This window comes from Stenotrophomonas sp. TWI169, assembly GCF_039674705.1.
Classification (GTDB): domain Bacteria; phylum Pseudomonadota; class Gammaproteobacteria; order Xanthomonadales; family Xanthomonadaceae; genus Stenotrophomonas; species Stenotrophomonas maltophilia_P.
On record NZ_JBDJOB010000028.1, the window covers coordinates 1 to 45,088 of the forward strand.

The window sequence follows — 45,088 nt, forward strand, 5'->3', positions numbered from 1 at the left end:
CGCCGTGGGGGGTGGCCGTTAGCGCGGGGCGGGGCCCGGCGCTACCGGGCCGCGTTGTGGTAGCGCCGGGCCATGCCCGGCGGCGTGCCTCAATTCAACAACGTGCCCAATCGCTGCGCCGCTTCGCGCAGGCGCGGCAGCAGCTGGGTCTGCATCACGCCCAGACCGATACGGCCCGCCTGGGTGCCGATGTTCAACGCACCAACCACGTCACCGCTGCGCGAACGCACAGGCACTGCGATCGAGCGCAGGCCGATCTCCAGTTCCTGGTCGACCAGGGACACACCTTCGCGGCGCACCTTCTCCAGCGTGTCCAGGAAATCATCCATACGGGTGATGGTGCGCTCGGTGCGCGGCCGCAGCGGATTGCGTTCCAGATAGCCTTCCAGCGTGTCGCGCGGCAACGCCGCGAGCAACACGCGGCCCATCGATGTGCAGTAGGCAGGCAGACGGCTGCCCGCGCGCAGTCCAATCGACATGATGCGCACGGTTTCCGCACGTGCCACGTACAGGATGTCGTCGCCGTCCAGCACGCCCAGCGAGCAGGATTCATGCACGTCGTCGCGCAGGGCATCGAGCACCGGCTGCGCTGCGGCGGTCATCGACGACGACGCCACATAGGCACCGCCCATGCCCAGCACGCGCGGCAGCAGCACGTAGCCACGGCCCTGTTCGCCGACATAGCCCAGCTTTTCCAGCGTATACAGCACGCGCCGCACCGCGGCACGCGAGATGCCGGTATCGGTGCTGATCTGTGACATGGTCACTTCGCGCGGGTGCTGCGAGAACACGCTCAGCACGGCCAGGCCGCGACCGAGCGATGTCATGAAGTCCGGATCGCCCTGGTTGTCCTGGATCTGCTGCATCAGCTCATGGGCCAGGCCACGGTCCTGCGGCGGGGCAGGAGCGCGCTTGGGGCGACGGCTGGGAGGAACGGCGGCAGGCATGGCAGCAGCTTTCATCGGGTTCGACCTTGCATGGTAAGCGCTCGCACCAGCAACCGGTACCCGGGTAGCGCCGCCCGGCAGGCGACGCTACGGGGCAGGGTTCACCTGCGCTCGGGCAGCGCGTAGGCAATCACGTAATCGCCGCGGTCCGGCGACTGGCGGGCGCCACCGGCGGAGATCACCACGTACTGACGGCCGGTATTTGGCGAGACATAGGTCATCGGCGTGCCCTGGCTACCCACCGGCATGCGTGCTTTCCACAGCTCATCGCCGGTACGGCTGTCGTAGGCACGCAGGTAGTAATCCTGCGTGCCCGCGAAGAACAGCAGGCCTGACTGGGTGGCCAGCGAACCGCCCAGGGTCGGCATGCCGATCGGGATCGACAGGCCCATATTGATGCCCATCGGACCGGTGTCCTTCACCGTGCCCACCGGTACCTGCCAGACCAGTTTGCGGGTCGCCAGGTTGATCGCCGACATCGTGCCGAACGGGGGCTTCTGGCAGGGAATGCCAAGCTTGGACAGGAAGCGGTCGCGCAGCGAACCATAGGGCGTGCCGGTCTGCGAGGCCGCGCCCATTTCCACGCCGCCGTCGCCGCTGCTCATCTGCGCGCGCGGAATCAGCTTGGTCCACAGGCCCAGGCGCATGTCATTGACGAACAGATAGCCGGTGGTCGGGTCGACCGAGGCGCTGCCCCAGTTCATGCCGCCCAGCGAACCCGGCCATTGCAGCGCCAGGTCTTCGCCCGGCGGCGTGTACATGCCGTCGTAGCGGAACTGCTTGAACTGGATGCGGCACAGCATCTGGTCGATCGGGGTGGCTCCCCACATGTCCGACTCGGTCAGCGTTTCCGCGCCGATCTGCGGCAGGCCCACCGACAGCGGCTGGGTGGCGGCGTAGCGCTCGCCCTCGGCGTTGCCCTGCGGCGCCGGAATGTCGCGCACTTCGCTGATCGGCACGCCGGTCCGCCGGTTGAGCATGAAGATCTGCCCGGCCTTGGTGACCTGCAGCAGCGCCGGCAATGTGCCGCCCTTGCCGTCGGGTACATCGATCAGGGTCGGCTGCGCGGGCAGATCGTAGTCCCACAGATCGTGGTGTACGGTCTGGTACACCCAGCGTTCCTTGCCGGTGGCGACGTCGAGCGCGACCACGGCAGAGCTGTACTTGTCGTCCTGGGGCGTGCGTTCGCCGGCCCACTGATCCGGCGTGGTGTTGCCGGTGGGCAGGTAGACCAGGCCCAGTTGCGGGTCGTAGGCCATCGACGTCCACACATTCGGCGTCGCACGGGTGTAGTGGATCGACGGATCCAGCGGCACGTCCGGGGTCTCCTTTGAAAGATCCCAGATCCAGACCAGCGCACCGGTGCGCACGTTGTACGCACGCACCACGCCGGACGGTTCACCCACTTCGATGTTGTCGGCCACCCGGCCGCCGACCACGATCAGCTCGCCCGCCACCAGCGGCGCGGCGGTGAGGGTGTAGAAACCGGGCTTGATCTCGCCCATGCCGACCTTCAGGTCGACCACCCCGTTGCTGCCAAAGTCCGGGCAAAGGGCACCGGTGCTCGCATCCAGCGCGAACAGGCGGGCGTCGATGGAGGTCATCAGGATGCGCTTCCCGCACAGCGCCGGGCCGGTGCTCGCCACGTCAGTGGCCGGCACTGGTGCCGGTGCCGGTGCAGCCGTCGTCGCGGCGGCCGGGGCGGTAGTCGCATCGAAATAGCCCAGGCCCCGGCAACGCTGCCAGTTCGGTGCGGTGGCCTTGGGATCGAAGGCCCAGCGCTGCTTGCCCGAATCGGCATCAACGGCGATCACCTGGTTGTGCGGGGTGCACAGGTACAGGGTGTCGCCGATCTGCAGCGGGGTGTTCTGGTCTTCGGCGCCGAAGCCGTTGCTTTCCGGTACATCGCCGGTGCGCGCGGTCCAGGCCACCTGCAGCTCTTTCACATTGGCCGGGGTGATCTGGTCCAGTGCGGCAAAGCGGGTACCGGCGGTGGTATTGCCCCAGTGCATCCAGTCGCGCTGCTCAGCGCCCTTGGCCACGGGCACTACGGGGGGTGTGGTGCCCTGCGCCGCCTGCACGGGACGCGGCTGGAACGCTGCGAATGCAGTACCCAGCAGACCCACCAGCAGCACTGCAGCCACGCCATAGGCGCCGCGACCGGCCACCTGGCCGCGGCTGCGGCGCAGCACCGGCCAGGCCAAGGCGACCAGCAGGGCGAGCACGGCTGGCATCACCAGGCGCGAAACCAGCGGCCAGAAATTCCAGCCGGCATCCACCAGCGCCCACGGCAGCGTAGCCACGAACGCCAGGCCGTACAGCAGCGCACCGTTCGGCCTGCGCATCACCAGCAGCACGCCGGCCACGGCAGACGCTACACCCATCATCAGGAAGTACCAGCTGCCCCCCAGCTGCACCAGGCGTACGCCGCCGACCAGCAGAGCCAGGCCGAACAGCGTCACCAGGATGCCGAGCAGGATCACCAGCACACGGCACACGGCCGGAACCTTCGTCGTCTCGTCCACGTTGCATGAACCTCATTGCAGGAACCCGCGCGAAGGCGGGGAAGCCCCGCGCGCGCCAGGCGTGGCGGGGGCCGACGGCATCCAGGGCGGCTGCGGGCCGTGACGGCGTGCAGGCGTCGATCTGCTTATGACGCAAGGCGGGTGAATGACCGATCACGGCGATTATCGCACGCGTGTGCGATTTTGGCGTGATGCTGTGTCGCCATTGATGGAACGCAGCGGCGCGAAGATGCCGGGAACGGGCAGCGTACGGACGAACCGGTTACCCTATGCCGCCATACAAGCTGGTAGCTGCAATGACCGACGCCACCGTGGCCGTCCCCGCGTGGGCCTCGCGCCTGCGCGACATCGCCGATTTCCCCAAGCCCGGCATCCTGTTCAAGGACATCATGCCGCTGCTCGCGCACGGCGAGGACTTCCGTGATGCCATCCGCGCGATGGCCGACCGCTGGCGCGACCAGAAACTGGACGCGGTGGTGGGTATCGAATCGCGCGGTTTCATCCTGGGCGCCGCGATGGCACTGGAACTGGGCGTCGGCTTCGTGCCGGTGCGCAAGCCGGGCAAGCTGCCCGGCCAGGTGCTGCGCGAGGAATACACACTGGAGTACCGCAGCGACTGCATCGAAGTGCATGCCGATGCGCTGGCGGCCGGCGCGCGCGTGGCGATCATCGATGACGTGCTGGCGACCGGCGGCACGCTGGTGGCCGCATTGTCGCTGGTGCGCCGGCTGGGCGTGGACGTGGTCGGTGCTGGCGTCCTGGTCGAGCTGGATGGCCTGGGTGGCCGCGCCCGTTGGCAGGCGGACCTGCCGCTGCACACCGAGCTGGTGTTCTGAGACTGCCGCCGGGCATGGCCCGGCGCTACCGGCTTTGGAACTGTCGCCGGGCATGGCCCGGCGCTACCTGTCGCTGGGCCTTACATCATCCGTACGCGGAAGCGGCGGCCCTTGATCTTGCCGGCCTCCAGTTTCGCCACGGCGTTGCTGGCCTGCTCGCGCGCGATCGCCACGTAGGAGCGGGTCGGGAAGATCGCGATCTTGCCGATGAACTTGCCCGACAGGCCGGCGTCGCCGGTCAAGGCGCCGAGGATGTCGCCCGGGCGCAGCTTGTCTGTCTTGCCACCGTCGATGCGCAGGGTGCGCATCGCTGCCTGCGGCAACTCGGCGGGGCGTGACGTCGCCAGCGGCGTTTTCTGCCAGTCCAGCGCGTGCCCCATCTGTGCTTCGATCGCTTCGGCGCGGGTCTTTTCGCGGCCCGCCACCAGGCTGATGGCCAGGCCGCTGGCGCCGGCACGGCCGGTACGTCCAACGCGGTGCTGGTAGCTTTCGACATCGGTCGGCAGCTCGTAGTTGATCACCGCCGCCAGCTCTTCCACGTCCAGACCGCGCGCGGCGACGTCGCTGGCGACCAGCACGTTGCAGCTGCGGTTGGCCAGGAGCAGCAGCACTTCCTCACGGTCACGCTGCTCCATGTCACCGTGCAGGGCCAGCGCCGAGAAGCCGAACTGCTGCAGCGAATGGGCGACCTCATCCACGTCCTTGCGGGTATTGCAGAACACCACTGCCGATTCGGGCGTGTACTTGAGCAGCAGGCCGGCCAGCGCCTTCTGCCGATGGGCCGGCTCGACCTCGCAGAACAGGTGGCGGATGGCCGGCGCCTGGTCAGCGCCTTCCACCGTGACTTCAACGGCATCGCGCAGCAGGTCACGGGCAATGGCACGGATGCTGTCGGGGAAGGTGGCCGAGAACAGCAGGCTCTGCCGGTCCTTGTGGGTGCGTCCGGCGATTTCGCGGATGGGCTCTTCAAAGCCCATGTCGAGCATGCGATCGGCTTCGTCCAGCACCAGCGTGCGCACCGCGCCAAGATTCAGCGCGCGCTTGCGTGCCAGCTCCTGCACGCGGCCAGGGGTGCCGACCACCACGTGCGGGTCGTGGCCTTCCAGCGAAGCCAGCTGCGGTCCCAGCGGCACGCCGCCGACCAGCAGCAGCAGCTTCAGGTTGGGGATGCCGGTGGCCAGCTTGCGGATCTGCTTGCCGACCTGGTCGGCCAGTTCGCGGGTCGGGCACAGCACCAGCGCCTGTACGCGGATCAGGCTCGGATCGATCGCCTGCAGCAGCCCCAGGCCGAACGCAGCGGTCTTGCCGCTGCCGGTCGGAGCCTGCGCGATCACGTCGCGGCCATCGAGGATGGCGGGCAGGCTCTGGGCCTGCACAGGGGTCAGGGTGGTGTAGCCGAGGGCATCCAGGCCGGGCTGCAGGGCCGGGCTCAGCGGCAGGGTCGAGAAATCAGTCATGGCGCATTGTACCTGCGCGCGCGGCCGTCCCCGTCTCCCGGGGCAGCGGCCGTATCGGCAGACCTGCGCTCAGTGCAGCATCGCCAGCACGCCCTGGTGGATCGCCAGGCCACCGAACAGCAGCCAGGCGAACAGGAGCAGCGCCAGCAGCAGCGGCTTCAGGCCCGCCTGGCGCAGCGCGGAGACATGGGTGGTCACGCCCAGCGCCGCCATCGCCATCGCCAGCAGCACCGTGTCCAGCTGCACCAGCGCTGCGTGAAGTCCGGCGGGCAGCAGCTGCAGCGAGTTCATGCCGGCCACGGCGACGAAACCGAACGCGAACCACGGCACAACGATGCGGGCCTTGCTGCCCTCGGGCGTTGCCCTGCTGCCGCGTGCCAGCCAGAGCGACAGCACGACCAGGAACGGCGCGAGCAGCATCACCCGAACCATCTTGGTGATGACGGCGGTATCGGCAGCCGCCTCACCCACGGCACGGCCGGCAGCCACCACCTGCGCCACTTCGTGCACGGTCGCCCCGGTGAACAGGCCGTACTGCCGCGCGTCCATCGCCAGCCAGCCGTGCGACTGCAGCAACGCATACAGCGCCGGATACAGGAACATGGCAAGCGTACCGAACACCACCACGGTCGATACCGCCACTGTTACCTGTGCCGCACGACCACGCACCACCGGCTCGGCCGCCATCACTGCCGCCGCGCCGCAGATGGCACTGCCGGCGCCGATCAGCATCGCCGCCTCACGCTCCATCCTGAACACGCGCGTGCCCAGCCAACAGGCCAGGCCAAATGTGCTGGCGACCACCAGCACGTCCATCAGCACGCCGGCGACGCCGACATGGCCGATGTCCTGGAACGTCAGGCGCAGGCCATACAGCACAATGCCGGCACGCAGCAGCCAGTGCTTGGCGAAGCCGATGCCTGCCGCGCTGCGCGGCGCCAGCCGCGGGTAGAGGGTATTGCCGACCGCGATACCGGCGACGATCGCCACGGTCAGCGCGCTCAGGCCATGCGCCTGCAGCCATGGCAGGTCCGCCAGATGAAGCGATGCCGCAGCGAGCAGGCCCGCCAGCAGCAGCCCGGGCAGGCGCGGCTGCCAGCGCTGCCGCAGAACGGGCAGGGACCAGGTGGAGGGGGCGGAGGTGCTCATCGCGGGACCGGTGTGGGGAACGATGAAAAGCGTGCGCCTGCGCCAATGACCTGTAAAACGAATAATATAAGTAGAATCTACCTGCTTTATAGGTAAAGGCCATGCGCCTGACTCTGCGCCAGCTACAGGTCTTCGTCGCCATTGCCGACCACGGAAGTACCTCCGCGGCCGGCCAGGCCATCGCGCTCTCGCAGTCGGCCAGCAGTGCCGCCCTGCAGGAGCTGGAGGCGCACTTCGGCACGCCCCTGTTCGACCGCGTCGGTCGCCGCCTGGTGCTGAACGGCCATGGCCGCGCGCTGCTGGAACCGGCCCGCGCGCTGCTGGTCAATGCCGTTGATCTCGAGCGCCAGCTCGCTGCCGGCGGGGACCCCGCGCAGGGGGCACCGTTGCGGCTGGTGCTGGCGGCCAGCACCACCATCGGCAACTACCTGCTGCCGGCGCGCATCGCCGACCTGTTGCGGCAGGCGCCACAGGCGGAAGTCGATCTGCGCATCGACAACAGCGCCGGCGTGGTCGCCGCCGTCCAGCGGCTGGATGTGGATGCCGGCCTGATCGAGGGGCCATGCCACGAGCGGGGTTTGCAGGTGACCGCGTGGCAGCAGGATCCGCTGGTGATCGTTGCCGCCGCCGACGCGGCGGCGCGCTGGTCGCTGGAGGATCTGCGCGCGGCGCGCTGGCTGCTGCGCGAACCCGGGTCCGGCACCCGCGAGGCCGTGGAGCAGGCGCTTCTGCCGCATCTGCGCGGCTTCGCGCAGACCCTGCAGCTGGGCAATACCGAGGCGATCAAGCAAGCCGCGATCGCCGGCCTCGGCGTGGCCTGCCTGTCACGTCACGCATTGGAGGAGCCGCTGGCACTGGGTCGCCTGCGTGTGCTGGATACCCCGCTACCCGCGCTGCAGCGCACGCTGTGGCTGGTGCGCCACCCCGGCAAGCAATGGTTGCCGGGTCTGCAGGCGTTGCTGGGGGAGGTGGGCTGATCGATCTCCGGGAGCAGCCCGGCCGGCGCCCCCAACCCGTACAATATCCGGATGCCTCTGATTACTCTGCAGAACGTCGACTTCAGCGTCGGCGGCCCGTTGTTGCTGGAAAAAGCCGAACTGTCGATCGAGCCGGGTGAACGCATCGCCCTGATCGGCCGCAACGGCGCCGGCAAATCCACCCTGCTCAAGCTGCTGTCCGGCGACCACAAGCCCGATGATGGCGAAGTACGCGTCCAGCAGGGCGTCCGTGTGACCCGCCTGGAACAGGAAGTGCCGCACGGCGCGGCCGGCTCGGTGTTCGACGTGGTGGCCGATGGCCTGGGTGAGCTGGGCCAGTGGCTGGCCGAGTTCCACCACCTCAGCCATGCCGACGAGTTCGACGGCGATGCGCTCGGCCGGGTGCAGGCCAAGATCGACGCGGCCAATGGCTGGGGTCTGGACCAGCGCGTGGCCGAGACACTGACCAAGCTCGACCTGGATGGCGATGCGGAGTTCGCGCGCCTGTCCGGTGGCATGAAGCGCCGCGTCCTGTTGGGCCGCGCGCTGGTCTCCAGCCCGGACCTGCTGCTGCTGGACGAGCCGACCAACCACCTGGACATCGAAGCCATCGACTGGCTGGAAGCATTCCTGAAGGGCTGGAGCGGCAGCGTGGTGTTCGTCACCCATGACCGCCGCTTCCTGCGTGCGCTGGCCACCCGCATCGTCGAGATCGATCGCGGCCAGGTCACCAGCTGGCCCGGCGACTGGGCCAACTACGAACGCCGCCGCGAAGAGCGCCTCAACGCGCAGGCGCAGGAGAACGCGCGCTTCGACAAGCTGCTGGCACAGGAAGAAGTGTGGATCCGGCAGGGCATCAAGGCGCGCCGCACCCGCGATGAAGGTCGCGTGCGCCGGCTGAAAGCGATGCGCACCGAACGGTCGCAGCGACGCGAGCTGAGCGGCAATGTCCGGATGGAAGCGGCACAGGGCGTGAGCTCCGGCAAGAAGGTCATCGACGTCAAGGACATTTCGTTCGCGTTCGGCGACCGCACCATGGTCCGCGACTTCACCACCACCATCCTGCGCGGCGACCGGATCGGCCTGATCGGCCCCAACGGCAGCGGCAAGACCACTCTGTTGAAGCTGCTGCTGGGTGAACTGCAGCCGCAGAAGGGCGAGGTCAACGCCGGCACCAACCTGCAGGTGGCCTATTTCGACCAGTATCGTGCCGTGTTGCGCGAAGACTGGAGCGCCATCGAGAACGTGGCCGAAGGCCGTGATTTCCTCGAGTTCAACGGCAAGCGGAAGCACGTGCATGCCTATCTGCAGGACTTCATGTTCACGCCCGAGCGCGCGCGCGCGCCGATCACCCGGCTGTCCGGTGGGGAGCGCAACCGCCTGCTGCTGGCCAAGCTGTTCGCGCAGCCGTCCAACCTGCTGGTGATGGACGAACCCACCAACGACCTGGACGTGGAAACGCTTGAGCTGCTGGAAGAGCTGCTTGGCGAGTACACCGGCACGCTGCTGCTGGTCAGCCACGATCGTGATTTCATCGACAACGTGGTGACGTCCACGCTGGTGATGGAGGGCGACGGCGTGATCGGCGAGTACGTTGGAGGCTATACCGACTGGCAGCGCTACGCGGCCAGTACCGCAGCGGCAGCAGTGCCCGCCGCTGCCAGGCCGGCGGCAGCGGTTGCGCCTGTGGCTGCCGCGGAACCTGCCGCGGCCAAGCGCAAGCTCAGCTACAAGGAAGCGCGCGAACTGGAGCAGCTGCCGAAGACGATCGAGAAGCTGGAAGGTGACGTCGAAGGCCTCACCTCAGCGATGAATGATCCCTCGTTCTACACCCGCAGCAGCGCCGAGGTGACGGCACACACGCAGCAGCTGGCCAAGGTGCAGGCCGAACTGGACGCCGCGTACGCGCGCTGGGAAGAGCTGGAAGGCTGATCGTTGACCGACGCTGACGGTGCAAGGGTAGCGCGGGGCCATGCCCCGCGAGCGCACAGCGCGGGCTTCTGGCGTTCCGCCGGGCATGGCCCGACGCTACGGATGCGGGGCGCCACGGCGCCCTGATCCTATTTGACCCCGTGCAGATCCCGCAGCTGGCTTGGCCGGCTGCCGAAGTACGCCGCCAGGTCGGCGATGTCCTGATCGCTCAGGTCCGTCGCCTGCGGCGTCATCAACGCGTGCTGGCGGTCGCCGGAACGGTAGGCCTGCAGCGCATGCGCGAGGTAATCACCGTACTGCCCACCCAGTTTCGGGTAGGTCGGATCGATCGGGGCGTTGCCGTCGGCACCATGGCAATCGATGCAGCTCTGGTTGGCGGCCTTGCCCTTCACCTTGGCCCGGGCTTCACCGGCAGCCTCACGGCCGGTGGGCAGGCCTGCCGACGATGAAGAGCCGTGCTCGCCGCTGGCATGGCCCGGATCGGCGGCGGATTTATCGCTGTTCTCCACCTGTGACTGCGAGCAGGCCGCCAGCAGCAGGGCGACGGACAGGGCGATGGCATGACGCAGTGGATGCGCGGCTTTCGACATGGGCGGGCCTTACTTGACGGTGGACAGGTAAACAGAGAGATCGGCGATCTCCTGTTCGCTGAAACTCATCGACTGGGCCTGCATCGTCGGATGCCGGCGCTTGCCCTGGCGGTACTCGGTCAGGGCCTGGGTCAGGTACTGCTGGGTCTGGCCACCGATCTTCGGTACCCGGTAACTCGGGTAGGCGTTCTTGTAACCGGTGATGCCATGGCACCCCTGGCAGGTGTAGGCCAGCACCCGGCCATTGTCGTAATTGCCGGCAGGTGCGGCGGCGGCAGCAGCGGCGGGTGCCGGGGCTGGGGCGGGTGCTGCGGTCGTGGTAGCTGGAGCGGGCTGTGCGGCGGCCCCGAGGGGCAGGAGGACGGCCAGAGCGAGACAAGCGGCGAGCGGCTGCGGGCGCATGATGTCGTTTCCGGGGATTCGGGTCTGGTCGTTCCGGCGTGGGGTACGGAACGACCCGAGTATAGCCTCAGGTTTCATCTAGCTGAAATGGGGGTGGGCCGACCAGCGGCGTGAAGACACCATGACCTTTGGGATATGGTGTTGCCGTGAAGTGGTGCATTACTTTGCTACCACACCTGCCCACGCATCCTCCAGGGACCTGACGATGTCGCACCCAATCTTCCTGCATGGCCGCCGCAGCGGACTCTGCGCCGCCGCCCTGCTGATCTCCACCACGCTGATGCTGGGCGGTTGCGCCGCGGGCCCCAACAGCGAGGCCAAGGCCGCCGAAACCAAGGATGAGAAAAAAGTCGAGTCCGTGCCGGTCGAGGTCGCGGTGGCCAGCCGCCGCGCGGTGGCGGCCAGCTACACCGGCACCGCCGCGCTGGAGCCGCGCGCCGAGTCGCAGGTGGTTGCCAAGACCTCTGGCGTGGCGCTGGCGGTGCTGGTCGAGGAAGGCCAGCGGGTCAGCGCAGGGCAGCCGCTGGTACGGCTCGATCCGGACCGCGCACGCCTGGCGGTTGCCCAGAGCGAGGCACAGATGCGCAAGCTCGAGAACAACTACCAGCGCGCACAGAAGCTGGTCGGCCAGCAGATGGTCAGTGCCGCCGACGTCGACCAGCTGCGCTTCGATCTGGAAAACGTGCGCGCGCAGTATCGCCTGGCCACGCTGGAGCTGTCGTACACCACGGTGGTCGCACCGATCTCCGGCGTGATCGCCTCGCGCTCGATCAAGACCGGCAACTTCGTGCAGATCAACACGCCGATCTTCCGCATCGTCGACAACTCGCGCCTGGAAGCCACCCTCAACGTTCCCGAACGCGAGCTGGCAACGCTGCGTGCCGGCCAGCCGGTGACCCTGTCGGCGGATGCACTGCCGGGCCAGAGCTTCACCGGCATCGTTGATCGCATCGCACCGGTGGTGGATTCGGGCAGCGGCACGTTCCGTGTTGTCAGTGCCTTCGACGGCACTGCCCATTCCCTGCAGCCGGGCATGTTCGGCCGGATCCGCATCGATTACGACCAGCGTGCCGACGCCCTGGTCGTGCCGCGCCTGGCGCTGCTCGACGATGGTGAGCCGGCGGTGTTCCGTGTGCGCGACGGCAAGGTCGCACGCGTTCCGGTCAAGCTGGGTTACGCCGAGGGGCCATGGGTGGAGATCCGTGATGGCCTGGCGGCCGGAGACCAGGTGGTCACTGCAGGCAAGGTCGCGCTGCGCGACGGCACCGCCGTGCAGGTGATCGCTGATCCGAAGGCGAAGACGGCGACGGCCTCGGCCAGGCCGGCAGACAAGGCCGGGAGCCGGCAATGAGCCATCCTGACCACGACCACGGTGCTTCGCCCCACGGCGAAAGCGCCGCCGCCGGCATGCGCGGCGGCCTGGTGGAGTTCGCTACCCGCCGCCGCGTCACCATTGCCATGTGCACGGTCACCCTGCTGCTGTTCGGCCTGATTGCGCTGGGCAGCCTCAAGGTCAACCTGCTGCCGGACCTGAGCTACCCGACGCTGACGGTACGCACCGAATACACCGGTGCGGCACCGACCGAGATCGAAACCCTGATCACCCAGCCGGTGGAAGAAGCCGTGGGCGTGGTCAAGAACCTGCGCAAGCTGAAGTCGGTCTCGCGCACCGGCCAGAGCGATGTGGTGCTGGAGTTCGCCTGGGGCACCAACATGGACCAGGCCAGCCTGGAAGTGCGCGACAAGATGGAAGCGCTGAACCTGCCGCTGGAGGCGAAAGCCCCGGTGCTGCTGCGCTTCAATCCGTCCACCGAGCCGATCATGCGCCTGGTGCTGTCCAGCAAGGCGGCCCCGTCCAGCGATGCCGACGCCATCCGCGAGCTGACCATCCTGCGCCGCTACGCCGACGAGGATCTGAAGAAGAAGCTGGAACCGGTCACCGGCGTGGCGGCGGTCAAGGTCGGCGGCGGCCTGGAGGACGAGATCCAGGTCGACATCGACCAGCAGAAGCTCGCGCAGCTGAATCTGCCGATCGATACCGTCATCAAGCGCCTGAAGGACGAGAACATCAACATCTCCGGCGGTCGGCTGGAAGAGGGCTCGCAGCGCTTCCTGGTGCGTACCGTCAACCAGTTCGCCGACCTGGAGGAGATCCGCAACCTGCTGGTCACCACCCAGGCGTCCAATGGCAGTGCGGCGGACTCCGCGCTGCAGCAGATGTTCAACATTGCCGCCTCCACCGGTTCCGCTGCGGCCATCGCCGCAGCCTCGGCCGCACAGAGCGCATCGTCCGGCGGTGGCTCCAGCGTGGTCGCCAATGGCGTTCCTGTCCGGTTGAAGGACGTGGCCACCGTACGCCAGGGCTACAAGGAGCGTGAAGCGATCATCCGCCTCGGCGGCAAGGAATCGGTCGAGCTGGCGATCTACAAGGAAGGCGACGCCAACACCGTCGCCACCGCCGAAGCGCTGCGCAAGCGCCTGGAGCAGATCAAGGGCACGTTCCCCGGCGATGCCGAACTGACCACCATCGAGGACCAGTCGCGCTTCATCGAGCATGCGATCAGCGACGTCAAGAAGGATGCGGTGATCGGCGGCCTGCTGGCGATCCTGATCATCTTCCTGTTCCTCCGCGATGGCTGGAGCACGTTCGTCATCAGCCTGTCGCTGCCGGTGTCGATCATCGCCACGTTCTTCTTCATGGGCCAGCTGGGTCTCAGCCTGAATGTCATGTCGCTGGGCGGCCTGGCGCTGGCGACGGGCCTGGTGGTGGACGATTCGATCGTGGTGCTGGAGAGCATCGCCAAGGCGCGCGAGCGCGGGCTGGGCATCCTGCAGGCCGCGATCGAAGGCACCCGCGAAGTGAGCATGGCAGTGGTCGCCTCCACCCTGACCACCATCGCGGTGTTCCTGCCACTGGTGTTCGTCGACGGTATCGCCGGCCAGCTGTTCCGCGACCAGGCGCTGACCGTGGCGATCGCCATCGCCATTTCGCTGCTGGTATCGATGACACTGATTCCGATGCTCAGTTCGCTGAAGGGGCGGCCGCCGCTGGCGTTCCCCGAAGAGCCCGCCAGCGAGGCGTGGCAGCCGGAGCGTCGCTGGCAGAAGCCCGTTGCAGCCGGCCGTCGTGGCTTCGTCGCTGCGGTGCGCTGGACCTTCTATGCGCTGGCCTGGCTGGTGGTGCGTGCCTGCCGCGGCGTTGCCGCCGTGATCGGTCCGGTCATGCGCAAGGCCAGCGATATCGCGATGAAGCCCTATGCGGGGGCCGAACGTGGCTACCTGCGGCTGTTGCCGAGCGCGCTGGCGCACCCCGGCAAGGTGCTGGGCCTGGCCGCGCTGGCGTTTGCAGCCACCATGGCGCTGGTGCCGATGCTGGGCGCCGACCTCATCCCGCAGCTGGCGCAGGACCGCTTCGAGATGACCGTCAAGCTGCCGGCCGGCACGCCGTTGAAGCAGACCGATGCACTGGTGCGCGAACTGCAGCTGGCGCACGGCAAGGGCGAGGGCGTGGCCTCGCTGTACGGCGTCAGTGGCAGCGGTACCCGGTTGGACGCAAGCCCGACCGAGAGCGGCGAGAACATCGGCAAGCTGACCGTGGTGATGGAAGGCGGTGGGGATGCGCGCACCGAAGCGGCCATCACCGAGCGCCTGCGTGGCACCATGGCCGGGCACCCCGGCGCGCAGGTCGACTTCGCGCGGCCGGCACTGTTCAGCTTCTCCACGCCGCTGGAAATCGAACTGCGTGGTCAGGACATGGCCACGCTGGAGCAGGCTGGCCAGCGGCTGGCTGCCCTGCTGCGCGGCAATGCGCACTACGCCGACGTGAAGTCGACGGTGGAGGAGGGCTTCCCGGAGATCCAGATCCGCTTCGACCAGGAGCGCGCCGGTGCGCTGGGCCTGACCACCCGCCAGATCGCCGACGTCGTGGTGAAGAAGGTGCGCGGCGACGTGGCCACCCGCTACAGCTTCCGCGACCGCAAGATCGACGTGCTGGTACGGGCACAGGAAGGCGACCGGGCCAGCGTGGAGAGCATCCGCCGCTTGATCGTCAACCCGGGCAGTACCCGTCCGGTCACCCTGGACGCCGTGGCCGACGTGGTGGCCACCACCGGTCCGAGCGAGATCCACCGTGCCGATCAGACCCGCGTCGCGGTGGTCTCGGCCAACCTGCGTGACATCGATCTGGGCGCGGCCATGCGCGAAGTGCAGCAGATGGTCGCCGAACAGCCGCTTGGTGCGGGCGTCGGCCTGCATATCGGTGGCCAGGGCGAGGAACTGGCGCAGGCGGCAACGTCGCTGATATTCGCCTTCGGACTGGCGATCTTCCTGGTCTACCTGGTGATGGCGTCGCAGTTCGAATCGCTGCTGCATCCGTTCGTGATCCTGTTCACCATCCCGCTGGCGCTGGTCGGCGCGATCCTGGCGCTGATGCTGACCGGCAAGCCGATCTCGGTGGTAGTGTTCATCGGCCTGATCCTGCTGGTGGGACTGGTCACCAAGAACGCGATCATCCTGATCGACAAGGTCAATCAGCTGCGCGAGGCCGGCGTGGCCAAGCACGAGGCGCTGGTGGAAGGCGCGCGCTCGCGCCTGCGTCCGATCATCATGACCACCCTGTGCACGCTGTTCGGCTTCCTGCCACTGGCGGTGGCGATGGGCGAGGGCGCTGAAGTACGTGCGCCGATGGCGATCACCGTGATCGGCGGCCTGCTGGTCTCCACCCTGCTGACCCTGCTGGTGATCCCGGTGGTCTACGACCTGATGGATCGCCGCGGCGACGCCTACTACCGCGAACGCGGCCGCACGCACGCCGGCGACGGACTGCGGATTGCAGAAGGTGGCCGCGTCGGCGGCGAGGAGCCGGCATGAGTGTCGCCGAGTTCTCCATCCGCCGTCCGGTCACCACCATCATGTGCTTCGTATCGCTGGTGGTGATCGGCCTGATCGCTTCATTCCGGCTGCCACTGGAGGCTCTGCCGGACATCTCCGCGCCGTTCCTGTTCGTGCAGATTCCGTACACGGGCTCGACACCGGAAGAAGTGGAGCGGACCATCATCCGGCCGGTGGAAGAGTCATTGGCAACGATGACCGGGATCAAGCGCATGCGCTCCTCGGCCACGTCCGAAGCGGCGCTGATCTTCATCGAGTTCAGCGACTGGGACCGTGACATCGCCATCGCCGCTTCCGACGCGCGCGAACGTATCGATGCGATCCGCAGCGACCTGCCTGACGACCTGCAGCGCTACAACGTGTTCAAGTGGTCCAGCAGCGACCAGCCGGTGCTGAAGGTGCGTCTGGCCAGCACCACCGACCTGACGACCGCCTATGACATGCTCGACCGCGAGTTCAAGCGGCGCATCGAGCGCATTCCTGGCGTTGCGCGCGTAGACATCACCGGTGCACCGCCGAATGAAGTCGAGATCGCGATCGATCCCAACCGGCTCAACGCGCACGGGCTGAGCATCAACGAGCTGAGCGAACGGTTGCGCACGCTGAACTTTTCGATCTCGGCCGGGCAGATCGATGACAACGGCCAGCGTGTGCGCGTGCAACCGGTCGGCGAGATCACCGACCTGCAGGAACTGCGCGACCTGGTGATCAACGCCAAGGGCCTGCGGCTGGGTGACATCGCCGATGTGCGGCTGAAGCCGGCGCGGATGAATTATGGCCGCCGCCTGGATGGCAACCCGGCAGTGGGCCTGGACATCTTCAAGGAGCGCAGCGCCAATCTGGTCGACGTCTCGCGCGCGGCGCTGGCCGAAGTCGAAGCGATCCGCGCACAGGCCTCGATGCGCGATGTGCAGATCAAGGTCATCGACAACCAGGGCAAGGCGGTGACCTCCTCGCTGCTGGAGCTGGCCGAAGCCGGTGCGGTGGGCCTGATCCTGTCGGTGACGGTGCTGTTCTTCTTCCTGCGCCACTGGCCGTCCACGCTGATGGTGACGCTGGCCATCCCGATCTGCTTCACCATCACCCTGGGCTTCATGTACTTCGTCGGGGTGACGCTGAACATCCTGACCATGATGGGCCTGCTGCTGGCGGTGGGCATGCTGGTGGACAACGCCGTGGTGGTGGTGGAGAGCATCTACCAGGAGCGCGAGCGCATGCCGGGACAGCCACGGCTGGCCTCGATCATCGGCACCCGCAACGTCGCCATCGCGCTCAGCGCCGGCACCCTGTGCCATTGCATCGTGTTCGTGCCGAACCTGTTCGGCGAGACCAACAACATCAGCATCTTCATGGCACAGATCGCGATCACCATTTCGGTATCGCTGCTGGCGTCCTGGCTGGTGGCGGTCAGCCTGATTCCGATGCTGTCCGCGCGCATGGCCACGCCCAAGCTCGTGCACTCGCAGACCGGCCTGATCGCGCGCCTGCAGCGGCGCTACGCGCAGGTGCTGGACTGGTCGCTGCACCATCGTGGCTGGAGCCTGCTGGGCATCGTGCTGGTGGTGGCCGTCAGCCTGGTGCCGATGAAACTGACCAAGGTGGACATGTTCGGTGGTGAAGGTGGCAAGGACATCTTCATCGGCTACATGTGGAAGGGTGCCTACACCTACCGGCAGATGTCCGAGGAAGTGGCTCGGGTGGAGAACTGGATCGACGAGAACCGTGAGCGCCTGCACGTCAAGCAGGTGTACTCCTGGTACAGCGAGCAGGAAGGCAGCTCGACGGTTGTCACCCTGGACGAGAAGTACGCCAAGGACATCAAGTCACTGCAGGAGGAGCTGCGCAAGGGCCTGCCGAAGTCCGCGCGTACCGACTACTTCGTCGGCAACCAGGGCGGTGATGGTGGTGGCGGCAACCAGGGCGTGCAGGTGCAGTTGATCGGCGATTCCAGCAGCATGCTGCAGGAAATCGGCCAGGAAGTGCTGCCCCTGCTGGCCCAGCGTGCGGAGCTGCGCGACGTGCGCATCGACAATGGCGAGAAGGGCGGTGAACTCAAGGTGCGCGTCGATCGCGAGCGTGCCGCCGCCTTCGGCTTCAATGCCGAGCAGGTGGCCAGCTTTGTCGGCCTGGCATTGCGCGGTGCACCGATGCGCGAGTTCCGTCGCGGCGACAACGAGGTGCCGGTCTGGGTGCGCTTCGCCGGAGCCGAGCAGAGCAGCCCGGAAGACCTGGCCGGCTTCAGCGTGCGTACCGGCGACGGCCGCAGCGTGCCACTGCTGAGTCTGGTCAGCGTCGATGTCGGTTCGTCCGCCACCCAGATCGGCCGAACCAACCGGCAGACCACGCTGACGATCAAGGCCAACCTGGCCGAGAAGATCACCGCACCGGACGGACGCAAGGCGATCGAGGCCGTACTCAAGCCGATGAGCTTCCCGGCCGGCTATGGCTACACCTTCGATGGCGGCGACTATGGCAACGATGACGAGGCGATGCAGCAGATGGTGTTCAACCTGCTCATCGCGTTGGTGATGATCTACGTGGTGATGGCGGCGGTGTTCGAATCGCTGCTGTTCCCGGCGGCGATCATGAGCGGCGTGCTGTTCTCGATCTTCGGCGTGTTCTGGCTGTTCTGGATCACCGGCACCTCGTTCGGAATCATGTCCTTCATCGGCATCCTGGTGCTGATGGGCGTGGTGGTGAACAACGGCATCGTGATGATCGAGCACATCAACAACCTCCGGCGCAGCGGCATGGGGCGTACCCAGGCCCTGGTGGAGGGCTCACGCGAGCGCCTGCGCCCGATCATGATGACCATGGGAACGGCGATCCTGGCGATGGTGCCGATTTCGCTGACCAACACGCAGATGTTCGGCGACGGCCCGGAGTACGCGCCGATGGCCCGTGCCATCGCCGGTGGACTGGCGTTCTCGACCGTGGTCAGCCTGCTGTTCCTGCCGACGATCTACGCGGTGCTGGACGACCTGCGCAATGCCGTGACGCGGCTGATCCGCCGCGCGCGCGGCCTGGAAAAGGTGGCGGCAACGGCCGCCTAGCGTCGAGCTTGCCCGACTACGGGGAACGACAACGTGTTGTGGTGTGGGGAGGCCGGTCGTAGTGGGGCGGCCTCCCTTTTTTTTCGCCGGGCATGGCCCGGCGCTACCATCACCGCCACACGGTATCGCCGGGCCATGCCCGGCGGGGCGTTGCAATCAACCTGCGACCTTGCCCCACACCTGGAAGCCGGTCAGCCACAGGCCGAGCATGCTGCCGAGATTGGTCAGCATGAACGTCAGCACCACGCGGGTGACCCGATTGCGGTACCAGCCCTTCAACGACTGTGCATCGTCGCGCAGCTGCAGGAAATCCTGGTACGCCGGCTTGCGCAGGCGTGCCTCGACCAGCGCCGAGAACGCGCCGGTGGGAATGCTGAGCCGGAACGGCTTGAACGGGGCGACCACGATCGCCGTGAGAATGCTCAGCGGGTGACTGCCGGCCAGCAGACAGCCGAGGCCGGCCAGGCCGCCGGTGTACATCGCCCAGGTGGCCAGCAGTTCGGTGCCCACGCCCAGGCCTCCGCGGTAGAAGCCGACGGCGATGCCGGTGATGACGATGGCAAGGATGCCCAGCGTGAACCACGGGATGTTGCGCTTCTTCGGCACGGCTTCGAGTTCGGCGCGCAACGGTGCCGGTGCATCGGTATCCGTTTCGAGGTATCGCGCCAGGCCTGCCAGATGGCCGGCGCCGACCACCGCCAGGACTTCGCGCTGCCGCGGGTCGTGTTCTTCGCGCAGGCGCGTGGCCATGTAGCGGTCGCGCTCGCCGATGATGGTTTCGTACAGCGCGGGATTCTCGGTCGCGAACTCGCCGAAGCTCGACTCCAGCATGTCGCCCTGCTTGAGCTTCTCGATTTCGTTTTCGCCCACCTCTTCCGATGAGAACAGGCCGGCGCCCAGGCCCGCAACCAGCTTCAGCTTGCCGAAGAAGCCCAGCCGCTGCGAGGCGCGGCGGAAGGTCAGGCCCACCTCGCGGTCGATCAGGTGGACGGGCAGGCCGCGCTCACGCCCCAGTTCGACGGCGCGCTTCAGTTCCGCACCCGGCTCGATGCCGAGCTGTTCGGCCAGACGACGCTGGTAGGCGGAAAGCGCCAGGTTGGCGGCGAACAGGGCAACGCGACCCTTGCGGATCACCTCGACCAGGTCCAGCTTGGCCAACGTGTCCGGATCGCTCAGGGCCTGCAGGCGCTGGGGGTCCAGTTCGACCGCGACGGCATCGAAGCGGCCGCTGTTGATTGCTTTCTCCACCGCCTCGACGCTGGCGTGGGAAACGTGGGCGGTGCCCAGCAGGGTGTAGCGCACGCCGTCGCGTTCAACGACGCGCACCGGCTGGCCGGCGAACAGATCGTCGCCGGTCTCGGGAAGGATTTCTGTCATGGAGTCATTCATTGGAAGGTGCGGTGTCGGCGCCGTCGCCGAGCGCGCGTTGCATCTGCACGGTGTCCAGCCAGCGGCCGTGCTTGCGGCCGAGGCCGCGGAACACGCCGACCAGCTCGAAGCCGAAACGCTCGTGCAGCCTGATCGAAGCGGTATTGGTCGGTTCGCCGATCACCGCCACCATCTGCCGGAAGCCACGTGCGACGCATGCGTCGATCAGCGCCTGCAACAGGCCGGTGCCGACGCCCTGGCCTTGGAACCGTGCATCGACATAGACCGAGTTCTCCACGGTCCACTGGTAGGCAATGCGCGTGCGGTAGGTGTTGGCGTAGGCGTAGCCGGCGACCTGGCCGTCGATCTCGGCGACCAGATAGGGAAAACCGCGGTCGATGATGTCGCGCATGCGGCGCAGCATGTCGGCCTGGTCCGGTATGTCGTACTCGTACGTGTTGACGAAGTCGGTCACTTCGACCGCGTAGATCGCGGTGATCGCGGCGATGTCGGCCGGGCCGGCATCACGGATGAGGACGGCCATGCGCGGCTCCGGTTCAGTCGATGTAGCGCTTGAGCAGATCGCCGTAGGCATCGATGCGGCGATCGCGCAGGAACGGCCAGATGCGGCGCACGTGCTCGCTGCGCTGCAGGTCGACGTCGCATACCAGCACAGCGGCATCGGTGCCGGCTTCGGCCAGGAACTCGCCCTGCGGGCCGAGCACGTGGCTGTTGCCCCAGAACTGGATGCCCGACGCGCCCAGCGGCGAGGCCTCATGGCCGACGCGGTTGCAGCTCAGCACCGGCAGGCCGTTGGCGACGGCATGGCCACGGTGGCTCAGTACCCAGGCATCGCGCTGGCGGGTCTTCTCGTCCTGCACGTCGTCCGGGTCCCAGCCGATCGCAGTCGGGTACAGCAGCAGCTCGGCGCCGGCAAGCGCCATCAGGCGCGCCGCCTCCGGATACCACTGGTCCCAGCACACCAGCACGCCCAGGCGGCCCACCGAGGTGTCGATCGGGGTGAAGCCGATGTCGCCCGGGGTGAAGTAGAACTTCTCGTAGAAACCCGGATCGTCCGGGATGTGCATCTTGCGGTACTTGCCGAGCAGGGTGCCGTCCTTCTCGAACACCACCGCGGTGTTGTGGTACAGGCCGGCGGCGCGGCGCTCGAACAGCGAACCGACCAGCACCACGCCATGCTTCTTCGCCAGCGCACCCAGGCGCTCGGTGCTCGGGCCCGGGATCGGTTCGGCCAGATCGAACTCGTCAACCGACTCGTGCTGGCAGAAGTAGGGGCCGTTGTGCAGTTCCTGCAGCAGCACCAGCTTGGCGCCCTGCGCTGCCGCTTCGGCCACGCGTGCCTCGATCACCGCCAGATTGGCGGCGGCATCGCCGTGGTTGCGCTCCTGGATCAGGGCGACGGTAAGCGGGCTGCGCGAGTTCATGCGGGTGTTCCTGCGGGGGAAAACCCGCATGTTAGCGCGTATGCGATGCCGCAGCGTGTCGGCCGCTGAACAGGTGCACGCAGCCGGTATCGCCGGGCCATGCCCGGCGTACGAACCGAATGCCGCTGTGCGCGCCGGGCGTGGCCCGGCGCTACCGCATCGTGCTACGCCTTCAGCAGGCCTTCCGGCAGCTGCATGGTGATGCAGTGCAGGCTGCCGTTCTGCCAGATCAGCGAGCGGCAGGGCACCTGGACGATCTCGCGGCCCGGATGGGCCTTGGCCAGCACGTCGCGGGCCAGATCGTCGGCCGGATCACCGTACGCCGGCATCAGCACCGCGCCGTTGACGATCAGGTAGTTGGCGTACGAGGCCGCCAGGCGGCGGCCTTCGTCGATCACCGGCTGTGCCCACGGCAGCGGGAACAGGCGGTATGGCTGACCGTCACGGGTGCGCAGCGCAGCCAGTTCCCTGCCCATCGCCTGCAGCTCGGCGTAGTGCGAGTCGTTCTCGTCGTCGCAGGCCTGGTAGACGATGCTGTCCGCCGAGGCGAAGCGGGCGAGGGTATCGATGTGGGCATCGGTATCGTCGCCTTCCAGGTAGCCGTGGTCGAGCCACAGCACGCGCTCCTGCTGCAGCCAGTCGGCGAGGTCGGCGCTCAGGCTGGCGCGGTCACGATCCGGGTGGCGTTCGTGCAGGCACTTCCAGGTGGTCAGCAGGGTACCTTCACCGTCGGTTTCGATGGCGCCGCCTTCCAGCGCGAACGGGATGCTGCGCACCGGCGCGTCGTTGAAAACGCCGGCCTGGTCGAGCGCGCCCACCAGCTGATCGTCGAGGGTGGCATCGAACTTGCCGCCCCAGCCGGTGAAGCGGAAGTCCAGCAGCTGGAAACCGCCGTCGGCACGTCGCAGGGTGATCGGGCCCGAGTCGCGCAGCCAGGTGTCGTCGTAGGCCGCCGTGGTGAAGTGCACCCTGTCCATGTCGATGCGGTTGGAGCGCAGCCGCATTTCGGCATAGGTCTCCACATCGTCATCGGCCACGCAGATCAGCACCGGCTGGAAGCGGGTGATCGCTGCAACCAGTGCGATATAGGTTTCCTCCACCTGTCCCAGGCGGTCGGCCCAGTCGGTATCGGCGGTGGGCCAGGCAATCAGGATGCCGCTCTGGGCTTCCCACTCGGCAGGAAAACGAAGGGTCTGGTTCATGGTCTCGCTACACAGGCCCGCCCGGGGCGGGTAAAGGGGTCAACGGATCGGCGGTTTCGGGCCGATTTCGTTCGGGTCCGCCTGGTTGGCCACCACGTCGATCACCTTCTGCTTCTCGAAGTAGACAGTGAACTGTGGGTACACCCAGCGGTTGATGGTCGGCCATTGCCGCTTCTGCCCGCCGCGCGGCTGCAGCTGCTCGCTGGGCGCACCGAACTGGCTCTGCACCTGCTGCATGGACTGGCCACGAAGGGGCAGGGCGCCGGCCGGCTTCTCGCGGGCGCGGTCGACAAGCAGAGTGTCGGCCAGGGCCGGCGTGGCGGCAGCCAGAGTGGCCAGCACGGCCAGGGTGGACAGGTAACGCTTCATCTCGATCTACTCCCCAGTGGTCAAGAAAGGCGATTACAGCAAAATCGGCAGGAAAAAGCCGCATAAACAAAAAACCGCCCGAAGGCGGCTTTTTGCATCGGGTCGGTCCCGCGCGGGACCAGCCGCAGCCACGAAGGCTGTTGGGCTCAGCGCTGACGCGCCTTGAAACGCGGGTTCGACTTGCAGATCACGAAGATCTTGCCACGGCGACGGACGACCTTGCAGTCACGGTGACGGGCCTTCGCCGACTTCAGGGAGGACAGGACTTTCATGGCATACCTCGGCGTAAACAGTAGTTGTTCGGGTGGAGCGTGGCCGCGATATGCGAAAGACAATCGGCAGTTGACGCTCGTTCAAGCCCGCCATTCTACCGGGCTTTTCCTCATGGTTTCAAGTGGTTGCACAAAAGATCCGTCGCGGGGTGTCTGGCAGGGGCTAGAATGCCCCCTTCACACGTACTGGGACCCCCATGAATCCACTCGCTCCCGTCCTGACCATCGACGGCCCATCAGGGGCCGGCAAGGGTACCATCAGCCGCATCGTGGCGCGCCGGATGGGCTGGCATTACCTGGATTCAGGCGCCCTGTACCGGGCGGTGGGCGTGGCCGCCAGCTGGGCCGACATCGATACCTCCGACGCCTCGGCATTGGTGCGGTGCACGTTCGATACCCATGTTCAGTTTGTTGAACAGGGTGATGCGATGCGGGTCCTGGTCAATGGCAGCGATGCCACCGACGAACTGCGGCTGGAGACCACCGGCGCGCTGGCGTCGGCCATCGCGGCCATTCCCGAAGTCCGGGCGGCCCTGAAGGAGCGGCAGCGCGCATTCAGGGAGCTGCCGGGCCTGGTCGCGGACGGTCGCGACATGGGTACGGTGATCTTCCCGGATGCCCCCTACAAGGTGTTCCTGACCGCCAGTGCCGAAGAGCGCGCCGAGCGCCGGCATAAGCAGTTGAAAGACAAGGGGGTTTCTGTTAACTTTGATGACCTCCTGCGCGAGATCATGGCCCGCGACGCCCGTGATGCTCAGCGTACCGTGGCGCCCCTGAAGCCGGCAGACGATGCCGTCCTCATCGACACCACAGGCATCGGCATCGCAGATGTCGTTGCCCGAGTGATGGATCTGCTTCCGGTTCCGGCTGCCTGATCCGTTCGCGCGGGAGCACTGCCAGCCGCATCGGTGGTGGTCGCGCAATAGCAGTGCTGTACAAGCTCCGTCGCGCAATGATGCGTGGCGGTTTTCCTACTTCACACACGACCTGCTTTTCCGGGGTCGACCAACAGGCGGGCGGTCGCCCATCCCCGAAGGGACGCCACCGACCCATGTGTCCAACAGAGTAAATCTAATGACCGAATCATTTGCCGAACTGTTTGAAGCCAGCCAGGCCAATCTGGCCAAGCTGAAGCCGGGCGCCATCGTCAGCGGTACCGTTGTTGAAGTCCGCGGCGACGTCGTGGTGATCAACGCTGGCCTGAAGTCCGAAGGCATCGTGCCGATCGAACAGTTCCGTAACGACGCTGGCGAGATCGATGTCGCCGAAGGCGATATCGTCAAGGTCGCCCTCGACTCCATCGAGAACGGCTTCGGCGAAACCGTCCTGTCGCGCGAGAAGGCCAAGCGCGCGATGGTGTGGGACGAGCTGGAAGAAGCGTTGGAAAAGAACGAAACCATCACCGGCCGCATCAGTGGCAAGGTCAAGGGTGGTTTCACCGTGGACATCAAGGATGTCCGCGCCTTCCTGCCGGGTTCCCTGGTCGATGTGCGCCCGGTGCGCGATCCGGCCTACCTGGAAGGCAAGGAGCTGGAATTCAAGCTCATCAAGCTGGACCGCAAGCGTAACAACGTCGTGGTCTCGCGCCGCGCTGTCGTCGAAAGCGAGCACTCGGAAGAGCGCGAGCAGCTGATGGACAAGCTGCAGGAAGGCGCGATCCTGAAGGGTGTCGTCAAGAACCTGACCGACTACGGCGCGTTCGTGGACCTGGGCGGTATCGACGGCCTGCTGCACATCACCGACATGGCATGGAAGCGCGTGCGCCATCCGTCCGAAGTCGTGAACGTCGGCGACGAGCTGGACGTGCGCGTGCTGAAGTTCGACCGCGAGCGCAACCGCGTTTCGCTGGGCCTGAAGCAGCTGGGCGAAGATCCGTGGGACAACATCGCCCGTCGTTACCCGGCCAACAGCCGCGTCTTCGGCAAGGTCTCCAACGTCACCGATTACGGCGCGTTCGTCGAGATCGAGCCGGGCGTCGAAGGCCTGGTGCACGTCTCCGAGATGGATTGGACCAACAAGAACGTCAACCCGTCCAAGGTCGTGCAGGTCGGTGACGAGGTCGAAGTGATGGTGCTGGACGTCGATGAAGAGCGTCGCCGCATCTCGCTGGGCATGAAGCAGGTTGCCGCCAATCCGTGGGAAACCTTCGCTGCCACCCACAAGAAGGGTGACAAGGTGTCCGGCCAGATCAAGTCGATCACCGACTTCGGCATCTTCATCGGCCTGGACGGCGGCATCGATGGCCTGGTCCACCTGTCCGACATCAGCTGGAACACCACCGGCGAAGACGTCGTTCGCAACTTCAAGAAGGGCGATACCCTGGACGCCGTCGTCCTGGCCGTCGACCCGGAGCGCGAGCGCATCTCCCTGGGCGTGAAGCAGCTGGAGCAGGATCCGTTCGGCCAGTACATGGCGGCCAATCCGAAGGGCTCCAAGGTCGAAGGCGTGGTGAAGGAAGTCGACGCCAAGGGCGCCGTGATCGAACTGGCCGACGGCATCGAAGGCTACGTTTCGGCTCGCGACATCGCCAACGAGCGCGTTGACGACGCCACCCAGCACCTGAAGGTCGGCGACAAGGTCGAAGCCAAGTTCGTGGGCATGGACCGCAAGGGCCGTACCCTGCAGCTGTCGATCAAGGCCAAGGACGACGCGGAAATGCGCGAAGTGCTGGAGGAATACCAGTCCGCTTCGGGTGGCACCACCCAGCTCGGCGCGCTGCTGCGTGCCCAGCTGAACGGTAGCAAGTCCGAGTAATCGGGCCCGTTGTTCGTTGTTTCCTGGACGGCCCGGGCACTGCCCGGGCCGTTTCAGGCTGAAATGCCCCTGATGTGAGCCGGTGATGACCAAATCCGAACTGATCGAAATCCTTGCGCGCCGTCAGGCGCACCTGAAGGCCGATGATGTCGATCTGGCGGTGAAGTCGTTGCTGGAAATGATGGGCGGTTCCCTCTCTGTCGGGGATCGCATCGAAATCCGCGGTTTTGGCAGCTTCTCGCTGCACTACCGCCCGCCGCGCCTGGGTCGCAACCCCAAGACCGGCGAATCGGTTGCCCTGCCGGGCAAGCACGTTCCCCATTTCAAGCCGGGCAAGGAACTGCGCGAGCGGGTCAGCAGCGTGCTGCCGCTGGACGCCGATCCCGCCTGAGCGTCCCGTCGCGCCACCGCGTGCGAATCCAGCCGCGAGTCGGATAAGCTACGGTCTCCCGCCCCTGGAGCTGTCGCATGAAGGTCTTTCGTCTGCTGGTCCTGCTGGCGGTGCTGATCCTTGGATTGATCATCGGTGCGGTCAACATGACCGCGATGTCGATCAACCTGCTGTTCACCGAGCTGCATACCTCCGTCGGCGTGGCATTGATCGCCGCCCTGCTGGTGGGCGTGGTGGTCGGCGCCGGCCTGGTGCTGGTGAGCGTGGTCGTTCCGCTCTACAGCCAGCTGCGCCGCGCCAACAAGTCCGCTGCCGCGTCGCCGGCACCGGTCGCTTCCCCCCAATCTTTTGACGGACGTTGATCGAAGATGGATTTCGTCACCGAGTGGTTCTGGTTTTTCCTGTTCGTGCCGCTGGCCGCCCTGGCCGGCTGGGTGATCGGACGGCGTGGCGGTCAGCGCCACGGTGACAACCAGGTCAGCCGACTGTCCAGCACCTACTTCCGTGGCCTGAACTACCTGCTCAACGAGCAGCCGGACAAGGCCATCGAGCTGTTCCTGCACATCGCCGAGCTCGACAAGGAAACCTTCGAGACCCAGGTCGCGCTGGGCCATCTGTTCCGTCGCCGCGGCGAAGTGGACCGCGCCATCCGCCTGCACCAGGGCCTGGTCAACCGCAACGATCTGAGCGATGCGCAGCGCGTGCAGGCGCTGCTGGCGCTGGGCGAGGACTACATGAAGTCCGGCCTGCTGGATCGCGCCGAGACCGTGTTCACCGAGCTGGCCCAGCTGGACCAGCGTGCGCCGCAGGCGCTCAAGCACCTGATCGGGATCTACCAGGCCGAGCGCGACTGGGAGAAGGCGATCGACAACGCCACCCGCTTCGAGGATGTCACCGGCGAGCCGATGGGCAAGCTGATCGGGCAGTTCGAGTGCGAGCTGGCCGAACGCTTCCGTGGCGCCGGCAAGCTGGAAGAGGCGAGGGCGGCCATTGCCCGTGCCTACCAGGCCGATGCGATGTCGGTGCGCGCCGGCATCATCGAAGGACGCCTGGAGAGCGATGCCGGCAATCCCGAAGCGGCGGTGCGAGCCTTCGAGCGTGCTGCGCGCAATGACCCGGAGTATCTGCCGGAACTGCTGCCGGCGCTGATGCAGAACTACCGCAAGGTCGGCGACCTGGGCGGCGCCCGCGCCTTCCTTTCGGAAATGACCGAGCACTACCGCGGTATCGCGCCGGTGCTGGCGCTGACCCGGCTGATGGAGGAACAGGAAGGTGTCGCCCCTGCGCGCGCCTATCTGGGCCGCCAGCTCAAGGACCGCCCCTCGGTGCGCGGCGAATCGGCGTTGATCGACCTGACCCTCGCCGAAGGTGCCGATTCCACCGCCACCCTGCACGATCTCAAGCACATCACCGACCAGCTGCTGGTGCGCAATCCGGCTTACCGCTGCACACGCTGCGGCTTCGGCGCGCGCACCCACCACTGGCAGTGCCCGAGCTGCAAGGAATGGGGTACGGTCAAGCCGCTGCTGAACTACGCGGTGCTCTGAATCATGCCCTGGCTCGTGATGGGCGCGCTGCTGGCGTTGGCCCTGCTGAGCGCCGCCCTGACCTGGGCGGCGCGCGGCTACGCGCTGCGCCGGCAGCTGATGGACCACCCCGGGGAACGCCGCAGCCATAGCGTCGCCACGCCACGCGGCGGCGGCATCGCCATTGTCATCAGCCTGCTGGCCACCGCAGCCGTGGCCATGTGGGCGTGGCCGCAGGCCATGCCGAGCCTGCTGGTCGCCGCTGCCGGCCTGCTGCTGGTCGCCGGCATCGGCTGGTGGGACGACCATCGCCCGCTGCCGGCCATGCGCAGGCTGCTTGTTCATTTCATTGCTGCGGGCCTGCTGGCCGGGCTGGTGAAGATCCACGGCGGCAGCTGGCTGCTGGCCCTGCTGGTGCTGTTCTTCACCGCCTCGTTGATCAACATCTGGAACTTCATGGATGGCATCAACGGCATTGCCAGCAGCCAGGCCATCGTGGTCGCGCTGGGGTTCGCTCCGGTGCTGCCCTGGCCGTGGTCATTGCTGGCCATCGCCCTCGGGCTGGCCTGCGTGGGTTTCCTGCCCTTCAACTTTCCGCGCGCACGCATCTTCCTCGGGGATGTCGGCAGCGGAGCGCTGGGCTACGCGGTGGCGGCCGTCGTGGCCGTGGCCAGCCTGCGCACGGACATCAACTGGATCCTCCTGCTGGTGCCGCTGTCACCGTTCCTCGTGGACGCGGGCTTCACACTGCTGGCGCGCATCATTTCCGGACAACGCTGGATGGAACCCCACACCCAGCACGTCTATCAGCGCGCTGTGCAGGCAGGAGCCAGCCACGCCCTGGTGACAGGGATGTACTTTGTTTTGGGCCTATTCAGCATTACAGTGTTCAATGTCAGTTCGAATCTGCAGCCGAGGTGGGAGGCTGTCGTGGCAATTGCTTGGTTCATCACGCTGAGCATGCTGTGGCTCCTCCTGCGCAATGGAATGCGCCACCGACAAGGAACTCCTTGAAATATGTCTTCACCCTGGCGGGATAGAATCCTCGGCCTGTTGCCGCGTACGGCCATTGTCTGCCACGACCTGTTCATGGTCTGGGCATGCTGGCAGCTGCTCCACGCCGGTCGTTACTCGATCCTGCCGGACGCGCCTGCGCTGCCGTTGTGGAATGTCGATACCACCCTGGTCCTGCTGCTGCAGGGACTGGTGTTCTGGCGCGTCGGCCTGTATCGCGGCCTGTGGCGGTTTGCCAGCGTCAGCGACCTGCTGAACATCTTCAAAGCCAGCTTCATCGGCATGGTCGCCATCGTCCTGGTGCTGATGTGGAAGCGCTTCAACGGCGTGCCGATGTCGGTGCTGGTGATCTATCCCTTCGCGCTGTCGGCCCTGCTGGGTGCCCCGCGCCTGCTGTATCGCGCATGGAAGGACTACCAGGCGCTGCAGTCCGATTCGAGCGCGCGCCGGGTGCTGATCCTGGGTGCCGGCCAGGCCGCTGAAACGCTGGTCCGCGATCTGCGCCGTTCCGGCAATTTCGAGCCGGTCGGCCTGCTTGATGACGCCCCGCACCTGCGCGGCGCGAAACTGCAGGGCCTGCCGATCCTGGGCACGCTGGACGATGCGCCGGCCGTGGCCCGCGAAACCGCAGCCAAGCTGCTGGTCATCGCCATTCCGTCGCTGGATGCCGCCGGCATGCAGCGCGTGGTCGCCATCTGCGAGAGCACCGGGGTTCCGTTCCGCACCGTGCCCAAGCTCAGTGACATCCTGCAGGGGCAGTCGCTGCCGGGCCAGCTGAAGGAAGTGGCGATCGAGGATCTGCTGGGCCGCAAGCCGATCATGCCGGACTGGAACCTGATCCGTGGCTGGCTGGGCGGGCGCACCGTGATGGTGACCGGTGCCGGTGGTTCGATCGGTTCAGAACTCTGCCGCCAGTGCGCGCGCCACGGTGCAGGCCGCATCGTCCTGCTGGAGATCAGCGAACTGCTGCTGTTGACCATCGAAGGCGAACTGCGCCGCAGTTTTCCCGACATCGAGATCGAAGCCGTGCTGGGTGACTGCGGTGACCCCGCAGTGATCCGCCATGCGCTGTCGCTGCACCCGGTCGATACGGCCTTCCATGCTGCCGCCTACAAGCATGTGCCGGTACTGGAACGGCAGCTGCGCGAGGCGGTGCGCAACAACATCCTGGCCACGGAGAACGTCGCCCGTGCCTGCCTGGAGGCACACGTCGAGCACTTCGTGTTCATCTCCACCGACAAGGCGGTCGATCCGGTCAATGCGCTGGGTGCCAGCAAGCGCTACGCCGAGATGATCTGCCAGAGCCTGGACCAGAAGTCCACGCATACCCGCTTCGTCACCGTGCGCTTCGGCAACGTGCTGGCGTCGGCGGGCAGCGTCGTGCCGTTGTTCCGCGAGCAGATCCTCAAGGGCGGCCCGGTCACGGTCACCGACCCGGAGGTCAGCCGGTATTTCATGACGATTCCCGAGGCCTGCCAGCTGATCCTGCAGGCGGCCGCCTCGGCGTCGCATGGCGCCATCTATACGCTCGACATGGGTGAGCCGGTGCCGATCCGGGTGCTGGCCGAGCAGATGATCCGGCTGGCCGGCAAGCAGCCGTACAAGGATATTCCGATCATCTACACCGGGTTGCGCCCGGGCGAGAAGCTGCACGAGACGCTGTTCTATTCCGACGAGGACTATCGTTCGACCGCCCACCCCAAGATCCTCGAAGCCGGCGTGCGCGCGTTCTCGCGTGACATGGTGCTCGGCAACGTTCCGAAGCTGCGCGAAGCGATCAGCAGCTACGACATCGACACCATCCAGGAGATCCTGTTCGCGACGATGCCGGAGTTTTCTCCAATCGAACAGGATGCTTACATCTCATCCGCTAAAGTCGTGCCGTTTCCGACACGCGAGGCCAACAGGCACTAATGAGCAAGCGAATTCGTAAAGCAGTTTTTCCCGTGGCAGGGCTCGGGACGCGCTTCCTGCCGGCGACCAAGACGGTGCCGAAAGAAATGCTGCCGATCATCGATCGTCCGCTTATCCAGTACGCTGTTGATGAGGCCATAGAAGCCGGCTGTGACACGCTGGTGTTCATCACCAACCGCTACAAGCACGCGGTCGCCGACTATTTCGACAAGGCGTATGAGCTGGAACAGAAGCTCGAGCGCGCTGGCAAGCAGGAGCAGCTGGAGATGATCCGCCACGTGCTGCCCAGCGGCGTGCGTGCGGTCTTCGTGACGCAGGCCGAAGCGTTGGGTCTGGGCCACGCGGTGCTGTGTGCCAAGGCCGTGATCGGTGACGAGCCGTTCGCCGTGCTGCTGCCGGACGATCTGATCTGGAACCGCGGCGACGGTGCGTTGAAGCAGATGGCCGACCTCAATGAGGCCAGCGGTGCCAGCGTGATCGCGGTCGAGGACGTGCCGCACGACAAGACCGCCAGTTACGGCATTGTGGCCACCGAGGCCTTCGATGGCCGCAAGGGCCGTATCTCGCAGATCGTGGAGAAGCCGAAGCCGGAGGACGCCCCCAGCGATCTGGCGGTGGTCGGCCGCTATGTGCTGAGCCCGAAGATCTTCGATCTGCTGGAGCAGACCGGCAGTGGTGCCGGTGGCGAGATCCAGCTGACCGATGCGATCGCGCAGCTGCTGAAGACCGAGCAGGTCGATGCCTACCGTTTCGAGGGCACCCGCTTCGACTGCGGCACGCACCTGGGGCTGGTCGAGGCGACGATCCGCTTCGCGCTGGACAACCCGAAGCTGGCGGGCCCGGCGCGCGAGAAGCTGGCGGCGATGCTGGCGGAATAAGGTTTATCAAGCGCTCCGTTCGCGGCGCCTTGATTGATGCGTGGTGGGCGGTAAGGGTGGGCCTTTGCAGGACACGCCGTAAACCCATCCATGGGGGCTTGATGGCGCCTTGCTCGTGTGCGCTGTCCTGCGCACACGGCAAGACCGGGGTTGGGCGTCCTGCCCAACCCGCCCGAGGCATGCCTCGGGCCCATGGCGCCAACGGTTTTGGAGAGGGCCATCCGCCCCCTCTCGACAGTTTCCTGCGGGCGCGGACGGGAAGGGCGGAATCAAAGACAAGAGCAAAAGCAAAAAGGCAGCCATCGGCTGCCTTTTTGCTTGTTGGGGTCAGATCCCTTTGCGCAGCAAAGGGATCTGACCCCAGCTTTTGATCTTGCCTTTGCTGAACCCTCCGCCGCGCGGAATGTTGGGTGGCACGGGTGGGTGAGGCTGGCCGGGACTGTCAGCGGCATGGATGCCGCTGCCAAGCCCCCAAGGACGGGTTTACGGCGTGTCCCGGGCAGTCTCACCCACCCGGGCCCCACCATCAGCAATCAGCCGGCAACGCTTTGAACCTTACAGCGCCTCGAAAATACCCGCCGCGCCCATGCCGGTGCCGATGCACATCGTCACCATGCCGTACTTCTGCTGGCGACGACGCAGGCCGTGCAGCAGGGTCGCGGTACGGATCGCACCGGTGGCACCCAGCGGGTGGCCCAGGGCGATCGCACCACCCAGCGGGTTCACCTTGTCCGGGTCCAGGCCGCAGTCACGGATCACCGCCAGCGACTGCGCGGCGAAGGCTTCATTGAGCTCGATCCAGTCCAGCTGATCCTGGTTCAGGCCAGCCTGCTTGAGTGCCTTCGGGATCGCGGCGATCGGGCCGATGCCCATCACTTCCGGGCGCACGCCGGCCACCGAGAAGCTGACGAAGCGCGCCAGCGGGGTCAGGCCGTAGTCCTTGATCGCCTGTTCCGACGCCAGCAGCACGGCACCGGCGCCGTCGCTCATCTGCGACGAGTTGCCGGCAGTGACGGTGCCACCGAACTGGCCATTGCGGAATACCGGGCGCAGCTTGGCCAGGCCTTCGGCCGAGGAATCCGGGCGCGGGCCTTCGTCGGTATCGGCAACCTTGTTGCGGGTGATGATGCGCTGGCCATCGGCCAGGTCCGGCAGGTGCGAGACGATCTCATACGGGCTGATCTCGTCCTTGAACTCGCCCTTCTGGATCGCAGCCATCGCCTTCTGGTGCGAGGCCAGGGCGAACGCGTCCTGCTCTTCGCGCGAGACCTTCCACTCTTCGGCCACCTTCTCGGCGGTGATGCCCATGCCGTAGGCGATGGCCACATGGTCGTTGTCGAACACGCTCGGTGCCATCGCGATCTTGTTGCCCATCATCGGCACCATCGACATCGACTCGGTGCCGCCGGCCAGCATCAGGTCGGCGTTGCCCAGGCGGATCGCATCGGCGGCCTGCGCAACGGCCTGCAGGCCGGAGGAGCAGAAGCGATTGACGGTCTGCGCCGCGATGGTGTTCGGCAGGCCGGCCAGCAGCACGCCGATGCGCGCCACGTTCATGCCCTGCTCGGCTTCCGGCATCGCGCAGCCGATGATCGCATCATCGATGCGGTTGACGTCCACGCCCGGCGCCTGCGCGACAACGCTGCGCAGCACGTGGGCAAGCATGTCGTCGGGGCGGGTATTGCGGAACATGCCCTTGGGCGCCTTGCCCACCGGGGTACGGGTGGCGGCGACGATGTAGGCGTCCTGGATTTGCTTGGTCATTGCAGTGATCTCTCGAATAGGTTTTGTAGAGTCGAGCCATGCTCGACTGCCACAGCAGGTGATGCCGGCCCGGGGCCGGCATCCGCCATCAATCAGTTGCGCAGCGGCTTGCCGGTCTTGAGCATGTGCGCGATGCGGGCCTGGGTCTTTTCCTGCTGGGCCAGTTCGACGAAGTGCTTGCGCTCCAGGGTCAGCAGCCACTCTTCGTCGACCAGGGTGCCGCGATCGACCTTGCCGCCGCACAGCACGGTGGCGATGCGCTCTGCAATCTCGTAGTCGTACGGGCTGATGAAGCGACCTTCCAGCATGTTGACCAGCATCATCTTGAAGGTGGCGATGCCGACGTCGCCGGCCACCTGGATGCGGCGTGCCGGCAGCGGCGGACGGTAGCCGGCTTCGGCCAACGCGCGGGCTTCGGCCTTGGCGATGTACAGCGCCTCGTAGCTGTTGAACACCACCTTGTCGGTGCTGCGCAGCAGACCCAGCTCCTTGGCATTGACCGCCGAGTTGGACACCTTGGCCATGGCCACGGTCTCGAAGGTCTTCTTCAGTTCGGCGAACACGTCGCCGCCCGGCCCGGCCGCCTGCGAGGCGCGCACGGCCAGTTCCTTCAGGCCGCCACCGGCCGGCAACAGGCCGACGCCGGCTTCCACCAGGCCGATATAGCTTTCCAGGAAGGCCACGGTCTTGGCGCTGTGCATCTGGAACTCGCAGCCACCGCCCAAGGCCAGGCCGCGCACGGCAGCCACCACCGGCACCAGCGAGTACTTGATGCGCTGGCTGGTGCGCTGGAAGTTGGCGACCATCTGCTCGAACTGGTCGACCTTGCCGGCCTGCAGCAGGCCCAGGGCGCCGGCCAGATCGGCACCGGCGGAGAACGGTTCCTTCTGCTGCCAGATCACCAGGCCCTGGAAGTCCTTCTCGGCGCGCGAGACGCATTCCTGCAGGCCATCGAGCACCTGGTCGGAGACGGTGTTCATCTTGGTCTTGAAGCTGACCACGGCGATACCGTCGCCGTCGTGCCACATGCGCAGGCCATCGTTCTCGAACACGGTCTCGCCCGGCGCGAACGTTTCGCCCAGCAGCGGATCCGGGAAGCGCTGGCGCTGGTACACCGGCAGCGACGAGCGCGGCAGCTTGGCGTTGCGCGACGGGCTGTAGCTGCCCTCGGCGGCGTGCACGCCGTCGCGGCCATCGAAGACCCAGTCCGGCAGCGGGGCGTTGCTCATGCTCTTGCCGGCGACGATGTCATCGGCGATCCACTGCGCGACCTGCTTCCAGCCCGCGGCCTGCCAGGTCTCGAACGGGCCCAGCGACCAGCCGTAGCCCCAGCGGATCGCGAGATCGACGTCGCGCGCGGTCTCGGCGATGTCGGCCAGGTGGTAGGCGCTGTAGTGGAACAGATCGCGGAAGGTCGCCCACAGGAACTGTGCCTGCGGATGCTGGCTCTCGCGCAGCTTGGCGAACTTCTCGGCCGGGTTCCTGATCTTCAGGATCTCGACCACCTCCGGTGCGGCGCTGCGGTCGGCCGGACGGTAGTCCTGCTTTTCCAGATCGAGCACGACGATGTCCTTGCCGACCTTGCGGAAGATGCCGGCTCCGGTCTTCTGGCCCAGTGCGCCCTTGGAAATCAGCGCGTCCAGCCACTTGGGCGACTTGAAGAATTCATGCCACGGGTCGTTCGGCAGGGTGTCGCCCATGGTCTTGATCACGTGCGCCATGGTGTCCAGGCCGACCACGTCGGAGGTGCGGTAGGTCGCCGACTTCGGGCGCCCGACCAGCGGCCCGGTCAGGCCATCGACTTCATCGAAGCCCAGGCCGAACTGCTGGGTGTGGTGGATGGTCGACAGGATCGAGAACACGCCGATGCGGTTGCCGATGAAGTTCGGGGTGTCCTTGGCGTAGACCACTCCCTTGCCCAGGGTGGTGACCAGGAACTCTTCCAGGCCTTCCAGCACGGCGGCATCGGTGGTCGAGGCCGGGATCAGCTCAGCCAGGTGCATGTAGCGCGGCGGATTGAAGAAGTGCACGCCGCAGAAGCGGTGGCGCAGCTGTTCCGGCAGCACGTCGGCCAGCTTGTTGATGCCCAGGCCGGAGGTGTTGGACGCCAGCACGGCGTGATCGGCCACGAACGGTGCGATCTTCTTGTAAAGGTCCTGCTTCCAGTCCATGCGCTCGGCAATGGCCTCGATGATCAGGTCGCAGTCCTTCAGCTGCTCCAGCCCCGACTCGTAGTTGGCCGGGGTGATCGCTTCGGCCAGCGACTTGCTGGCCAGCGGCGCCGGGCTGAGCTTGCCCAGGTTGGCGATTGCCTTCAGCACGATGCCATCGGCCGGACCTTCCTTGGCGGGCAGGTCGAACAGCACGGTGTCGACGCCGGCGTTGGTGAGGTGGGCGGCGATCTGGGCACCCATGACGCCGGCACCCAGCACGGCGGCGCGGCGGACTAGCAGGGAATTGGACATGGTGTAAGGGCCTTTGTTGGTCAGCAGTTACTGGGTGGAATCAGGCGGAGGCGGGCAGGGCGCTGCCGCTGCGTGCGGCGGCGCGGAACCCGGCTTCGGCGAAATGGATGAGCTCGTGGGCTGCCTGGGCACGATGCGCCGCTTCGGTGACACCGGCGGGACGCTTGATCAGCCCGAAATCGGCCATGGCGTAGGTGAGCGAGCCGGCCAGGAAATCCAGCCGCCAGTACAGCTCTTCCTTGCTCAGGTCAGGCACGCACTCGGCGATGGCCTTGCCGAACGCACGCAGCACGTGGCCGTAATGGTCGGACAGGAACTTGCGCAGGTTGTCGTTTTTCTCGGCGTAGGCGCGGGCGATCACGCGGACGAAGGCGCCGCCGCTCTGGCGGTCCTGGGCCAGCGCCAGCGCCGGCTCCACGAAGGCGGCCAGCACCGGGCGCAGTTCACCGGGGTGTTCGCTGCGGGCGCGTTCGAGCTGGGCCATGCGGGCGCCGGTCATCTCGTCCATGCGACGGCGGAACACCTCGTTGACCAGGTTTTCCTTGGAACCGAAGTGGTAGTTGACGGCGGCGATGTTGACGTCGGCCTGGCTGGTGACCTGGCGCAGCGACGTGCCGGCAAAGCCGTGCAGGGCGAACAGCTCCTCCGCGGCACCGAGGATCCGGTCCTTGGTCGAGAAGTGGGCGGGCTTGGCCATCGGCAGGCGGACCTTAATCAAACGATTGTTTGATACTAGAACCAGACGGTAGCGTATGGCATTTTGCAGTGCAGCAAAACGCGGGGTCCGGTCAGATTTCACTCAGGTGGGTGAATGGGGTACAGCCGGGGGCGGATCCCCGCAGGGGCTCGGACCCCGGCGCCACGAGCCGCCAGCCAGGGGCGCACTACCACCGCGCCGCTTTATCTTTTACAATTCGCCTACGTTTATCAGGCTAAGCCCGCGTTCCGACGCGGGTTTTTTTCATGTACCCTTCGGGCCATCAGCGGCCCGATTCCATTGGAGACATCCCATGGCGCTGGAGCGCACCCTTTCGATCATCAAGCCGGACGCCGTTGCCAAGAACGTCATCGGCGAAATCTACGCCCGCTTTGAAAAGGCCGGCCTGAAGGTCGTCGCCGCCAAGTACAAGCAGCTGTCGCGCCGTGAAGCCGAAGGCTTCTACGCCGTGCACCGCGAGCGTCCGTTCTTCAACGCTCTGGTCGAGTTCATGATCTCCGGCCCGGTGATGATCCAGGCCCTGGAAGGCGAGAACGCCGTGCTGGCCCACCGCGACCTGCTGGGCGCCACCAATCCGAAGGAAGCCGCGCCGGGCACCATCCGCGCCGACTTCGCTGAATCCATCGATGCCAATGCCGCCCACGGCTCGGACTCGGTCGAGAATGCCGCGATCGAAATCGCCTACTTCTTCGCCGCGACCGAAGTCGTCTCGCGCTGAGAGTGATGCCGTGAACGAGGTCGTACAGACACCCGCCATCCAGCCGCTGCCGAAGTCGGCACCCACGGCCGGCAAGCAGAACCTGCTCGACCTCGATCGCGCGGGCCTGGAGACGTTTTTCGTCGAGGTTCTCGGCGAGAAGAAGTTCCGTGCCCACCAGGTGATGAAGTGGATCCACCACCGCTACGTGACCGATTTCGATGAGATGACCGATCTCGGCAAGGTCCTGCGCGCCAAGCTGCAGGATCATGCCGAGGTCGTCGTTCCCAACATCGTGTTCGACAAGCCCTCCGCCGACGGCACCCACAAGTGGCTGCTGGCGATGGGCGTGGATGGCAAGAACGCCATCGAGACCGTGTACATCCCGGACAAGACCCGCGGCACGTTGTGCGTGTCCTCGCAGGTCGGCTGCGGGCTGAACTGCACGTTCTGCTCCACTGCCACCCAGGGCTTCAACCGCAACCTGACCACCGCCGAGATCATCGGCCAGGTGTGGGTGGCTGCGCGCCACCTGGGCAACGTGCCGCACCAGATGCGCCGTCTCACCAACGTGGTGATGATGGGCATGGGCGAGCCGCTGATGAATTTCGACAACGTCGTGCGTGCCATGAGCGTGATGCGCGACGATCTGGGCTATGGCCTGGCGAACAAGCGCGTGACGCTGTCCACGTCCGGCCTGGTGCCGCAGATCGACCGCCTGTCCAGCGAGAGTGATGTCTCCCTGGCGGTGTCGCTGCACGCACCGAACGACGAGCTGCGCGAGACGCTGGTGCCGCTGAACAAGAAGTACCCGATCGCCGAGCTGATGGCCTCGTGCGCGCGCTACCTGCGCGCCAACAAGCGTCGCGAGTCGGTGACCTTCGAATACACCCTGATGAAGGGCATCAACGACCAGCCCGAGCATGCCCGCCAGCTGGCCCGGCTGATGCGCCAGTTCGACAACGCGGTGCAGGCCAAGGACTCGGGCAAGGTCAACCTGATCCCGTTCAATCCGTTCCCGGGCACCCGTTACGAGCGTTCCGAGGAAGCCGACATCCGCGCGTTCCAGAAGATCCTGCTCGACAGCAACGTGCTGACGATGGTCCGCCGCACGCGCGGCGACGACATCGACGCCGCCTGTGGCCAGCTCAAGGGCCAGGTGATGGACCGCACCCGCCGCCAGGCGGAGTTCAACAAGACGCTGCAGGCGGGGAAGGGGAGCGATGCGGCCGCCTGACCGCTTCCGGCTGGCGCTGCTTGCGGGCGTGCTGGCCATGGCGGTCGGTGCCTGCTCCTCCACGCCCAAGGGCCGGCTCGGTCCCAGCGAAGCGCCGGTCTATTCGGTGCGTGACCCGGACGGCGTGCGTCGCCAGGTGCGCGTGAACGACCTGCTGGTGCTGGCCTCGCGCGACATGCAGCTGGGCAATCTGGACGGTGCCGAGAGCAAGGCCCGCCAGGTGCTGAAGCTGCAGCCCGACGAGCCTGACGCACTGGTCCTGCTGGCCGGCATCGATGACCGCCGCGGCCGCACCCGGCAGGCGGGCGAGGGCTTCCGCAGGGCCGCAGAGCTGGCCCCGCAGCGCGGTGACGTACTCAACAACTATGGCGCCTGGCTGTGCCAGCAGGGGCAGGCCGCCGAGTCGCTGGTGTGGTTCGATCGTGCGCTGCAGGCGCCGGGCTATGCCACGCCCGCCGAGGCGCAGGCCAACGCGGGGGGCTGTGCGCTCGACGCGGGGCAGCCCGAACGGGCCGAGCGCGACCTGCGTGCCGCACTCGCGGTGGCTCCGGCCAACCCGGTCGCCCTGGAGGCGATGGCCCAGCTGAGCTTCCGCCAGGGCCGCTACATGGAGGCCCGGGCCTTCGCCGAGCGCAGGATTTCGGCTGCACCCGCAACACGTTCCGTGTTACAACTTGCGTCTCAAATCGAGGCGCGGCTGGGCGATCACGCAGCATCCGATCGCTATCTGCAGCGGATTCGACAGGAATTTCCGCAGGATGCGGGCTCCTAACTCCAGGGTTGATGCATTGTGATTGATGACCAGACTGTGAGCGCTCTCGAGACTGCGGCCGGCTGTGGCACCCGCCTTCGCCAGGCCCGCGAGGCGGCCGGACTGACCCTTGACGACGTCGGACAGCGGCTGCGCATGCCGGTCCAGGTGGTCAGGTCGCTGGAAGAAGAACAGTGGCAGAAGCTCGGTGCGCCGGTGTTCGTCCGCGGCCAGCTGCGCAGCTATGCGCGCCTGCTGAATGTGGATGTGAGCGAACTGCTGGAGCAGGCCCAGGTGGGCCCGGTGGTCCCGCCGACCCTGGTCAGCCATACCCATACCCCGCGTGCGCGCCGGATCGCCGAGAACCTCGGCCGGCGCGTGCTGTATGTCGGCATCACCGCGGTGCTGGCCGTGCCGGTGTGGTTCGCCACGCGCGGCCATTTCGATGGCGGCACGCCGTCGCCGAACACCGCCTCGCTGGACGTGATCCCGGCGACCGTGCCGGTCACCCCCGCCGCCGACGGCGCCGAGCCGGTGGCATCGACGGAGACCTCGGTGGCGTCCACCGCCAAGCCGGCCGCGACCCCGTACGTCGCCTCGCTGGCGCCGGTCCCGCGTCCGGCCGCCACTGCGGCGGGTGCCGGCACCACGCTGGAGATGCAGTTCAACGGAGACAGCTGGGTCGACATCGGCGGCCCCGATGGCAGCACCGTCGAGAAGGCGCTGATCCGGTCGGGCGAGAGCCGAAGCTTCACCCCGGGCCAGGTGACCCGGGTCACTCTGGGCAACGCCTCGGCGGTCCAGGTTCAGCAGAACGGCGCTATCGTCGATCTGGCGCCCTACCAGCGAGCCAACGTGGCACGCTTTCAGGTATCCTCTGAAGGCTCCGTGGTCCCGGTTTCGCACTGAGGCGCGGTTTCACCACCTTCGATAATCCCAATGGTCCCTCCCGATGGGCGGGGCGAGAGTACGCATGGCGATCGACGATCTGCTCGACGAGCACGAACAAAGTGAACGCGTCCGCAGCTGGCTGCGGAAGAATGGCGCCAGCATCATCGGTGGCGTGGCCATCGCCATCGGCGCCATCGCCGGCTGGCAGTGGTGGCAGACGCAGCAGGGCGGCAAGCTGGCCTCGGCCAATGTCGAATACCAGAAGGCACTGGTGGGTCTGCAGCAGAACAAGCTCGACGACGCCGCCAAGGCGGTGAAGGCGCTCGAAGCCGGTCCCTCCAGCATCTACGGCGAGCTCGCGGCGCTGCAGCTGGCCAAGGCCCAGGTCGACGCCGGCAAGAACGAAGAAGCCCTGGCGACGCTGCGCAGCGTGAAGGTCGAAGGTGACCTGCAGCGCGTGGTCGACCAGCGCGTGGCCCGCCTGCTGGTCGCTACCGGCAAGGCTGACGAGGCCATCTCCCTGCTGGGCAGCGCCACCGACAGCGGCAGCCTGGAGATCCACGGCGATGCGCTGATGGCCCAGGGCAAGCGCGATGCCGCCCGCGAACAGTACGAGAAGGCGTTGAAGACGCTGGACGTGGCGGCGCCGCAGCGGCGCCTGCTGGAAACCAAGGTTATGGACGCCGGCGGCACCGTCGCCGCCCCTGCGGAGTCGGTTTGATGAGTCAGAAGGTCATGATCACCCGCGTCGCCACCGTGCTGCTGCTCGGCGTGGCGCTGTCCGGCTGCAGCACCATGAAGGGCTGGTTCGCCGGCAAGGACGCGGAAGCGAAGAAGGCGCAGGAGCCGGCCGAACTGGTCAAGTTCGAGCCGACCCTGAAGGTCAACAAGGCCTGGTCGGTCAATCTGGGCAAGGGTGAGCGTCGCATCGGCGTGCGCCAGGGCCCGGCGGTGGCCAACGGTCACGTGTTCGCTGCGGCGATCACCGGTGGCGTGCACGCCATCGACCTGCAGACCGGCAAGAAGGTCTGGACCTGGGAGCCGAAGAAGGAAAAGAAGAAGGACAAGCTGCGCCTGTCCGGTGGCCCGGGTGTTGGCGAGAACCTCGTCGTGATCGGCACGCTCGACGGCCAGGTCATCGCGCTGGACATCAATGACGGCAGCGAGAAGTGGCGCGCCCGCGTGCCCGGCGAAGTGATCGCCGCGCCGGCGGTGGCCCAGGGCATGGTGTTCGTGCGCAGCAACGACGGCCGCATCACCGCCTTCGACGTGGGCAACGGCACCCAGCGCTGGTTCAACCCGAGCGAACTGCCGGCGCTGACCGTGCGTGGCAATGCGCCGGTGGTGACCGGTCCGGGCGTGCTGTTTATCGGCAGGGATGACGGCGCCATCGCCGCGCTGGCCATGCAGGATGGCCGCACCCTGTGGGAACAGAACGTGGGCAGCGCTGAAGGGCGCACCGAGCTGGAGCGCATGGCCGACATCGACGGTGCGCCGGTGCTCGATGGCAACACGCTGTTCGTGAGCAGCTTCAAGAACCAGACGATGGCCATCGAAGGCCCGACCGGTCGCCCGCTGTGGGCGCGCGACCACGGCGGTGCCGGTGGCGTGGCGGTCTCGTCGGGCAATGTGTTCGTCACCGACAACAAGGGTGGCGTGTTCGGCCTGGACAAGGCCAGTGGCGCGGCGATGTGGTCGCAGACCGGGCTCGCCCGGCGCCTGCTGACCGGCCCGGCACTGCACGGCGACTACGTGGTGGTCGGCGACTACAAGGGATACGTGCACTGGCTGCAGACGTCCGATGGCGCGATGGCGGCGCGGGCCAAGAGCGGCGGTGAAGCTCTGCTGGCCCAGCCGATCGTCGTCGACGGGGTGCTGCTGGTGCAGAACGTGGATGGCAAGCTGACCGCCTTCCGGTTGGCAAATTAATACGGAGTAATCGCGATGCTGCCTTTGGTCGCCCTGGTTGGACGGCCGAATGTCGGCAAGTCGACCATTTTCAATGCGTTGACCCGCACCCGTGACGCCCTGGTCCATGACCAGCCCGGCGTCACCCGTGATCGCAACTACGGCGTCTGCCGCCTCGACGAGGACAATCATTTCCTCGTCGTGGACACCGGCGGTATCGCCGGGGAAGACGAGGGCCTGGCGGGCGCTACCACGCGTCAGGCCCGGGCCGCTGCCGCCGAAGCCGACCTGATCCTGTTCGTCGTCGATGCCCGCGAGGGCACGTCGGCGCTGGATGACGAGATCCTGTCGTGGCTGCGCAAGCTGTCGCGTCCGACCCTGCTGCTCATCAACAAGATCGACGGCACCGACGAGATGGCCGTGCGCTCGGAATTCGCGCGCTACGGTTTCAGCGAGATGCTGACGGTTTCGGCCGCGCATCGTCAGGGCCTGGACGATCTGCTCGATGAAGTGATCCAGCGCCTGCCGGAAGAGGGCAGTGGCGAAGAGCTGGACAACGATCCGAACCGTGTGCGCATCGCCTTTGTCGGCCGCCCCAACGTGGGCAAGTCGACCCTGGTCAACCGCATCCTCGGCGAGGAGCGCATGATCGCCTCCGACGTGCCCGGCACCACCCGCGATTCGATCGCGGTGGACCTGGAACGCGATGGCCGCGAATACCGCCTGATCGACACCGCCGGCCTGCGTCGCCGCTCGCGGGTGGACGAGGTGGTCGAGAAGTTCTCGGTGGTCAAGACCATGCAGTCCATCGAGCAGTGCCAGGTGGCCGTGCTCATGCTGGACGCCACCGAAGGCGTGACCGACCAGGACGCCACCGTGCTGGGGGCCGTGCTCGACGCCGGCCGCGCCCTGGTGATCGCCATCAACAAGTGGGATGGCCTGACCGAGTACCAGCGCGAGCAGGCCGAAACCATGCTGTCGCTGAAGCTGGGCTTCGTGCCGTGGGCGGAATCGGTACGCATCTCGGCCAAGCATGGCTCGGGCCTGCGTGAGCTGTTCCGTGCGGTGCACCGCGCCCACGAATCGGCGAACAAGACGTTCACCACCAGCGAAGTGAACAAGGCGCTGGAAGTGGCCTACGAGACCAACCCGCCGCCGACCATCCGTGGCCACGTCTCCAAGCTGCGTTACGTGCACCCGGCCGGCGCGAACCCGCCCACCTTCATCGTGCATGGCACGCGCCTGAAGGAGCTGCAGGAGTCGTACAAGCGCTACCTGGAGAACTTCTTCCGCAAGCGCTTCAAGCTGATCGGTACGCCGGTGGTGTTCCTGTTCCGCGAAGGTGCCAACCCGTACGAGGGCAAGAAAAACGTGCTGACCGAGCGGCAGATCAAGGCCAAGCGGCGCTTGATGAAACACGTCAAGGGCAAGTAACCGGAAAGGCGGCCGCAGGGCCGCCTTTTTCGTTTGTCGGGGAATGGGGTCAGATCCCTTTCCCGACGGAAAAGGGATCTGACCCCGGGGACGCTCCGTGGGCAGGGCCTGCGCGATAATGGCGCCATGAGCATCCGAGAGCTTTCCCCCGCGCAGGCGCATGAGCGCCTGGCCCATGGCGCCGTGCTGATAGACGTGCGGGAGGCGCACGAGCGCGCCGGTGGCATGGCCGAAGGCGCCCGCGGTGTGGCGAGGGCGGAACTGCAGGCCGACCCGGCCGCGCACCTGCCACGCCCGGAACAGGAAATCCTGCTGATCTGCCAGACCGGCAAGCGTTCGGCCGACGCCGCGCAGGCCCTGCTCGATGCCGGCTACGCGAACGTGGCGTCGGTCGCAGGGGGCACCGTGGCCTGGCGCGAGCAGGCGCTGCCGCTGGTGCAGCCCGTGGCCAGCGCTGCCGACCGTGATTTCTTCGACCGCTACTCGCGCCACCTGCTGCTGCCGCAGGTCGGTGAGGCGGGCCAGCGTCGCCTGCAGCAGTCGCGTGTGCTGGTGCTGGGTGCGGGCGGGCTGGGCGCACCGGCCGGCTTCTACCTGGCCGCCGCCGGGGTCGGGCACCTGCGCTTTGCCGATCACGACCGGGTCGAACGCAGCAACCTGCACCGCCAGATCGTGCATACCGAAGCCAGTGTCGGCCAGCTCAAGGTCGACTCCGCACGCGAGCGCCTGCTGGCGCTGAATCCCGCCATCGACATTGAAGCCGTGCCGCAGCGGGTCACCTCCGACAACGTCGACGCGCTGCTGGACGGGGTGGACGTGGTGCTGGATGGCTCGGACAACTTCCCGCTGCGCTATCTGCTCAACGATGCCTGCATCAAGCACCGGCTGCCGCTGGTGTATGCGGCAATCGAGCGCTTCGACGGCCAGGTGAGCGTGTTCGACGCCGGCCGCCAGCGCGGCGTCGCGCCCTGCTACCGCTGCCTGTTCCCGGAGCCGCCGCCGCCGGAGTTCGCGCCGAACTGTTCCGAGGCCGGCGTGCTGGGCGTGCTGCCAGGGTTGGCCGGCGTGCTGCAGGCCACCGAGGTGTCGAAGCTGCTGCTGGGCATCGGCGAGCCCCTGGTGGGGCGTCTGCTGCGTTTCGATGCACTGGGCATGCGCTTCCGCGAAACCGGCATCGGCCCGGACCCACAGTGCCCGGTCTGCGCGCCGGGCGTGCCGTTCCCGGGCTATATCGATTACGCCGCCTTCTGCCGGGGCGGGTGATTCCGGTAGCGGGGGGGGGGGGGGGGGGCGGGCGGAGCGGGCGGCGCGCGCCGAAAAACCCGCCGAGCC

The 45,088-nt window shown here is 66.7% G+C and carries 37 protein-coding genes; 22 read left to right on the forward strand and 15 right to left on the reverse strand.

Features of this window, described 5'->3' with window-relative positions; translation table 11 throughout:
- Positions 1–89: 89 nt before the first annotated feature.
- Together ABE543_RS16805 and ABE543_RS16810 are read right to left on the reverse strand one after the other, a co-directional pair.
- Positions 90–947, reverse strand: coding sequence for an IclR family transcriptional regulator C-terminal domain-containing protein (locus ABE543_RS16805; protein ID WP_065181324.1), 858 nt, complete (start codon positions 945–947; stop codon positions 90–92).
- Positions 948–1,048: 101 nt separating this feature from the next.
- Complete coding sequence (locus ABE543_RS16810) at positions 1,049–3,472, reverse strand: membrane-bound PQQ-dependent dehydrogenase, glucose/quinate/shikimate family (RefSeq protein WP_346475924.1); 2,424 nt, start codon at positions 3,470–3,472, stop codon at positions 1,049–1,051.
- Positions 3,473–3,768: 296 nt separating this feature from the next.
- Between ABE543_RS16810 and ABE543_RS16815 the strand changes: the two genes are divergently transcribed.
- The gene (locus tag ABE543_RS16815) at positions 3,769–4,308 is read left to right on the forward strand and encodes an adenine phosphoribosyltransferase (RefSeq protein ID WP_053517758.1); all 540 of its coding nucleotides are present in this window, start codon (positions 3,769–3,771) and stop codon (positions 4,306–4,308) included.
- 80 nt (positions 4,309–4,388) lie between these two features.
- Here ABE543_RS16815 and dbpA read toward each other — a convergent pair whose 3' ends face one another.
- Both dbpA and ABE543_RS16825 read right to left on the reverse strand, forming a co-directional pair.
- Positions 4,389–5,765, reverse strand: a complete 1,377-nt coding sequence (dbpA, locus tag ABE543_RS16820; protein ID WP_346475925.1) for an ATP-dependent RNA helicase DbpA — start codon at positions 5,763–5,765, stop codon at positions 4,389–4,391.
- Between the two features lie 69 nt (positions 5,766–5,834).
- Positions 5,835–6,914, reverse strand: a complete 1,080-nt coding sequence (locus tag ABE543_RS16825) for a YeiH family protein (protein ID WP_262218409.1) — start codon at positions 6,912–6,914, stop codon at positions 5,835–5,837.
- A 101-nt stretch (positions 6,915–7,015) separates the two neighbouring features.
- Between ABE543_RS16825 and ABE543_RS16830 the strand changes: the two genes are divergently transcribed.
- Both ABE543_RS16830 and ABE543_RS16835 read left to right on the forward strand, forming a co-directional pair.
- A complete protein-coding gene (locus ABE543_RS16830; protein ID WP_065181327.1) occupies positions 7,016–7,891 on the forward strand; it encodes a LysR family transcriptional regulator in 876 nt (291 codons plus the stop codon).
- Positions 7,892–7,942: 51 nt separating this feature from the next.
- On the forward strand, positions 7,943–9,823 hold the full coding sequence (locus ABE543_RS16835; protein WP_279942551.1) for an ATP-binding cassette domain-containing protein: 1,881 nt from the start codon (positions 7,943–7,945) through the stop codon (positions 9,821–9,823).
- 128 nt (positions 9,824–9,951) lie between these two features.
- Here ABE543_RS16835 and ABE543_RS16840 read toward each other — a convergent pair whose 3' ends face one another.
- A complete protein-coding gene (locus tag ABE543_RS16840) occupies positions 9,952–10,413 on the reverse strand; it encodes a cytochrome c (RefSeq protein WP_346475926.1) in 462 nt (153 codons plus the stop codon).
- Between the two features lie 9 nt (positions 10,414–10,422).
- Positions 10,423–10,815 (reverse strand): c-type cytochrome, encoded by a 393-nt coding sequence (locus tag ABE543_RS16845; protein ID WP_053517750.1) that lies wholly within the window; start codon positions 10,813–10,815, stop codon positions 10,423–10,425.
- 205 nt (positions 10,816–11,020) lie between these two features.
- Here ABE543_RS16845 and ABE543_RS16850 point away from each other — a divergent pair, with 205 nt between their 5' ends.
- Genes ABE543_RS16850 through ABE543_RS16860 form a run of 3 tightly spaced genes read left to right on the forward strand, consistent with a single transcriptional unit; the run spans position 11,021 to position 18,758 of the window.
- Positions 11,021–12,166: an efflux RND transporter periplasmic adaptor subunit gene (locus ABE543_RS16850; protein WP_262101279.1), complete on the forward strand. Its 1,146-nt coding sequence runs from the start codon at positions 11,021–11,023 to the stop codon at positions 12,164–12,166.
- On the forward strand, positions 12,163–15,684 hold the full coding sequence (locus tag ABE543_RS16855; protein WP_065181329.1) for an efflux RND transporter permease subunit: 3,522 nt from the start codon (positions 12,163–12,165) through the stop codon (positions 15,682–15,684). The genes ABE543_RS16850 and ABE543_RS16855 overlap by 4 nt, the downstream gene beginning before the upstream one ends.
- Positions 15,681–18,758 carry an efflux RND transporter permease subunit gene (locus ABE543_RS16860; protein ID WP_065181330.1) on the forward strand — a complete coding sequence of 1,026 codons (3,078 nt, stop codon included), beginning with the start codon at positions 15,681–15,683 and terminating at the stop codon, positions 18,756–18,758. Before ABE543_RS16855 ends, ABE543_RS16860 begins: the two co-directional genes overlap by 4 nt.
- 156 nt (positions 18,759–18,914) lie before the next feature.
- Here ABE543_RS16860 and ABE543_RS16865 read toward each other — a convergent pair whose 3' ends face one another.
- The 6 genes from ABE543_RS16865 to ykgO all read right to left on the reverse strand — a co-directional run bounded on the left by ABE543_RS16865 (position 18,915) and on the right by ykgO (position 23,414).
- The gene (locus ABE543_RS16865; protein WP_053517747.1) at positions 18,915–20,135 is read right to left on the reverse strand and encodes a TraB/GumN family protein; all 1,221 of its coding nucleotides are present in this window, start codon (positions 20,133–20,135) and stop codon (positions 18,915–18,917) included.
- A gap of 4 nt (positions 20,136–20,139) precedes the next feature.
- Entirely contained in the window at positions 20,140–20,670 is a 531-nt protein-coding gene (locus ABE543_RS16870; protein ID WP_346475927.1) for an N-acetyltransferase family protein, read from the reverse strand.
- A 13-nt stretch (positions 20,671–20,683) separates the two neighbouring features.
- Positions 20,684–21,571: a carbon-nitrogen hydrolase gene (locus ABE543_RS16875; RefSeq protein WP_053517744.1), complete on the reverse strand. Its 888-nt coding sequence runs from the start codon at positions 21,569–21,571 to the stop codon at positions 20,684–20,686.
- 164 nt (positions 21,572–21,735) lie between these two features.
- A complete protein-coding gene (locus tag ABE543_RS16880; RefSeq protein ID WP_193396271.1) occupies positions 21,736–22,773 on the reverse strand; it encodes an agmatine deiminase family protein in 1,038 nt (345 codons plus the stop codon).
- A gap of 39 nt (positions 22,774–22,812) precedes the next feature.
- On the reverse strand, positions 22,813–23,142 hold the full coding sequence (locus ABE543_RS16885) for a hypothetical protein (RefSeq protein ID WP_053517741.1): 330 nt from the start codon (positions 23,140–23,142) through the stop codon (positions 22,813–22,815).
- 146 nt (positions 23,143–23,288) lie between these two features.
- A complete protein-coding gene (gene ykgO / locus ABE543_RS16890) occupies positions 23,289–23,414 on the reverse strand; it encodes a type B 50S ribosomal protein L36 (protein ID WP_005409283.1) in 126 nt (41 codons plus the stop codon).
- Positions 23,415–23,611: 197 nt separating this feature from the next.
- On the opposite strand from ykgO, the gene cmk reads away from it, so the two are divergent.
- The 8 genes from cmk to galU all read left to right on the forward strand — a co-directional run bounded on the left by cmk (position 23,612) and on the right by galU (position 31,891).
- Positions 23,612–24,289, forward strand: coding sequence for a (d)CMP kinase (cmk, locus tag ABE543_RS16895; protein WP_053517740.1), 678 nt, complete (start codon positions 23,612–23,614; stop codon positions 24,287–24,289).
- Positions 24,290–24,488: 199 nt separating this feature from the next.
- On the forward strand, positions 24,489–26,168 hold the full coding sequence (gene rpsA, locus ABE543_RS16900; protein ID WP_053517739.1) for a 30S ribosomal protein S1: 1,680 nt from the start codon (positions 24,489–24,491) through the stop codon (positions 26,166–26,168).
- Positions 26,169–26,253: 85 nt separating this feature from the next.
- Positions 26,254–26,559, forward strand: coding sequence for an integration host factor subunit beta (locus tag ABE543_RS16905; RefSeq protein ID WP_053517737.1), 306 nt, complete (start codon positions 26,254–26,256; stop codon positions 26,557–26,559).
- A gap of 77 nt (positions 26,560–26,636) precedes the next feature.
- Positions 26,637–26,921 carry a lipopolysaccharide assembly protein LapA domain-containing protein gene (locus tag ABE543_RS16910; protein WP_253118805.1) on the forward strand — a complete coding sequence of 95 codons (285 nt, stop codon included), beginning with the start codon at positions 26,637–26,639 and terminating at the stop codon, positions 26,919–26,921.
- 6 nt (positions 26,922–26,927) lie between these two features.
- Positions 26,928–28,106 carry a lipopolysaccharide assembly protein LapB gene (gene lapB / locus ABE543_RS16915; RefSeq protein WP_053517734.1) on the forward strand — a complete coding sequence of 393 codons (1,179 nt, stop codon included), beginning with the start codon at positions 26,928–26,930 and terminating at the stop codon, positions 28,104–28,106.
- Positions 28,107–28,109: 3 nt separating this feature from the next.
- Positions 28,110–29,099, forward strand: a complete 990-nt coding sequence (locus tag ABE543_RS16920; RefSeq protein WP_053517733.1) for a glycosyltransferase family 4 protein — start codon at positions 28,110–28,112, stop codon at positions 29,097–29,099.
- Positions 29,100–29,102: 3 nt separating this feature from the next.
- Positions 29,103–31,013: a nucleoside-diphosphate sugar epimerase/dehydratase gene (locus tag ABE543_RS16925; protein ID WP_053517731.1), complete on the forward strand. Its 1,911-nt coding sequence runs from the start codon at positions 29,103–29,105 to the stop codon at positions 31,011–31,013.
- On the forward strand, positions 31,013–31,891 hold the full coding sequence (galU, locus tag ABE543_RS16930; RefSeq protein ID WP_346475928.1) for a UTP--glucose-1-phosphate uridylyltransferase GalU: 879 nt from the start codon (positions 31,013–31,015) through the stop codon (positions 31,889–31,891). Before ABE543_RS16925 ends, galU begins: the two co-directional genes overlap by 1 nt.
- A 555-nt stretch (positions 31,892–32,446) precedes the next feature.
- Here galU and ABE543_RS16935 read toward each other — a convergent pair.
- The 3 genes from ABE543_RS16935 to ABE543_RS16945 form a co-directional block, all read right to left on the reverse strand.
- Positions 32,447–33,655: an acetyl-CoA C-acyltransferase gene (locus ABE543_RS16935; RefSeq protein WP_053520191.1), complete on the reverse strand. Its 1,209-nt coding sequence runs from the start codon at positions 33,653–33,655 to the stop codon at positions 32,447–32,449.
- 92 nt (positions 33,656–33,747) lie between these two features.
- The gene (locus tag ABE543_RS16940; protein WP_128989545.1) at positions 33,748–36,120 is read right to left on the reverse strand and encodes a 3-hydroxyacyl-CoA dehydrogenase/enoyl-CoA hydratase family protein; all 2,373 of its coding nucleotides are present in this window, start codon (positions 36,118–36,120) and stop codon (positions 33,748–33,750) included.
- A 40-nt stretch (positions 36,121–36,160) separates the two neighbouring features.
- Positions 36,161–36,817 carry a TetR family transcriptional regulator gene (locus ABE543_RS16945; RefSeq protein ID WP_065175050.1) on the reverse strand — a complete coding sequence of 219 codons (657 nt, stop codon included), beginning with the start codon at positions 36,815–36,817 and terminating at the stop codon, positions 36,161–36,163.
- A 313-nt stretch (positions 36,818–37,130) separates the two neighbouring features.
- On the opposite strand from ABE543_RS16945, the gene ndk reads away from it, so the two are divergent.
- The 8 genes from ndk (at position 37,131) to moeB (ending at position 45,019) form a co-directional block, all read left to right on the forward strand.
- A complete protein-coding gene (ndk, locus tag ABE543_RS16950) occupies positions 37,131–37,556 on the forward strand; it encodes a nucleoside-diphosphate kinase (RefSeq protein ID WP_005409295.1) in 426 nt (141 codons plus the stop codon).
- A gap of 10 nt (positions 37,557–37,566) precedes the next feature.
- A complete protein-coding gene (gene rlmN / locus ABE543_RS16955) occupies positions 37,567–38,772 on the forward strand; it encodes a 23S rRNA (adenine(2503)-C(2))-methyltransferase RlmN (protein ID WP_053520188.1) in 1,206 nt (401 codons plus the stop codon).
- Entirely contained in the window at positions 38,759–39,544 is a 786-nt protein-coding gene (gene pilW, locus ABE543_RS16960; protein WP_065181337.1) for a type IV pilus biogenesis/stability protein PilW, read from the forward strand. The genes rlmN and pilW overlap by 14 nt, the downstream gene beginning before the upstream one ends.
- 18 nt (positions 39,545–39,562) lie before the next feature.
- Positions 39,563–40,432, forward strand: a complete 870-nt coding sequence (locus tag ABE543_RS16965; protein ID WP_065175051.1) for a RodZ domain-containing protein — start codon at positions 39,563–39,565, stop codon at positions 40,430–40,432.
- A 64-nt stretch (positions 40,433–40,496) separates the two neighbouring features.
- A complete protein-coding gene (locus ABE543_RS16970; RefSeq protein WP_346475929.1) occupies positions 40,497–41,135 on the forward strand; it encodes a tetratricopeptide repeat protein in 639 nt (212 codons plus the stop codon).
- Positions 41,135–42,343: an outer membrane protein assembly factor BamB gene (bamB, locus tag ABE543_RS16975; RefSeq protein ID WP_053520184.1), complete on the forward strand. Its 1,209-nt coding sequence runs from the start codon at positions 41,135–41,137 to the stop codon at positions 42,341–42,343. The genes ABE543_RS16970 and bamB overlap by 1 nt, the downstream gene beginning before the upstream one ends.
- Positions 42,344–42,358: 15 nt before the next feature.
- Positions 42,359–43,756 carry a ribosome biogenesis GTPase Der gene (gene der / locus ABE543_RS16980; RefSeq protein ID WP_053520183.1) on the forward strand — a complete coding sequence of 466 codons (1,398 nt, stop codon included), beginning with the start codon at positions 42,359–42,361 and terminating at the stop codon, positions 43,754–43,756.
- 126 nt (positions 43,757–43,882) lie between these two features.
- Positions 43,883–45,019: a molybdopterin-synthase adenylyltransferase MoeB gene (gene moeB / locus ABE543_RS16985; RefSeq protein ID WP_346475930.1), complete on the forward strand. Its 1,137-nt coding sequence runs from the start codon at positions 43,883–43,885 to the stop codon at positions 45,017–45,019.
- Positions 45,020–45,088 lie beyond the last annotated feature (69 nt).

Coding starts and splice junctions, on each gene's coding strand:
- ABE543_RS16805 (WP_065181324.1), bottom strand. CDS start 947: ATGCCTGCCGCCGTTCCTCCCAGCCGTCGCCCCAAGCGCGCTCCTGCC.
- ABE543_RS16815 (WP_053517758.1), top strand. CDS start 3,769: ATGACCGACGCCACCGTGGCCGTCCCCGCGTGGGCCTCGCGCCTGCGC.
- dbpA (WP_346475925.1), bottom strand. CDS start 5,765: ATGACTGATTTCTCGACCCTGCCGCTGAGCCCGGCCCTGCAGCCCGGC.
- ABE543_RS16825 (WP_262218409.1), bottom strand. CDS start 6,914: ATGAGCACCTCCGCCCCCTCCACCTGGTCCCTGCCCGTTCTGCGGCAG.
- ABE543_RS16830 (WP_065181327.1), top strand. CDS start 7,016: ATGCGCCTGACTCTGCGCCAGCTACAGGTCTTCGTCGCCATTGCCGAC.
- ABE543_RS16835 (WP_279942551.1), top strand. CDS start 7,943: ATGCCTCTGATTACTCTGCAGAACGTCGACTTCAGCGTCGGCGGCCCG.
- ABE543_RS16840 (WP_346475926.1), bottom strand. CDS start 10,413: ATGTCGAAAGCCGCGCATCCACTGCGTCATGCCATCGCCCTGTCCGTC.
- ABE543_RS16845 (WP_053517750.1), bottom strand. CDS start 10,815: ATGCGCCCGCAGCCGCTCGCCGCTTGTCTCGCTCTGGCCGTCCTCCTG.
- ABE543_RS16850 (WP_262101279.1), top strand. CDS start 11,021: ATGTCGCACCCAATCTTCCTGCATGGCCGCCGCAGCGGACTCTGCGCC.
- ABE543_RS16855 (WP_065181329.1), top strand. CDS start 12,163: ATGAGCCATCCTGACCACGACCACGGTGCTTCGCCCCACGGCGAAAGC.
- ABE543_RS16860 (WP_065181330.1), top strand. CDS start 15,681: ATGAGTGTCGCCGAGTTCTCCATCCGCCGTCCGGTCACCACCATCATG.
- ABE543_RS16865 (WP_053517747.1), bottom strand. CDS start 20,135: ATGACAGAAATCCTTCCCGAGACCGGCGACGATCTGTTCGCCGGCCAG.
- ABE543_RS16870 (WP_346475927.1), bottom strand. CDS start 20,670: ATGGCCGTCCTCATCCGTGATGCCGGCCCGGCCGACATCGCCGCGATC.
- ABE543_RS16875 (WP_053517744.1), bottom strand. CDS start 21,571: ATGAACTCGCGCAGCCCGCTTACCGTCGCCCTGATCCAGGAGCGCAAC.
- ABE543_RS16880 (WP_193396271.1), bottom strand. CDS start 22,773: ATGAACCAGACCCTTCGTTTTCCTGCCGAGTGGGAAGCCCAGAGCGGC.
- ABE543_RS16885 (WP_053517741.1), bottom strand. CDS start 23,142: ATGAAGCGTTACCTGTCCACCCTGGCCGTGCTGGCCACTCTGGCTGCC.
- ykgO (WP_005409283.1), bottom strand. CDS start 23,414: ATGAAAGTCCTGTCCTCCCTGAAGTCGGCGAAGGCCCGTCACCGTGAC.
- cmk (WP_053517740.1), top strand. CDS start 23,612: ATGAATCCACTCGCTCCCGTCCTGACCATCGACGGCCCATCAGGGGCC.
- rpsA (WP_053517739.1), top strand. CDS start 24,489: ATGACCGAATCATTTGCCGAACTGTTTGAAGCCAGCCAGGCCAATCTG.
- ABE543_RS16905 (WP_053517737.1), top strand. CDS start 26,254: ATGACCAAATCCGAACTGATCGAAATCCTTGCGCGCCGTCAGGCGCAC.
- ABE543_RS16910 (WP_253118805.1), top strand. CDS start 26,637: ATGAAGGTCTTTCGTCTGCTGGTCCTGCTGGCGGTGCTGATCCTTGGA.
- lapB (WP_053517734.1), top strand. CDS start 26,928: ATGGATTTCGTCACCGAGTGGTTCTGGTTTTTCCTGTTCGTGCCGCTG.
- ABE543_RS16920 (WP_053517733.1), top strand. CDS start 28,110: ATGCCCTGGCTCGTGATGGGCGCGCTGCTGGCGTTGGCCCTGCTGAGC.
- ABE543_RS16925 (WP_053517731.1), top strand. CDS start 29,103: ATGTCTTCACCCTGGCGGGATAGAATCCTCGGCCTGTTGCCGCGTACG.
- galU (WP_346475928.1), top strand. CDS start 31,013: ATGAGCAAGCGAATTCGTAAAGCAGTTTTTCCCGTGGCAGGGCTCGGG.
- ABE543_RS16935 (WP_053520191.1), bottom strand. CDS start 33,655: ATGACCAAGCAAATCCAGGACGCCTACATCGTCGCCGCCACCCGTACC.
- ABE543_RS16940 (WP_128989545.1), bottom strand. CDS start 36,120: ATGTCCAATTCCCTGCTAGTCCGCCGCGCCGCCGTGCTGGGTGCCGGC.
- ABE543_RS16945 (WP_065175050.1), bottom strand. CDS start 36,817: ATGGCCAAGCCCGCCCACTTCTCGACCAAGGACCGGATCCTCGGTGCC.
- ndk (WP_005409295.1), top strand. CDS start 37,131: ATGGCGCTGGAGCGCACCCTTTCGATCATCAAGCCGGACGCCGTTGCC.
- pilW (WP_065181337.1), top strand. CDS start 38,759: ATGCGGCCGCCTGACCGCTTCCGGCTGGCGCTGCTTGCGGGCGTGCTG.
- ABE543_RS16970 (WP_346475929.1), top strand. CDS start 40,497: ATGGCGATCGACGATCTGCTCGACGAGCACGAACAAAGTGAACGCGTC.
- bamB (WP_053520184.1), top strand. CDS start 41,135: ATGAGTCAGAAGGTCATGATCACCCGCGTCGCCACCGTGCTGCTGCTC.
- der (WP_053520183.1), top strand. CDS start 42,359: ATGCTGCCTTTGGTCGCCCTGGTTGGACGGCCGAATGTCGGCAAGTCG.
- moeB (WP_346475930.1), top strand. CDS start 43,883: ATGAGCATCCGAGAGCTTTCCCCCGCGCAGGCGCATGAGCGCCTGGCC.